Genomic DNA, 57,671 nt, shown 5'->3' with positions numbered 1-57,671 from the left:
CCGGGTTGTGCGGTAAAACAACCAACCTGCAGTTCGTTTATCAGAAGACGTCTCCCGACGCCAAAGGCAAGATGATTTCCCTTGCCACCGAGACCGAGCGGACCCTGTTCTTCGATTTCCTGCCGCTGGCCCTCGGCGAGATTCGCGGTTTCAAGACCCGCTTTCATCTCTACACCGTTCCGGGCCAGGTTTTCTACGATGCATCCCGTAAGCTGATCCTCAAGGGTGTTGACGGTGTCGTTTTTGTTGCCGACTCCCAGGAAGAGCGCCTCGACGCCAATGTCGAGTCGATGGAGAACCTCAAGGTCAATCTTGAGGAACAGGGCTACGATCTCGAAAAGATTCCGTTTGTTATCCAGTACAACAAGCGTGACCTGCCGAACTGCTCTTCTCTGGAAGAACTGCGCAGTCTGCTCAACCCGAACGGGGTTCCCGAATTCGAAGCCTGCGCCACCACCGGCGAAGGGGTTTTCGAGACCCTCAAGGCGACAGCAAAGCTGATCCTGATGGAACTCAAGAAAGGTGGGCCCGGAGCCTGATCCGGTTTATAACAAAGTCAATAACGGCGCCTGTGGAACCAATCTGCAGGCGCTTTTTTCTTGCCCGATAAAATGAACGTGAAAACCGGTTTTTATGGTTGACAAAAGTGGCTTTGAAAAGGTATAAACGCAACTCGCTGAAGCTTTCAGCGTGCGCTATTCCCCGATAGCTCAGTTGGTAGAGCAGGTGACTGTTAATCACCCTGTCGCAAGTTCGAGTCTTGCTCGGGGAGCCAAAAAGATAAAGGTCGATTTCTTCAATGAAATCGGCCTTTTTTTGATGGCTTTGTCTTCTCAAGGGTGAAATATTTTAAATTACTGCAATATCAGAAGGTTAGGGATTCGAAATCGGCATTTTGGAACCAATTCCAGACTGGTCGCCTTTTAGGCCTTTCTGCCGCAATCTTTCTGGAAATGATTTTTTAATATCTGAGTAAAGGCTTCGGCCGCTGGAGACAGTATCCGGCCCTTCATTGTAGCAAGCCATATTTTACGCTCAACCACCAACCCGTCAATGTCGATGCGACAAAGTTGTTCCGCCTGTTTCCAGCGTCGAACGGACAATTCCGAAACGAATGCTCCACTGTAGCCACTGGCGACCGCCTGAAGAACAGCTTCGTTGCTGCCTAGATGCGCTGCGATGTGGAGATCTCTTGGATTTCTTCCTGCCTGACGCATCGCCTGGTCGAGTGACTGGCCGCTCCCTGAGCCATTTTCCCGCATGATCAGAGGATTGCCGAACAAGTCGTCGATCGACAGTTTTTTTTGTTTGGCCCACGGGTGTGAAGATGCCACGACAAGTACCAATGGATCATTGACCAGAGGGTCGAACGTGATCTCCTTACGCTGTGTGCGACTGCCAACCAGGGCCAATTCAATTTCTGTACCTTCGAGCATCTTCAGGACCTCGGCCGTATCGCCGGTGAGCATTGTTAAAGAGATACCGGGATGTTTTTGTTCCAATGTTGCAAGCAGAGGAGGGACCAGGTAGTTAGCGGGGATATTGCTCGCACCAATAACGAGTTCTGCGTCTTCAAGGCCCTGAAAGCCGTTCATGGCCTGAAACAGCGCATCGCTTTCACTCAGAATTCGTCGAGCGTGTCGAAGGAAAATTATCCCGCCCGAGGTCAGGGTGACCCCGCGCTTCTGTCGATCGAACAGAGAGACCCCAACCTCATCTTCGAGTGAAGCCATATGCTGGCTCACCGTCGACTGAGTTAATGCGATGGCTTCGGCCGCTGCCGAGAAACTGCCTTTGTCAGAGATGGCAACGAAGATCTTGATCTGATGTAAATTCATGGTTTGTCCTATCGTAAATATCGATAACAGTCATTCATGACATCGAAACTAACTGTTTGACGTACGGCTGTCAATATTAGAGAATTTAAACCATTTAATCCACACAAATTACGAGAGAAAATCTTTACCAAAACATTTTTATTTAAGCAGGAGGATGCAGATGTCTGACACGTTCCAAGTGAAAGTAGATCCGGAGCTTTGGACGAAGCTCGATATGGATGTTGACCGTTTCATGAATGTCCCGCCCATGTTGACGTACGCCTTTCAAAACATCTTTCTCAGTCAACAGAACCGTCCACAGGGGATGGCCTATTTCGACGACATGGTGAGTAATATCTTTACGGGTCGCATTGAGGAGATAGTCGATGCCAAGTCAGAAGGTCGTCCGGTCGTCGGGACCTTCTGTGTCTATGTCCCGGAAGAGATTATTCAGGCAGGCAATGGCGTCTGTATCGGCTTGTGTGGCGGTTCTCAGGGCTCGATTGCCGACGCGGAGAAGATCTTGCCGCGTAATATCTGTCCGATGGTGAAATCGGCGTTTGGTTTTAAGGTCGGTCGCATCTGTCCTTTATTCCAGGCTGTTGATTTCGTCTACGGTGAGACGACATGTGACGCCAAGAAGAAAACGTGGGAGCTCCTTGACCAGTACGTTCCGACCCACGTCATGGAAATACCACAGATGAAACGCGAGCGCGACAAGCACCTGTGGATCGAGGAGGTCAAGGATTTCAAACGGGCGATCGAGAATCGCGTCGGCAAGGAGATTTCCGAGGCTGACCTCAAGTCGGGTATCGAAACCCTGAACCGGAAGCGCGAAGCGATGCAACGTCTCAATCATTTGCGGCATCACGACCCGTCACCGATCAGCGGGCGCGATATGCTGCTGATTCAGCAGATCGCTTTTTACGATATCCCGGAACGGTTTACAGCCAAAGTTGATGAACTGTGTGAAGAGTTGGAGGATCGGATTTCGAATTCAAAATTTGTGACGGAACCAGAGACGACGAGGGTTATGGTCTCGGGGGCACCGATGGCGTTGCCGAACTGGAAGCTCCACAACATCATCGAAGGCGCGGGTGCGATTGTCGTCAACGAGGAAAGTTGCATCGGAACCCGCTACTACAAGGATACGATCGATACCGATGGAGCAACCATGGAGCAGATGATCGAAAAACTGACCGAGCGGTACATGAAAATCGACTGTTCCTGTTTTACTCCAAATGATGAAAGGATCGACCAGGTGATCAAGGAGTGCCGAGCATCTGGCGCGCATGGGATCATAGATTACTCTCTCCAGTTTTGTCATAGCTATAACATCGAAGCGGTCAAGCTCCGCGAGGCGTGTGCCAAAGAGGGAATCCCGTTTATGGCGATCGAGACGGACTACTCTCCGGAAGATGTCGGACAACTGCAAACCCGGGTTGAAGCCTTCCTTGAACAGCTTCAGGATTAGGGTGCCATGCAGATCGGAATAGATCTCGGTTCCAGGGCGATCAAGATGGCGGTGTTTCGTGACGGGGTTCTGGCTGAGAAAGAGGTGGTTGAAAGCCCCTTCGAGCCGCACAAGCAGGCTGCAGAAATGGTGTCGCGTTACACACCGTCCGAGGTGGTCGCGACAGGCTACGGGCGCCATCTGGCGCAGAAACATTTCGCCCAAAAGGTGATCACCGAGATCAAGGCGCATGCCCAGGGAGCCCGCTATTGCGTACCGGAATGCCGCACCATTCTCGATGTCGGCGGGCAGGACTCCAAGGTCATTGCCCTTGACGGCAACGGGCGCGTTGTCCAATTTCATATGAACGACAAGTGTGCAGCCGGGACCGGCCGTTTTCTTGAAATCATGTCTGCCTCCCTGGGGTATTCACTCGAAGAGTTTTCCGTCGCCGCGAGATCTTCTTCCCAAGATATCCCTATCAACAGTATGTGTGCTGTCTTTGCCGAATCGGAAGTGGTTTCATTACGGAATCGCGGCTTTGCCGCCGCCGATATTGCCCGCGCCATCCATCTCGCCGTTGCCGATCGTTTGAGCGGCATGCTGGAGCGTGTCGGCATATCTGACGAAGTTGTATTTTCCGGGGGGGTTGCCAACAATCAGTTTCTGGTCGACATTTTGGGAGGCAAGATCGGCCGGCCAATAACGGTTCCATCCCATCCGGAAATCGTCGGCGCTATTGGAGCTGCATTACATAGGGAGAAAACAGAGTCATAGTGAGTCGAAACCAAAGCTCTCCTCCAACTACCCACTACCGCCCGGCTCGGGGAGCCAAACCAGACAAGATGTGGTCCTGGTATTAGGACCACATCTTTTTTATACTCAATAATAACTTTCCTGTTCTGAAACTCTCTAAGCAATAAGTAGTTGACTGTGAACTTTCGTACAGTAATGTTTAATAACCGGCGGATCCATATCCATGTTAGCGGCGGCAGAGGCTTAATTAGCGAACATCTTTGAGAGGAGAATTTTATGTGCAAGGTGTTGATCATTCACTACAGCATGTATGGCCATGTTTTAAAAATGGCTGAGGCGGTCGCAGAAGGTGTTCGCGAAGTGGAGGGGTGTGAGGCAGTCATCAAGCGTGTCCCGGAAACGCTTTCCGATGAGGTACTGGACAAGATGGGGGCGCAGGAGGCTCAACGGGCCATGGCTTACATTCCCATAGCGAGCGTCGATGATCTGGCGGAAGCCGACGCAATCATCTTCGGCACCCCGACCCGCTTTGGCAACATGTGTGGCCAGATGCGTCAGTTCCTCGACGCCACCGGTGGACTCTGGCAGAATGGCTCCCTGGTCGGCAAGGTCGGTAGCGTTTTTGCCTGCTCAGCCACTCAGCACGGCGGCCAGGAATCGACTATTCTGACATTCCACACCACCCTGCTGCATCATGGCATGGTGGTCGTCGGCTTGCCCTATGCTTTTTCCGGGCAGATGGGGGTCTCCGAGATCACCGGGTGCAGTCCCTACGGCGCTTCGACAATCGCCGGTGGCGAAGGAGAGCGAATGCCGAGCGAGAACGAATTAGCCGGAGCCCGGTTCCAGGGAGCCCATGTTGCAAAGATTGCATTGAAGCTCAAGGCATAGAATAGGTTGATGAATTAGAGTTGTACGTTATCTTCCCACTGCCCACTACCGCCCGGTTCGGGGAGCCAATAACCATAAGGCCGATCTCTTTTGCGAGATCGGCCTTATGGTTTTCGATGTGGCTCGTGGGGCGTCTTCTGCAATATCAACCCCGGGACCTGAATTCTCTTTCTTGCCGATCGCTCGATTTATAACCAACCGTATTGCACATAATGCCGTTCCTGCCTCCACGTTGCTGGTTAATGCATCCCGTAGCCGCGAATATTTGACATGCGGATATGGAACGTTAGGGTTATACGGAGCAACGAAACTCGATCGAGTAGAAAGGAATCTGTTGTGAACATCAGCAAGGGGCACACTGCTCTGCTGGCCGGTTTCATCGGAAACGTTGTTGAATGGTATGATTTCGCACTGTACGGCTACATGGCCGGTATCATCTCGGGTTTATTTTTCCCGGGTGACGACAGTACGGCCTCCCTGATCGCTACATACGGAGTGTTTGCCGCCGGGTTCCTCATGCGCCCTCTCGGCTCGGCGGTCTTCGGCTGGATGGGTGATACGATCGGGCGCAGCCAGACGATGCTGGTTTCGGTAATCATGATGGCGCTGCCGACCTTTCTCCTCGGCTGTCTACCCACCTACGAAAGCGTCGGCGTCTGGGCTGCCGTGCTCCTGGTTCTCATCCGCCTGGTACAAGGTCTCTCGGTGGGTGGCGAATTCAGCAGTTCGGTGACCTATATGGTTGAGACGGCAGACCGCGATCGACGCGGATTCGCCGGCAGCTGGGCTAATATCGGCAGCATGACCGGTATGCTGCTTGGATCTGGTGTCGCCGCATTGGTGACAACCGCACTGTCGAGCGCTAGCGTTTCCGATTGGGGCTGGCGGCTGCCGTTTCTGTTCGGCGGCCTGATCGGTGGCACTTCGATCGTCCTGCGGATGCGGCTGCCACAGTCGGAACATTTTAACAAGCACCACAGCGATCGCTGCAAGACATCCCCGCTGCTGCAGGCGTTCACCACCAACCGCCGCGAGATGATTCAGGCGATCCTGTTCGCCTCGGCCTACGGGGTCATCTTCTACATCCCGGTTGTTTACATGCCCGAATGGCTGCACAGCCAGGGCGGCATGGCCCGGGACCTGGCCCTGCAGATCAATACGGCGGCGACCGCTTTCCTGCTGGTTCTGATCCCGATTGCCGGCTGGGTCAGTGATCGCTACGTTCGTCGAACCCACTTCATTGGCGGGGCGATGTTGGTTCTGGCCCTGATTGCCATGCCACTGTTCCTCTGGTTTGCCGGCACCGGTTTTAGCGGAGCGGTGATCGCTCAGTTCAGTTTTGCCGCCCTGCTCGCTGTTCCCCTGGGTACGGCGCCGGCGATGTTCGTCGAACTCTTCCCGGCCAGTGACCGACTGTCGGGGTATTCGGTGGCCTATAATCTCGGCCTCGGAGTGATCGGTGGTGCGACGCCGATGTTCGCCACATGGTTGATTCAGTTCAGCGGATCGGCAACCGCCCCGGCGGCCTGGCTGGCAATTGTTGCCCTGGTTGCATTTGGTGTAATGCTCTGGATTCATGACCGTAGCCGTGAGCCCTTGCCGGATTGAAACATTAAAAAAGGCAGTTCGTGTCTGTATAATTCAGAAAAGAAGCCTGCCACTGTTTGATCACTTACATGCTGAAGCCAGGCACATGCATTGGACAAAGGAGAAGCTATGGATGCCATTGACATGATCAAGAACCGGAGAAGTGTACGCAAGTTCAAGGATTAAAAAGTCGACCGCGAGACGATGGAGGAGATCGTTGAACTCAGCCGCTGGGCGCCGTCGTGGGCAAACACCCAGACAGCCCGTTACACCCTGGTCGATAGCGAGGAGGTGCTTGCAAGGTTGACCACCGACGGGCTACAAGGCTTTGCCTACAACATCAAGACCCTGGAAAATGCCCGTGGGGTAGCGGTGCTCAGCTTCGTAGAAGGCAAGAGCGGCCGGCTCGACAAGTACGGCGATTTCGACAGCTCGAACGCCCGTTTCTGGGAGGCATTCGATGCCGGGATCGCCTGCCAGACCTTCTGCCTGGCGGCTCACGCCAAAGGGGTCGGAACCTGTATCTTCGGAGTTATTGACGACGATGCCATCGCCCGGATCATTGATCTGCCCGAAGGGGAAACGGTTGCAGCGCTGATCGTTTATGGCTATGCCGACGAGCAACCGAAGACGCCGCCACGCAAGGAGGCCGGAGAAATTTCAAGGTTTATATGAAGTTGGCCAGAATGGTAAAAGCAGCAATCTCTTTTCTCTTCCGGAGTAAATTGAAAATATAATCCTTGTGCCCGATATCATCGGCCCGGGGAGTTTAAGGAAAGGACATGGTCGAAACAGAGACATGTCATTTTTTTGTTGCACCTATTTGGCTATTTGGTTATATTGCCAAATAGGTGGAGGTTCAAATGGACGAAAACAGAAAAACGCTTCTCAATGCTCGTGCCGGGGTTCTCAAGGCGATGGCGCATCCGACCCGGCTGTTTATTATCGAGGAGCTGGAAAAGGAAGAGCGCTGCGTCTGCGACCTGACCGAGCAGATCGGAGCTGACGTTTCAACTGTCTCGAAGCACCTCTCTGTTCTCAAGCAGGCTGGCATCGTCATGGACGACAAGCGTGGCAACCAGGTCTTCTACCGTCTCCGCGTGCCGTGTATTTTGAACTTTTTCGGATGCGTCGAATCGGTTCTCGAGGCGAGTGCAAGTGATCGGACTGCATTGTTGAAAGCTGTCGGCAACTAAAATTTTTTACACTGCTATTTGGCGAATTTGCCAAATAGCTATGCTGGTTAGAGCTATGACCTGGAAAAATGAATGGAAGCCTTTGCTGGCGATAGTCGTAATTTTTGCCGGCCTTTATTACCTGCCGGTTGATTGGCTGCAGGAAACAGAGCGAATAGAAAATTCTTTTTGGGAGGCACTCCATTTAGCCAAGTGGTATGCCCAGGAACATGTACTGCTGTGCCTGGTCCCGGCTTTTTTCATTGCCGGCGCCGTCGGGGTCTTCGTCAGTCAGGCGGCGGTGATGAAGTACCTCGGACCGAAGGCGAACAAGTTCCTGGCCTATGGGGTCGCCTCGGTGGCCGGCAGCATTCTGGCGGTCTGCTCCTGTACAATTCTGCCTCTTTTTGCCGGTATTTATCGAATGGGGGCCGGATTGGGCCCTGCCAGTGCATTCCTCTATTCGGGACCGGCTATCAACATTCTGGCGATCGTCTTGACGGCAGCTGTTCTGGGGCCCGGGATGGGGATTGCCCGTGCGGTCGGTGCCGTCAGTTTTTCAGTCATTATCGGGTTGCTCATGCACCTGTTCTTCCGCAAGGAAGAGCTGGAAAAAGTAGCCGCGGCCGCGGCGATGCCGGAACCGGAGGTGTCGCGTCCCCTCTGGCAGAACGCGCTTTTATTTGCGTCCATGGTCGGGATTCTGGTTTTTGCCAATTGGGGTCGGCCGACTGATTCAAGCGGGCTTTGGCAAGCAATTTACGCCACAAGATGGCCGATTACTGGATTGTTCTCTTTGGCGTTGGCGGTCATTCTGGTTCTGTGGTTCAAGGTCAATCACTGGCGGATGGTGGTTGTCGCCGCACCGACACTGATCCTTGCGCTTTTGCTTCCGGATTATCCTGTATTGGCTTTCGTTGCCGGAACCATCGGTTTGACAGTGCTTTTAACAACGGCTCAGAACAACGACGGTGAATTGGAGGAGTGGTTTACCACCAGTTGGGATTTCGCCAAAAAGATCCTGCCACTTCTGCTCTGGGGGGTTCTGATTGCCGGTGCGCTACTCGGCCGGCCGGATCAGGAAGGATTGATCCCCTCGCATTGGATCGCCGGCCTGGTTGGCGGCAATTCGATATGGGCCAACCTGTTTGCATCGGTGGTCGGCGCCTTTATGTATTTTGCGACATTGACGGAGGTACCGATTCTGCAGGGGTTGATGGGCGCCGGTATGGGAGAGGGGCCGGCCCTGGCCCTGTTGCTTGCCGGTCCGGCACTGAGTTTGCCGAACATGCTGGTGATCCGGTCGGTTATGGGAACCAAAAAAACAATTGTTTTTGTGTTGCTTGTCATCATGATGGCGACGATCTCGGGACTTATATATGGAGCGATAACCGGATAAAAAACAACGCAATCATGAAAGGAGCAGGACCATGAAGAAGATCCAGATTCTCGGCACCGGTTGTGCCAAGTGCAACGAACTGGCAACGAACGCCAGGGAAGCCGCCGGGGCCTTGGGCGAAGAGGTTGAAATTGAGAAGATTATGGAGCTGAATGACATCATGACATTCGGCTGCATGACCACTCCCGGACTGGCGATCGATGGAAAGCTGGTCTCACAAGGCAAGCTACTGAAGTCGGACCAGATCATGAAATTGCTGCGGCCGGTATCGCATGAGTAGAGCCAGAGCCCTGATGGTAAAAGAATGCCTGACGGGGCTTGTCTCTTCGGTCGGAACCCGCTCCCATTAGACAAAAAGGCGTGATCCGTTGAGGATTACGCCTTCTTTTCATGAGATAGCCCAGTTGTAATTCGTGAGAGTTTCTAACCCTGCCACATTGTCCAGGCGTGGTCGTTTTTGTTGCTGCTCCAGGTGAACTTGGTTGAACAGAGCAGACATCGGTAATCCTGTTCTTCGAAGCTGCGCGGTGCTGCACCCTTGAAAAAACGACGTTCATCGACCTTGACAAGGTCTTTATGCGGAGTTTCCCGTTTGCCTTTCTCTGTCTGCGCCTTGCACAAGTCGCAAATAAGCATGGAATTGCCCTTTCTTGTCGATGACTCCAGTGTGCCGCTATTTGCAGCGCATTGTTTTCAAACCGTCGGTAAAGAGAACTTCCATTTTACGTGCTCCGGCAACACTCTGGACATGACCGATTCCAAACTGGGTATGTTTTATCAGGGCGCCAACCTTATAGGAGTCGTCCATCGAATACTTCTTCGCCTCCTGGCCTTCGGTCTCTGACTGGAGTTCATTCCATTTTTTCTGCAGGGTCAGCTTCGACGCGGTTGCTTTTGCCCGGGCAGTTGTTTGCGGGGTTGCTCTCGGTTTACGGTAAAGATGCTGTCCTTGACAGGTATTGCACTCAACTTTCGCCGGTTTGCTGGCGTTCATGGCAACGATTGTATGGTTCGTGATTTTTCGGCACTTGGTACAGCGAGCTTCAATCGGGTCGCCGGCGGCAAGTTGTTTAGTATCCATCATAAGTTGTCCTTTATACTGTTATATGCGGGCGCCCTGACCTCTTGAGTGGCCAGGATTTGCTCGAGCTGCATTATTGAACGGTCGCGGGGTGGAGTGACGCTCCCGGTGGAATAGATATATTCAGGCATCATCCGGTGGTTGCTGATCCTCCAGAGGCTGATCGCTCTCTTCCGGATTTTCATCTTTTTCTTCGCGTCTTAATTTTCTTTTCTCTTCTTTTTTTGCCTTTCGTGCAATTTCTTTCTGCCGTTTCTCATAACCATAATTGGGTTTTCGCCCCATCGTATTCTCCTCGGGTTTCGTGGTGGATAATCGGTTCAGTTAAAAAATCGGGAGATTTTAAAGAATGCCCGGTAAAAAATAAAAAGGCCACATAGCCTATATAGGTCCGCGTGGCTTTTCCTGACGGGTCTATTTTTTACGTTGCTGGTATACTTCTATACTTCAGAACAAACTTCAATCATGTTAGACGCTAGCATGCCTACTGCTGTTAGGCAAGGTAATTATAAATGTTAATGATTTGAATAATACCCTGCTCACGGTGGATGTTATTTTATGTATTTGAAAAAAGTTGTTGCTTTTCGGCCAGATAACTGTATGATGCCGGCGACTGAACAGATGTGCATCTTCCGTAATATCAACGAGAGGCGCACAGCCTCATCGCTTCCTGGTTTTCCTGCCTTCTGTATTCTTTTCGACACCTAGCAGTACTTACAGATCGGCGACGACGCAAAATACAGTCCCGTTTGTGGAGGAGATTCTATCTCAGGACAGCTGTTTGTTCTGGCCTTCTCCACGCTGTAACCCATTGTTTTTCCAGCTAGGAAAAAGAAAGTATTACCGATGTCATTTGACTTATTGAATTTGAATCCCCAGATTGCAAAAGCGATCAAGACCTGTGGTTATGACCAGCCGACCCCGGTGCAAGCCCAGTCGGTTCCGGCGGTTCTTGCCGGCAAAGATGTTCTTGCTTCGGCCCGTACCGGAACCGGAAAGACCGCAGCTTTCATGCTGCCGGCGCTCGACATGCTGTCGAATTTCAAAAAGGGCCCAAAAGGTGCCCCGCGGGTCCTGGTACTGACGCCGACCCGGGAGTTGGCGGCACAGATCACCGAGGCGACGAGAAATTACGGTAAATTTCTAAACGTCCGGTCCACCGTCATTCTCGGCGGCAGTTCTTATGTTCCGCAATTCCGCGACCTTTCGCGGCCGATCGACCTGGTCGTCGGAACGCCTGGTCGTCTCATCGATCACCTGCAGCGTGGCACGCTCGACCTTTCCCGTCTTGAATTGTTGATTCTCGACGAGGCCGACCGTATGCTCGATATGGGTTTCAAGCCGGATATGGAAAAAATTATTGCCGCAGCTCCTTCTGAACGGCAAACCCTGATGTTCTCGGCAACCCTTGATGAGACCGCCGAGAAAATGGCGCGAAATATTCTCAATAAGCCGATCCGGGTTGAGATTGATGGCCGCCTGATGACGCATGAAAAAATTGAGCAGAAATTGTTTATTGCCGACGATGTCAAGCACAAGGTCAGACTGCTAAAGCACCTGGTTGAACAGCAGGGTGTTGAGAGAACAATTATTTTCTCCGCGACCAAGCGTGGTGCTGACAGGCTGGCAAAAGACCTGAAGCGTGATGGCCATCGAGCCGAAGCGCTCCATGGAGACATGAGCCAATCGGCGCGTAACCGGGCGGTGTCGAACCTGCGGCAGGGCCGTACTCAGCTTCTGGTTGCGACTGATGTCGCGGCCCGGGGACTTGACGTGCATGGCATCAGCCATGTTATCAACTTTAATCTTCCTCAGGTCAGCGAGGATTATATCCATCGTATCGGCCGGACCGGCCGGGCCGGTGCCGCCGGAACGGCGATTTCACTTGTCGGTGACGATCTTGATGTCGAACGGTTGATCCAGATCCAGCGTTATCTCGGGAAAGAAATTACCCAGGAGGTTGTTGATGGTATGGAGTCGACCCGCAGAATCAAGGTTCAACCGAAACCTCTGGCGAAGAAACGGCCGCACGGAGCCGGAGCAAAGCGGCGCAACTGGAAGAAAAAACCGGGTAATCGCAACCGGAACTCGCGTCCCGAAGTGATTGAGCGCCGGAGTAAAGCTGCCAAGAAGAGTTAAGTGGGGACGGTCACCAGACCGGTTCTCTTTACGTTATGAAATCACATGAAAAGGGCCAGCATATTTGCTGGCCCTTTTGCATTCAATTAGCCGGAAATCAGGTAAGATCGAAGCGATCGAGATTCATGACCTTATCCCAGGCGGCAACGAAATCGGCAACGAACTTGTCTTGAGCGTCAGCGCTGCCGTAGACTTCGGCAAGAGCCCGGAGTCGGGAGTTTGAGCCGAAGATCAGATCGACCCGGGTTCCGGTCCATTTGAGTTCACCGGAGGCCCGATCCCGGCCTTCGAATTCATCAGCCTGGTCCGAGACCTTTTTCCATACAGTTTTCATGTCAAGAAGGTTGACGAAAAAATCATTGGTCAATGTTTCCGGACGATCGGTGAAGACGCCGTGACGGGACTGTCCGACGTTGGTGTCGAGAACCCGCAGTCCACCGATCAGAACGGTCATTTCGGGAGCTGTCAGGGTCAGAAGCTGAGCCCGGTCGATCAGCATCTCTTCAGCCGATATCGAGTATTTCTTCTTTAGGTAATTGCGGAAGCCGTCGGCTTCCGGCTCGAGAACGGCGAAGGCTTCGACGTCAGTCTGTTCCTGTGAGGCATCAGTTCGGCCGGGGGTGAAGGGGACGGAGATTTTAATACCGGCGTTTTTCGCTGCCTGCTCGACTCCGGTGCCGCCTCCAAGAACAATCAGGTCAGCCAGGGAGACCGATTTTCCGCCGCTGTTGAATGATTTCTGAATTTCCTCCAGTTTTTGCAGGACCGTCTGCAGCCGGGAGGGTTGGTTAACGAGCCAATCTTTCTGCGGCGCCAGCCGGATGCGCGCCCCGTTGGCCCCGCCACGCTTGTCGGAATCGCGGAAGGTCGAGGCCGATGCCCAGGCGGTCGAGACGAGCTCGGAGACAGTCAGGCCGGAAGCGAGAATCTGGTCTTTGAGAGTCGCTATATCCTTATCGTCTACAACCGGTCCGGTGGCAGCCGGCAGAGGGTCCTGCCAGATGAGATCCTCTTCCGGAACTTCCGGTCCAAGATAGCGCGACTTGGGTCCCATGTCGCGGTGGGTCAGTTTGAACCAGGCACGGGCGAAGGCATCGGCGAACTCTTCCGGGTTTTCAAGGTAGCGCCGGGCGATCGGCTCGTAGGTCGGGTCGTAGCGCAGGGAGAGGTCGGCCGTGGTCATCATCGGCCGGTGCTTCTTGTCCGGATCGAAAGCGTCGACCACCATGTCCTCTTCGTCGACGTCCTTGGCCAACCACTGCCAGGCGCCGGCCGGACTTTTGACTTTTTCCCATTCGTACTTGAAAAGCACCTTCAGGTAGCCCATGTCCCAGGTGGTCGGTTTCGGCTTCCAGGCGCCTTCGATACCGCTGCTGATCGTATCGCCTGCCTTGCCGCTTTTGTAATCGCTGGACCAGCCGAGACCCTGCTCTTCGATCGGTGCCGCCTCCGGTTCCGGGCCGACATGTTCAGGATCGCCGGCCCCATGGCATTTGCCGAAGGTATGACCGCCGGCGACCAGGGCGACTGTTTCCTCGTCGTTCATCGCCATGCGAGCGAAGGTTTCGCGGACGTCATGGCCCGAGGCAACCGGATCCGGATTTCCATCCGGGCCCTCCGGGTTAACGTAAATCAGACCCATCTGGACCGCAGCCAGGGGGTTTTCAAGATCGCGCTCCCCGGAATAACGGCTCAGGGGGGCATCACTCGTTGCCAGCCATTCCTGTTCGGAACCCCAGTAGACATCTCTCTCTGGTTCCCAGATGTCTGCCCGTCCGCCGGCGAAACCGAAGGTTTTAAAGCCCATCGACTCGAGGGCGACGTTGCCGGCGAGAATCATCAGGTCGGCCCAGGAGATCTTTCTGCCGTACTTCTGCTTGATCGGCCAGAGCAGGCGTCGGGCCTTGTCGAGGTTGACATTATCCGGCCAGCTGTTGAGCGGTGCGAAGCGCTGGTTACCGGTGCCGCCACCGCCGCGGCCGTCACCCATGCGGTAGGTGCCGGCGCTGTGCCAGGCCATGCGGATCATCAGACCGCCGTAGTGCCCGTAGTCGGCCGGCCACCAGTCCTGGGAGTCGGTCATCAGCTTCTCCAGGTCCTTTTTAACGACAGCCAGGTCGAGACTCTTGAACTCCTCGGCGTAGTTGAAATCTTCACCCATCGGGTTCGATTTCGAAGAATGCTGGTGCAGGATATCGAGATCAAGCTGGTTCGGCCACCAATCCTTGTTGGTTGTTCCGCCGCTGAGATGGGCAGCGGTTTTGCCCGTGACCGGGCATTTCATTTCGTCACTCATGAACTCCTCCTGTGAATTTTATGCGTCGGATGTTTCCGAGACCTGTTGGTTTGGGTTTATTTGCCCTTGGAATCTCTTTACTTTTAACACGGGTTGTCGGTTTGTCAATATCTACAGATAATGATTATCCATAAGGGTGAAAAAAATATAAAATGCTATTTTTCCTGGCAGTCCGGACAGGTGCCGAAGAACTCGACCTGGTGCGAAATGATGCGATACCCGGTGCTTTTGGCAACCTCGTTGGTCATTTTCTCGAGCAGGCTGACGTCGGGGTCGACAATCGCATTGCATTGCGTGCAGATCAGGTGGGGGTGTGGGTACGGTTTGTTGCCGTCATATCGGTTGCTGCCGGACGAAAAACCGATCTCGAGAATTTCACCGATTTCTTTCAGCAGGTTCACCGTCTTATAGACCGTCGCCAGGCTGGTGGTCGGAAAATGGGCCTTGACTTCAGCGTAGACCTGTTCGACGCTTGGATGGTCCTTGTGGTCGAGAAACGCCTTGAGGATGGCGACTCGCTGCGGTGTGATGCGGCACTCGCGCTGGCGCAGTTTTTCGAGAATCGTATCGAACCGGGTTTGATCTGAGCTCACGTTTGTCCCCGTTGTTGAGAATCATTGTTAACAAACAATCACAGAGAACCGTGGGCTTGTCAAGTTCAGACGACGGTCGTCGGGAATCTTGCTTCGGCTTCAGCGGATGTTATGCTTGGATCAACGGCAGGAAAAACCTGGACAATATTTCGGAGGTCAGTCATGGGACAGGACAACATCAAGCGGGTCACCCCGCAGGAAGCGAACCGGCGGGTTCAATCGGGTGAAGCCCTTCTGATATGCGCCTATGATTCGGACGAGAAGTTCGAAAAGTTGCACCTTGCCGGGGCGATCTCACTGAGCCAATTCAAGGCCCGGCAGTCGGATCTGCGGCGCGAGCAGGGGCTGATTTTCTATTGCGCCTGACCGGAAGAGGACTCCGCTGCCGGTCGGGCGGCCGAATACGAAGAACAGGGCTTTCGGAATGTCGCTGCGCTCCGGGGCGGTGTCGACGGCTGGAAAGAGGCCGGGTACACTATCGAATAGCACAATAATATGAGCCCCCCGTTGCCATGAACGAGAATGTGTTGCTTCATGAGCAGGCTAGTTTTTGGTCGCTTCTTCGAGATTCTCTTTGATCTGTTGCATTTCGTCGTTTATTTCCTCGGCGGCCTCATCGATATTCTCACCCAATTCTTCGACCGGGCCGTTGGGATCAACCTGTTCCTCAACCTGTTCCAGTTTTTCTTCAGCCTTTTCGACCATGTTGTCGATTTTTTTGCCGGTCCTTTCCGCAGGGCCTTCATGTACACAGGCGCTTAAAATCGTTAACAAGAAGATCACACAGAGAGATGTTTCTAACAAACGAATCAATCGCAAAACTCTGACCTTTCTATTGTTGACATTTATTTAAATCGCGCCGTGGCAGCGCTGATTGCCGAACCGAGATCCGACCAGGCTTTTTCGATCCCGGCTTTCAGATCGTCCCAGGCATCATCGCCGGCTTCTCGCAGCTGTTGCAACTTGGCTTTGGCGCCTGCCTTCTTTGCCTCGAGACGCTCTATCTCTTCAGCAAAATTGATTTCGGCATCCGATTTCGTTTTGGCGGCTTTCGCCTTCAGGACATCGATTTTTGCACTCCATTCATTCAACTCTGCTTCGAGTCTTTCTTCGTACGATTTCTTTTTGTCCATTATCCGACCTTTCCACGAAAAGAGGCAGCTTGGGCTGCCTCTTTAATTGTCATTTTGATTTGACTGATTCTCTGTATCGGCTTGAGACCAGAGCAGCAAACCGCCGGGATTACGGGCCGAAACTCTCTTCCAGGAGTTCAGTCAATGTCCGGCCGCAACACTCGATTTTTTGACTTTCGGCGGTTGCTTTATCGAATTTCTTATTGCAGCTTTCGCAATAAAAAGCCGATTTATTCTGTTGTTCCTTATCTGCTTCGGTGAATCTGTCTTTATACTCTTCAGACATGGTTCATCCTTTCTTTCGTTCTCGTTACAAGTATATCATCTCTTGAGTATGATTCAAGGGGAAGAAATGACCGTTTCTTTGTAGAAAATGTTATTTTTCAACTATTTCAGTAGCTTGTTGCGCCAGCCCGTTTGCCAGGATTTTTTGTCCGGGAGTCGCGCCAGCCACATCTTTTATCAATGGTTCAAGGCGCTGTTCCGCCGCTTATGAAATAGGCGACAAGGCCGCCGGCCAGGATCGTCATGAACAGGTAGACCATCACCCGCTTGAAGCCCAATCCCTCGCCGTGGTCCATATGTCCGCTCTTCTGCTGCTTCATGTGGCTACGATGCAGGTAAACCAGGTAGCCGCTGACGAGGATAAAGAACAGGTTGAGCCAGAAGGTGTAGTCGATCTTGAACTGGGCGACTTCAGCGACGGCACGGGCGCTGTCCGGGGTGATGCCCAGCATGGCAAAGGTATGGTGCAGAATCAGGGCGGTGGCGACGATGGCGATATACATGATACCGGCGATGTAGAGAGCCAGACGCCAGCCATAATACTTGGCGTTAACGGCGACCAGCGGCGGCACCATGAGATCGGAATAGATGAAGCCCATGATCCCGGCAAACAGGACGCCGTTGGCATTGAGGACCGTCGCCAGGGGGATGTTGCCCATCGAACCAATAAAGGTGAGGGCGGCGACGAACGGGGCGACCATGGCATTCTCGATCACCCGCAGCCATTCGGGAGTGCTGTCGCCGGCATCGATCAGGAATATCTTCGCCCAGAGTGCTTCCGGTACGAATACGGCGACGAAACCTGCGATAGTGAAGCCGATCAGGATTTCCTCCCAGACCATCTGCCATTCCATGACAAACTTGTGGCCGACCATGCGCCAGCCCATGCGGCTTCTGATCCGCTTTTTCCAGTCGAAGTCGTCTTCATCGGCGCTCTTTTTCTCGAGCTCTTTTTTTGCCTGCTTGATCCACTTTTCCGGCAGAGTGAGACGGATCAGAATGCTGCTGATCGCGATCAGGATGATGCCGCCGACCACCTCGGCGGCGAGGAACTGCCAGCCGAGAAAGATGAGGATGAGGATACCGAGCTCGATGACCAGGTTGGTCGAAGCGAACATGAAAGCGACTGCGGCGATGAAATGGGCCCCTTTCAGAAAGAGCGACCGGGCGGTCGCCAGGGCGGCAAACGAGCAGGACGACGAAATGGCACCGAACATGGCCGACAGAGACAGGCTTTTGACGCCGAAGTTTCCCATGTAGGGTGTCAGGCGCCCCTTCGGGACGAACACCTGGATCATGCTGCTGACGAAATAACCGAGGACAAACGCCCACCCGGCCTTCCAGAAAAAACCGAAGGCGGTTTTGGCCGCCTCACCATAAAGAGCAAAAAAAGAGGGTGTCATTGTTCTCCTTTGATCGATGTTCAGATTGCAGAAGCTGTCCTATAAACCCTAACAGCTATTTGATATCCTTCAAGGAGTTGACCCGATGCCCTGGCGGGGCGACGATTTGATCGATGCCGAAGGAGGCGAGGTCGAGTTTCCCGGCTCGAACTTATCAGAAACCGCGCAGACTGATGGCTTGATGAATCCTGTTGACGGCGATGGAATAGGCCGCCTGGCGGAAATTCACTTCTTCCTGATCGACCCGGTCCCGGACCTCCTGCCAGGCATCGCTCATCCTGCTGACCAGGACGTCGTTGACCTTGTCGGCCGACCAGCGGAAACGCTGCCGGTTCTGCACCCACTCCAGGTAAGAGACGGTGACACCGCCGGCGTTGGCGAGGATATCCGGAATGATGGTTTTCCCCTTTTCATGCAGAATGATGTCGGCACCGCAGGTCACCGGCATATTCGCCGCTTCGATGATCAGTTCGGCGCGGATTTCGTCTGCGTTCTTCTTGTTGATCACCCCGCCGATCGCCGCCGGGATCAGAATATCGACATCGAGTTCGAGCAGTTCAGCATTGGTGATCCGGTCGAAATCCTGGTTGCCGACACTCAGCTCTTTGGTGCCGTCTTTTTCGAACTCCCTGATAACGGCGTCGATGTCGAGGCCGTTTTCGTGGTAGATGCCGCCGGCGGCATTGGAGACGGCGACGATATTGGCGCCGGCGTCGTGCAGGTGTTTGGCGGCGTACATACCGACGTTGCCGAACCCCTGGATGGCGACCCGGGCCTGGTGCAGGTCAATTTCTGTCGCCTTGGCCGCTTTCCGGGTCATCAGCGCGACCCCCTGCCCGGTCGCTTCGAGACGGCCGTAAGAGCCGCCGATCTCGATCGGCTTGCCGGTGACGACCCCGGGCTGGAAGCCCTCGTGGTGGGCGTACTCGTCGACAATCCAGGCCATTTCGCGCGGCCCGGTTCCCATGTCCGGGGCCGGAATGTCGCGATCCGGCCCGATGAACTTGGCAACCCGCTCGATGTAGCGCTTGGTCAGTATCTCGAGCTCGTTCTCGGTCAATTCGGTCGGATCGCAGTCGATGCCTCCCTTGCCGCCACCGAATGGCAGGTCGAGCAGCGCGGTTTTCCAGCTCATGATCTCGGCCAATGCAACGAAGTGGTCCATATCGACGTCGGGATGATACCTTAAGCCCCCCTTGAACGGGCCCCGGCTCTGATCGTGCTGAACCCGGTAACCGTAATAAAGACTCACCGACCCATCGTCCCGTTTCAACGGCAGTTCAAAACGGATTTCACGGTACGGGCTGCGCAGGAGCTGTCGCTCCTCATCCTTGATCTGCAGGAGATCAAAGGCATCGTCGAGATATTTTTCGCAGGATTGTCGCGGTTTATGATTTTGGGTCATGTCAGGCTCCTTGTTCTAGTGCTAACTGTTCTTTCTGTCGGCCATGAGCCACTTCAGTGCCGGCGGCGTCATCAGGGTGGTCACCAGTGCCATGATGACGACCGCCGAGAACATGTTGCTGATGATCGGCAGCTCGCGACCGGCAAGATCGAAGATACCGGCCCGCAGGGCGATATCGGCGATAATCAGCTCGACCGCGCCGCGCGCGTTCATGCCGGCGCCGATGGCCAGGGCGTCGGTGTTCGATAGACCACTCATTCGGGCGCTGAGGCCGGCACCGAGCAATTTGCCGAGGGTGGCAATCAATATTAGTCCGAGAATGAAGCCAGGGATATGAATCAGCGCACTTGTGTCGAGGTGCATGCCGATCGAGGCAAAGAAAATCGGGGCAAAGAATCCGGTGGTCAGGCCGCTGACCTTTCGCAGGGTATCCTGGTAAACGTCTTCGGAAATTGTCGACTTGCGGAAGAAGAGGCCGGCGATAAAGGCCCCGATGATGAAATGCATGCCGAGGGCCTCGGCCATCAGGGCATAGGCGAGGCCGGCAATCAACAGCATGCTGAATTCGAACTCATCGGCGCGTCCTCTGCCGACGAGTTTGCCGAGCCGCGGAAAGACATGCTTGCCGAGCAGGCCGGCGATAATGAAAAAGAGACCAATCTTTCCGGCGATCAGCAGAAAGGTCGTCAGGTCGGGAACGGTTCCGGTACTGATAAAGCTGGTCAGGACAGCGAGGAGAACCAAGCTGAGGATATCGTCGATCACCGCCGCCGAAACAATGATCTGGCCAACCTCGGTTTCCAGTTTTCCGAGGTCCATCAGGGCCTTGATGCTGACCGGAACAGCGGTGACCGCCATCGCTGTGCCGAGAAAGAGCAACTGGGCTGACTTGAGATCGGTTTCAGGCAGCGTGACATAACCAAAAGCGACTCCGATACCGAGCGGCAAAACCATACCGGCAAATGCTATCCACAGGGCGTTTTTTGATGCCTTCATCAATTTGGCGGGATGTAGCTCAATACCGCCGAGCAACATCAGGAAAAAGATGCCGAGATCGGTCAGCGACTGGAAGACTTCGTTATCGGCCAGGCCCGCAAGGATCGGAAAGGTCGCATCGAAGCGGTGGACCAGCATACCGAGACAGATCCCCGATATCAGCTCGCCGAGCAGGGCTGGTTGTTTGAATCGCTCGGCGAGTTCTCCGAACAGGCGGGTTACGATCAACAGGACAAGGAGAATATAAAGAATCGACATGGCACTAAAATGTAAAAAGCGTAAATTTATTCAGTTATTTCCGTAGCAAAACCTGATAGCAAAAGCATATCGAACTAATCGAATCCTTCAACGTATTAAATAAATATCTTTCGTGATCGATCATCTCTGGCCACACAGCAGGAATTTACAGGTTGTGCCTCTTGACACCGACTTAAACGCTGATAATGTATAACTATCTGAAATAAAAGGTATTTTTTTCAAGGTAAGCGATAGGACGATGGCTAGATCCGGCTTTGAACTTTTCTACGCGGTACGACTGCGGAACATCCTGCATTATCTGGGACAGTTTCTGCTGATCGTTGCCGGGCTGAATCTGGTCAATGTGCTGGCCGCCTTGCTCTTTGCCGAAATTCGAATCGGCCTCAATTTTCTCCTGGTGGTCGCAATCCTGGGAGCAAGCGGCTATTTATTGATGCGAATTCCGCATCGCGGGCAGCTCCAGTTCAATGAAGCGATGGTGATCGCGGCACTGTTTTTCCTGCTGGTCCCGGTGATTTCAACCTTGCCGTTACAGGCGTCCGGGGTTCCTTTCATTGATTCGTTGTTCGAAACGATATCCGCGGTCACGACGACCGGGTTGAGTACCCTCGGAGCGATCGAAAGCCGGCCGCATTCCTTCGTCTTCGCCCGGGCCTGGATGCAATGGTACGGTGGTCTCGGCATTGTCATTCTTTCCCTGGCCATGGTTCTGAGCCCCGGGCTGTCATCAATGCGTCTGGCCACGCTCGAAACCGAGCATGATGACCTGGCCGGCGGAACCCGCGCTTATGCCAAGCGAATATTGCTGGTCTATCTTGTCCTGACAGCCGGTGGATTCATTGTTTGGCTGGTTTTGGGCGGGCGGCCGCTCGAGGGGCTCTATTACGTACTGGCGGCTGTTTCCACAGGCGGGTTTGCACCGAATAATAACAGCTTTGCCGACCTTGCGAATCTGCGCTTGGCCTGGAGTGTGACCCTCTTGTGCCTGGCCGGAGCGGTCCCGCTGGCCCTTTACTATACCGCCGCTAATAAAGGGTGGCGCAGTTTGTTCTCTGATATCGAGTTCCGGGCGGTATTGGCGGCCGGAGTTTTGACCACGGTCCTGCTCGGGGGGTTCATCTGGCTGCAGGAACGTTCGCTTGAGGCGGTGTTGACTCATGCACCGCTCATGGCCTTGTCGGCCCAGACGACCTCGGGTTTTTCCAGTATGGACCCGGCGGCTCTTGACCCGGCTTCCAAGGCTGTGATGATTTTCGCAATGTCGGGCGGCGGCGGAATTGGCTCGACGGCAGGTGGCTTCAAGCTGATGCGACTGTTGCTCCTGTTCTTTATCATGACCCGCTGCGTCGTCCGCATGGGTCTGCCGAACAGGGCGGTTCAGACGCGCAAATGGGGCGGGAAGGTTATTGATGACAGAGAAATCCTCGATGCCTTGCTGATTGTTTTTGCATTTCTGGGGGTTGTTTTCGTCTCTTGGACCGCTTTTTTGTATTACGGCTACAGTCCGCTCGACTCCTTGTTTGAAGTTGTCTCAGCAACGGCAACCGTTGGATTGTCGAGCGGCGTCACCGCCGAAATGCTGCCTGCCTCACTCAAACTGGTTTTGTGCGCCGATATGCTGTTCGGGCGCCTCGAGTTTATCGCCTGGATGGTTTTACTCTATCCCCGAACCTGGTTCGGAAGACAACGGGAGTCGTGATGCGAATCGTATTTGTTGGTGCCGGAGATCTGGTACTGGAGACGGCCGGCTTGCTGATCAAGCGCAAGCATGAAGTCATTATTGTCGAGGCTGAAAAGGACATAATTGATGAATACAAGGACGAAATGGATTGCAGCTTTCTGCACGGTGACGGTAGCCGACCGAATGTCCTCAAGGAGGCCGACCCTGAGAGCACCGATTTCCTCTTTTGCCTGACGCAAAACGACCAGTACAACATTATTTCGGCCCTGGTCGGCCGTTCTCTCGGGTTCGATAAGGTCATTGTTCAGATTCATGATGCCGACTATATGCACATCTGCAATGAGCTCAAACTGCAGAATGTTATCAATCCCTCAAGGACCATTAGCCGTTACCTGGCCGACATGGTGGCCGGCATCGATATCATGGAGCTGTCATCGCTGATCAAGGGGGAGGCGCGCTGTCTCATGATTAAGGTGAACGACGAGACCAGGGGCGATATCGCAGACCTCGAATTACCGGAAGAGTCCCGTATCATGTGTCTCTATCGTGATGACGAGCTGCTTTTTCCGGATGATAAAACCACCCTCAAGGTCGATGATGAGGTGGTCATTCTGACCCACAGCAAACACCTTGAGAAATTACTCGAACAGTACAATTTGAACAACAACAAGAACAACAACTAGCAATATAAAGGATCTTCAGGTGTCAGAAAAAGAGATAAAAAATGACGAAAAAACAGATTCACAAAAGTTAACCGAGCGAGAAGTCGAGCGGAACGAAGAAGACAAGGATTTTACGCCGGTCATTCTCAAGCGGACCGATGAATCCCTGCGGCATCCCGACGACATTCTCGAAAATGCGATTCTTGAAGGGTTGGAACAACTCAAACGGCCAACCCTTTCATTGTTCCTTTCGTCTTTGGCGGCTGGCCTGATCCTCGGGTTTACCGCGATGTCGGTGGCGGTTGTCGAGACCCATTCCCTGGGTATGAGCCAGTCGTATTTTGCCCGGATGGCGACAGCGCTGGTATATCCGCTCGGCTTTGTCCTCTGCATCATGAGCGGCACCCAGCTTTTTACCGAGCATACGGCCACGGCGGTATACCCGGTCCTCGACCGGCGTGGCAGCATTATGGCGCTTTTCCGTCTCTGGCTGATCGTCATCCTCGGCAACCTGGGTGGCTCTTTCGTCAGTTCCGGACTGCTTGTCTCGGTTGACGAGGTTGTACATGCCAGGGCTGGATATATCGAGATCGGCCAACACCTGGTCAACTTCAGTAGCGGTTCGTTGTTTGTCAGCGCCGTGCTTGCCGGCTGGCTGATGGCGCTCGGGGCCTGGCTGGTCATGGCCACCCAGCCGACATTAAGTCAAATCATTTCGATATATATAGTCACATTTATAATTGGCCTGGGCGATCTGCACCACTCGATCGCCGGGTCGGTCGAAATCTTTACGGCGTACCTGATCAGCGATCAGTTCCTTTTTTCACAGGTTTCTGAATTTATCGGGATTGCGCTTTTCGGGAACATGATCGGAGGCAGCATCTTCGTTGCACTTCTCAACTATGGTCATATCCGGAAGACCCAGAGGAAAAACGGCGATTAAAGCTTCTTGATTAGCTGCCTGGCGGCGGTCTGTACCGGATCCCAGACCGGTGAGAAGGGAGGGGCATAACTCAGGTCGAGATCGATCAGGTTGTCTACCGTCATTCCGGCGGTCAGCGCGGTGGCTAGGATGTCGATCCGCTTGGCTGCGCCCTCCATACCGACGATCTGGCCGCCTAGCAGGCGACCGGTCCCTTTTTCGCCAAGAAGTTTGACCGTGATTGCCCCGGCGCCCGGATAGTATCCGGCCCTGGTTTTTGCCTCGATTCTGGCGGTTGCATAGTCAAAGCCATGCTCCGTTGCTTCTTTTTCCTGTAGCCCGGTTCGGCCGACCTCGATGCTGCAGATTTTACTGACCGCGGTGCCGACAACCCCGGGGAAACTCGATTCGATGCCGGCAAGATTGGCGCCAGCGACCAGGCCCTGCTTGTTGGCAACCGTGCCGAGGGCAATGTAGAATGGTTTTCCGCTGACGCGATGGTGGCTGGTGGCACAGTCGCCGGCCGCCCAGATGTTTTCAACGCTGGTGCGCATCTGCTGGTCGACCTTGATGGCATTTTTCACGCTTCGATCGATACCGGCTGTCTCGGCAAGTTCGGAGTTCGCCTCGATTCCCAGCCCGAGAATGACAAGGTCAGCCGGCAGGGTGCGGCGCTCGGTGTTAACGGCCCGAACCAGGCCATTGGCGGCCTCGAATGATGTGAAACTCTCCTCCAGATATACCGTTACGCCGATATCGCGCAGTGCCTGAGTGACCATGGCCCCCATGTCCCGATCCAGGGTTCCCATGACCTCGGATCCGCGCTGAACCAGTGAAACATCAAGATTCTGCCGGACTAGTGCTTCGGCCATTTCGAGGCCAATATAGCCGCCACCGACCACCACCGCCGATTGCGGTTTTTCGCTCGACAGGAACTCCTGCACCCGGATGCCGCTGGCGAGGGTTGACAGACCGAAAATCCCGGCGGCGTCGCTGTTCGGAACATCCGGACAGCGAGGGCGGGCCCCGGTCGCGATCAGTAACTGATCGTACGATTCTTCAATCGACCTTTTGCCGTTGATGTCGTAGACTTCAACGCGCTGCTTCTCCGGTTCGATCCGCGTCACTTCATGTTCTGTCCGGACATCGATGGCGAATTTTTGGCGGAAGGTCTCCGGCGAGCGAACCACCAGTTTGTCGGAGTGGTCGATCAGGCCGCCAATCAGGTAGGGCAGACCGCAAGCCGAGTAAGAGGTGTACCCGGTTTTCTCGAAAACCAGTATCTCCCGTTCCGGCTGTTCGCGTCTCACTTTGGAGGCGGCCGCCATGCCGGCAGCATCGCCACCGATCACGATTAGGCGATTTTTGGACATGCGGTGTATCCCTTTTCTATTATTTGGGTTGGAATCAGTTACTATTCTAGCATAGGGAAAAGGGATCCGTTTTGCGATTCAGGGCGTCATCGCCCGCCAGAAGCTGGCCACACATCCACCCGATGGCGTCATTGAAATTCAGCGTAATGCCTGCGCTATCCTTGAATTTGACCGGGCCAGGGAGATGATCGACCTCGGTTACCAACGGGCGAAAACAGGGCTGGTAAAGTTCGACTGGAAAAATCGGCCGATCGCTGTTGACCCGTTCAGGATCCGGGCATATCATCCTTAATCAAACCACAAGCTCCGTCGGCAATAGCTTGTACCAGACATTCATGCTTTCCAGATCACCCGAGATTTGGGTGTTGTTGGTAAGCGTGCCGCTGTAGAGATAACCATTCTTGGCAAAGGTGATGTTCATCCCGTGTGAGTAGGCCCGGGCAATGGTGAAAAGAGAAGGAATCTGCTTGTCCTTCATGTCGGTTTCCATACGGGCCAGCAACAGGTTGGCGTAACCCTTTCCACGGAATTCAGGCAAGGTCGCAAAGTCGGTCATCTCGGCGTTGCCGTTATCAAAATCGACTTCCGCTGATGCGAGGGCGACGAGGCGGTCCTCGAGCCAGACCCCGAAGTAGGTGATCGATTCCATCGTTGAACGCAAATATTCGGGATCGTGGATCGGAAACGGGTAGCTGGCAAAGACCTCACTATATACTGCCGCAGCATCTTCCATTTCGTCGGCAAACAAGGGCCGGCACACGCAAGAGGGCTCACTTGTCTCGGCGATTATCGCCTGCTTGCTCCGGGCAATCTTGAGCACCTCTTCGACCAGTTCCGGCTGCTTTTCGGCCTTGCGGTCATCGTCAATGTACCGGGAAACGAAATGGCCCTGTTCTACAGCGTTAAAAAGCCCGGGAATCGACGCCTCAATCTCATAGCCGTAGCTTAAGAAGGGGGTGAGATGAGATTCCGGTATTTTGGCAAAGATCTTGGAATAACCATTCTCTTCCGCCAACTCTTCGAAATAGCCGAGCAGATAAATCAGATCACCGGCATCTGCCTTCATCAAGTAGATTCGCTTGTTGTGCGGGCCGTGCTGAACCAGCGATTTGCCAATTTTTTCAACTGAATCAATCATCTGCGTCTCTCTATCCGGTCGGTATCGGCCGGCGTCAATGAAATCGTTTCATCGAAATCGGCGAGCAGTTTCTCGATACCGGTAGAATCGGATTCCTCGGCATCACCGAGTTTCAACTGCAGATGACACTCTTCGCATTTGCGGTCGCAGAAATTTGATTCATATTTCTCCGGCTCCTGGTAGGTGGTAATGACCCCTTCGTAATTACGCAGAACGACCTTGTTGGTACTTAGCGACACCAGATAATTAGGGGTCAGAGGTATCTTTCCGCCGCCGCCTGGAGCGTCGATGACATAGGTTGGGACCGAAAAGCCGCTGGTATGGCCGATCAGGCTCTCCATGATCTCAACCCCCTTACCGACCGGGGTGCGGAAGTGCGACAGCCCTTCTGAGAGATCGCACTGGTAGAGGTAATAGGGGCGGACCCGATTCTCGACCAATTTGTGAACCAGCGACTTCATAATGCGCGGGCAGTCGTTGACGCCGGCAAGCAGGACTGTCTGGTTGCCGAGCGGCACGCCGCCATCAGCGAGCATGCGCAGCGCCTCTCGTGAAGAAGCGGTCACCTCTCGTGGATGGTTGAAGTGAGTGTTGAGCCAGACCGGTTGATGTTTTTTCAGCATCTCGACCAGATCGTCGGTGACCCGGTATGGCAGGACAACCGGCATCCGGCTGCCGATACGGATGACCTGGACGTGTTCGATTTTTCTTAATTCAGTCAGGATCCAGTCGAGATAATGATCCGGGAGCATCAGCGGATCGCCGCCGGAGAGCAGAACATCGCGGACGACCGGGTTGTTGCGGATATATTCCAGTCCTTCGCGGACCTGGTTCTGATCGGGGATTGAATCGACATCCCCGACTTTCCGTTTGCGGGTGCAATGACGGCAGTACATTGAACAGACGTTGCTGACATGAAACAGCACCCGGTCCGGATAACGGTGGGTGATTCCCGGGGCCGGGCTGTCCTTGTCTTCGGCCAGCGGATCAGACATATCCTTTTTGCCGATTTCCAGCTCGGCCGGTGACGGAAAGGCCTGGAGGAACACCGGATCGTTACGGAAATCATCGGCATCAATCAATGAAAGATAGTAGGGAGTGATCGACAGCGGGAATTTTTTCAGTGTGAGCTCGATCTTCTTGCGTTCCTTCTCCTCAAGTTCGATCCCGAGAAGGCGTTCAAAGGTTTCGACCCGCTGAATCGAATTTTTAAGCTGCCAGCGCCAGTCACGCCAGTTTGAAAGCGAAACCGGGTCTTGTGAAACCTGGCTGGCAATGTTTCGTTGTTTGCTGCTGTATATCGGCATGATTACTTCCTGTGGTTGTTATCAAATAATCAAGTTACGGCATCTACTTTTATAACTTGATCTCTTCAAGGTCATCGAGCCATCCCCCTTTTTCATTAAGCTGACGAATCAGAATTCGGGACGATTCTTCCTGGTGACCGGGCCGGGCATGCAGCTGTTTCAGGATCAGCTTGTCGTCAACCCGACCACAGATTTCAAGCTTGCCGATGTCGTGGCCGATGATGTACTTGAAACGCTTGGCGTAACCGTCCATCAGGCGGCGGGCGTCATCGACCAGGTCAACACCCTTTTTAAGGGGTACCTGAAAATGGTGACGGACGCGCTCGACCGGCATGCATTGGTAGAGGTAGTAAGGGTTGACCCCGATCTTCAACAGGCCGTCCATCAGTTCGGTCAGTGCTTCCACTGTATCGTTGACGCCGCTCAGCAGCACCGCCTGATTGTTGACCGTGACTCCGGCACTGCGCAAGCGCTTGACCGCTTCGGCCGCTTCCGGTGTGATTTCATTCGGATGATTGAAGTGGGTCGGGACATACAGCGGCTTGTCCCGGTTGAAGTCTTCGAGCAGTTCAATCAGTCCGTCCTCGAAGAGTCGCATCGGAAAAACGACGGGAGCCCGGGAGCCGATCCGGACGTAATTGAGATGATCGATATCGCGCAGGGAATCGAGCATTTTACGCAGCGCGTCGGTTGGCAGCAACAGCGGGTCGCCGCCCGACATGACGACATTCTTGATCTCGGTATGCTCGGCAATATACTCAGTGGCCTTCTGAAAGCTCTTGACGGTCTGGTCATTGGGAAGTCCGACCATCCGCTTGCGGAAGCAGTGACGACAGTACATCGAACAGTACTCGGTGGCGACAACGAGGGCGGTGTAGGGGTATTTGTGCAGGATCCCGTTGCCCTTGTCATGCTTGTCATCGCCGTACGGGTCACCGGTGGTCGCACCCATGTCGCCGGCCAAAATCATTTCGTCAATCGACGGCACGGCCAGCTTGCGGATCGGATCATCCGGGTAGTTCGGGTCAATCAGGTCCAGGTAATAACGTGGAATATTCATCGGATGCCGATCGGCAACCTTTTGCAGGTTCTTTTTCTCTTCCGGGCTCAGCGGCAGGTAGCTTTCAAGCTGCTCCACCGAGGTGATATTCTTTTTGAGCTCATCTTTCCAGTTGATATCGAGCCATTCTGATTCTGTTATTTTTGCAGTATTTGTTGAATACATTGTTAGCCTTTCCTGTTCATTTACTGTTATGCGTATCTTTTCAATCTGCGAAGTTGTTTCCGTTTGATAAGGCGCATCGCCTTGTCCATCGGGTCGTTTTTGCAACTTTAAGGTTTTAAGAACTCGTCTTTCCGCGCTGGAGCTTAATATTCCGTTCAGCCCGCCTTGAGCTGATTGCTGTAGAGAGATTCATTTAAAATTCCCAACTGATGCTCTTTTGTCGGATCGATCAGATATCCGAACCCCTGCAGGGCGTTGCGGCCAAGGTGGAAAGAGAAGGGCTCGTTCTGCGACGGGTTCAGGACAACTTCGGTGACAATGCTTTTTGCGCCCAGGGTCACGGTCGACTCGATCACAAAAAGATTCTCATCGTGGTGCTCGGAATTCTGCAGGGCTATATGTTTTTTTACCGGGGCCTGGCTGACAATCCGGACTTCATCCCTGTGCGGCAGCGGGTTGACGCCAAAACGGACCCAGAGGTCGCCGCCCTGACGATAGTGCTCGATGAACGAAGTCTGTAAGGTGGAACTCTCGGAGCCGGTATCGATAATCGCTACGAGTCCCGGAATTCCGATATCTGGCAGCCTGAGCCATTCCCGCCAGCCGGACACCGTTGTCACTTCTGGCTTGTTCATGCAATCTCTCCTTTCCTGATTTAAAAAACAGGATCAAACTTTTGGTAAGAAGGTTTGTTCGCCTTTATGGTTGCGTAATGTATATTGTTCATCGTCCGAGCCTTCGATGTAGTAATCGGGCATCAGTGGGATTTTGCCGATATTTGTTGCCACGACATGCATCGGCTGGGCAAGGCCGGTGGTATGGCCACGCAGGGCGTCTCGGATCAATTCCGAACCTTTTTCGACCGGAGTTCGGAAATGGTCAATACCGGGTGCTGCTTCGCAATAGAAGACATAATAGGGCCGGATACGGACCTGCAGCAGTTTCTGATGCAGATTGCGGAAGGTTTCGACATCATCGTTAATTCCCTTAAGGAGAACCGCCTGGTTGCCGACATTAACCCCGCAGGAGAGCAGGTCAAATACCGCCCTGGCGGTCTCATCGGTAATCTCCTTCGGATGATTGCACTGGGTGTTGATCCAGATCGGTACGCGGTGATATTCGCCGAGGACTTTTTTGAGCCCCGGGGTGATCCGTTGCGGCAGGACAATCGGCAGCCGGGTCCCGAAACGGATCATTTCGATATGTGGTAACTCACGCAGCTTGCGGATCAGGTATTCCAGCTGTTCATCGGAGAGCAGAAACGGATCACCGCCGGTAATCAGGACATCACGTACCTCCGGATGCTCGGCGATCCACTCAAGACCCTGGTCAACATTGAAGTCGAGCTTGAGGTCGCCGTCGACGACCAGCTCCTTGCGGAAGCAGTGGCGGCAGTAGATACCGCAGGTCTGGGTAACCGTGAAGGCAACCCGGTCCTTGTACTGGCGGGCAATGCTGTCGGGCCGTTTTTCTTCGGTCGCCCGATTCTCTTTCCAGACCAGGTAGTCATCCATTCCATACTTGTTGCGTTCTTCAAGTCGTGACGGAACGACCTGCCGGCGGATCGGGCAGTTCGGATCATCGCGGTCCATCAGCGATGCAAAATAAGGAGTTGTCCCCCAGGTTGTTTGAGTGGTCCTGAGGACCATGTCTTCCTCGGGAGTAAGGTCGATATGCTCCTTTAATCGGTCAACCGTATTGACAAAGTTTTTAAGCTGGCTCTGCCATTCTTGATTCATTACGTCTCCTTAAAGTGTTTCGGTTAGATGCACAGAAAATCCTGCTCATCGTTCAAAATAAACAGGTACGTTTTGTAAACAGGTACGTTTTGCAGATAAGAAAACGGACTCGACAGCATATATGCTGCGAAGATTGACAAGTTCAGGCGCAACGTGCCTGTTAATATTAATTATTGGTTTCTGGTTCTTGGCAGGGCCACCCGCACCCGGTATCGAGACGGAGCGTCAGGATCCAGTGCTGCCCTGTTGAGAGAGGGTTCGTCCCGTTTTTGCCCGGGGCATAAACGGTCCACCTCATTTGCGGGTCTATGGTCGGAACGTTCGGAAGGAGAACGCCGCCATCAACTGAGCGATACTAACACAGGTGCTGGTATGAATGCAAATGAGACCGGATTTCAACTATTTACTTAAGGTTGAGATTACTGAAGATAAAATGAAAGCCGGTGATAATGCCGAGCGAAAATATTGAAGAAAATATGGAAATAATGGTCAACCCCAAAGCGAGACGCCTCTTTTTGATCCGGAACGTCAGGTAGGCGAGGTAGGCACAGAGGATGCTGAGCGGGATCGAGATAATCAGAAAGAGCATGGCCAGTTAAATAAAAAAGGGGCGGGCCGAGCCCGCCCCTCTCTTTTCGTGTTGATGATATTTACATCGCTGCCTTGCGGGCTGCATCAAGCCAGGAATTCCATGTCTCCTGATTTTTACTGATCCATTCCTTGACATGTTTTTGAATGTCTTCTGCCGATTTTTCACCTTCCTGCATTCTGGTGTTCTGCGCATTCACATCGGCAAGGTCAAGTTTCATGATTTCAAATAACTTGGCCGCCGCCGGATTTTCTTTTAAAAATTTCTTGTTGGCAACGATCCTGATATCGGCGACAACAAATCCGAGCTTGATCGGATCCGAGACCGCTCCGGTCACACCACTTTGAACCATCTGCTCTGTGGAGTTTTTTTGGGCCGGTGTTGGGTTGATTTCCGGAACATTAATCCACATGACATCGGTGCCCGGCTTCAGTTTGTGAATCGTCCAGTTTGGAGCCCAGGTATAAAAGAATACCGGTTGACCGTTTTTATAACGGGCAAGACCATCGGCCATGCTGGCTGAATAACCGGCTTTGATCGGATTGATGTGATCTTCGAGGCCATAAACATCCATATGGTGCGAAATGACCTTCTCACATCCCCAGCCCGGAGGGCAGGCGATCAGATCAGCTTTGCCATCGCCATTGGAGTCAAATGCCTTTTTCACGTCATCTCGTTTAAAATCGTCAAGAGACTTGATGTTGAATTTTTCGACGGCCTTCTTTGAGACGAGGTAGCCTTGAAGCCCGCCGGCCTTCATCAGATCACCGATTGGAGTGGCACGGCTTTCGAACTGTTTCGGAGTCTGGTCATTATGCATCGGGAACCAGCCGTTCGCCCAATAATCAACATCGCCAAGAGTGACCGACTGATAAAAAAGAGGGTTCTGTAATTCCTTGACGTCTTCGACTTCGTAACCAAGTTCGGTCAGGGCTTCGCGGACCAGCGCTTCATTGAAATACCCGGTGTTCCAGGTGGCACGGGCCGGTTTTACCGTTACCCCGTCTCCCGGTTTGTGATGGGCGGCAACCGCTGGAAGCGCCAGAGAGAGCATAATCAAGACCATAAGCAAGCGTTTCATGTGTTTCTCCTTTTTGATTGAGGGAGTCTTGCCAGTCCAAATTCAATGATGGCGGCAAGACTCAGTTGATTGTTTATTGTTGCCCGAAACTTTGTGTAATCCGATCCAACATCATGGCGAGCAACACAATCGCAATACCGCCGATGGTCGCCAATCCGATTTCCAGGGTATTCAATCCCTGGACCACCGGGTTGCCGAGGCCGCCGGCGCCGATCAGGGCGGCGATGACGACCATTGAGAGGGCCATCATCAGAGTCTGGTTGAGGCCAGCCATAATTGACGGCAGAGCCAGTGGAAATTGAACCTTGCGTAGTACCTGCCAGGGGGTCGCCCCGAAAGCGAGCGAAGCCTCGATCAACTCCGGATGGACCTGGCGAATGCCGAGACTGGTCAGGCTAACAATCGGCGGCAGAGCAAAAACGATGGTGGCCAGGATCCCCGAGACAGTGCCGATACTGAACAGCATGACCACCGGCACAAGGTAAACGAATGGCGGAATGGTCTGCATGGCATCAAGCGCCGGGCGGAGGAACAGTTCAAAGCGATCGCTGCGCCCCGACATGATGCCGAGGGGGATACCGACAATAGCGCAGAAAAAGACCGAACTGACAACCATCGCCAGGGTGATCATGGTATCTTCCCAGAGTCCGAGATAACCGACCAGAACCAGAGTGATCAACGAGAATATTGCCACCCGTTTGCCCGCATAGTACCAGGCTATAGCAACAAAAAAAAGGATGACAGCAATCGGCGGCAACGTGGTGAAAACCCACTCAAATCCTTTCAGGCATAGTTCAATCGGGGTTTTGATGGCCTGGAAAATATCACGGTGATTATAGACCAGCCAGTCGACAAAAGACTGAACCCAGTCGTCCAGTGGTATTTGTTTTTCTTCAAAATTAAAAAAATTCATCGGTTATTTTTCTCCGTTGCTTGCAGGTTCAATTTCATCCAGGTCATCCTGGCTGCGATGCAGGGTTTTCAGGAACAGGTTCTTTGAAATTGCGCCAAGAAACTTGCCATCGTCATCAAGGATAGGCACGGCCCAGCTATGGCTTGCCACTTCAGGCAGGATGTCCTGCATCGAATCACTGGCATTGGCCGTGATCACATCATCGAGATAAGCATCGCTGATCAGCTTGTCCGACTCGATGACATCCCGCAGGGTGTCGGTCGAGACGATTCCCTTGAAGCATCGTTCGCTGTCAAGCACATAACCGTAATCCCGGTCATTCTTGATCAGGCGTTGCAGGGCCGCACGGGGGTTTTTGCCGTCGGTGATCGGGATAGTAACCTGGGTATCGCTGGCGATATCGCCGGCGGTCAGTATATTGGTCGGATCGACGCCGCGGAAGAAAGCGCGGACGTAATCGTCGGCCGGGTTCTGCAGGATTTCTTCTGGCGTACCGACCTGGACGACGCTGCCGCCTTCCATGATGGCAATGCGATCACCGATGCGCATTGCCTCATCGAGATCGTGCGAGATAAAGACGATTGTTCGCTTCGACTTCGACTGCAGTTTCAGCAACTCGTCCTGCATTTCGGTCCGTATCAACGGATCAAGCGCCGAGAAGGCTTCATCCATCAGCAGGATATCGGGATCGACCGCCAGACCGCGAGCCAGACCGACCCGCTGCTGCATGCCACCGGAAAGTTCGTTCGGTTTGCTGTCGGCCCAGGGGTCGAGTCCGACCTGTTCCAGTGCTGCCATGGCCCGTTGATTACGGGTCTCCTTATCGACTCCGTCCATTTCGAGGCCGAAGGCGGCATTTTCCAGGACGGTCATGTGCGGCATGAGCGCGAACGACTGGAAGACCATGCTCAGCTTGGCGCGGCGTAGCTTGACCAGCTCTTCATCACCCATTTCGACGATATTTTCATCATCGATCAGGACCTTGCCCGCTGTCGGTTCGATCAACCGGTTGAGCATCCGGACCATCGTCGATTTGCCGGAGCCGGAGAGACCCATGATGACGAAAATTTCACCTTTCATGATATCAAAGCTGGCATCCTGTACGCCGACAGTGGTTTCGGTCTTTTCAAAGATCGCTTCCTTGTCGAGCCCTTCACCCAGTAACGTTAAAGCTTTTTTTGGATGAGGGCCGAAAATCTTGTAGAGACCTTCAACCCTGATTTTGACTTCCTGTTCCATTTTGATTAGTGATCCTTTCCTCAACAAACAATAACTTCAATTCAGACAAGGCTGGCTCATCTGGTATCGTGCAATTACAGGTTCGCCCTGCATGCAATGGCACGGTTCAATAAAAAGCACAGGTAATCCGTGCCAAGATTAATATTTGATCTTTGTTAGGACAGGGCCACCCGCACCCGGAATACCGACGGTTCATCGGAATCCAGTGCTGCCCTGAAAGAGAGTCTCGGCTGGTAATTGCTACCAGCTCCGTACTCGTTGCGGGTCTTGGGATCGAAACGCTCAGGAAAGAACGTCGCCCAGAGATTCAATAACCATACAGCCTTGAAGGTACAGAGTCAAATTTTAGTTTAATTAAATCTACGGCAGGTTACTTGGTTGGCACTTGTCATTCCGGTAATAATTCTTTAGGCTGATACCCTGATGGGAATACAAATGAAGATCACTGACGATAAAAAAACAGATAGTCTGCTCGCTTTTGATCGGGAACATCTTTGGCATCCTTATACCTCGATGACCAGCCCTTTGCCGGTCTATCCGGTCGAATCGGTTTCCGGGGTTCGGATCAAGCTGGCTGACGGCCGCGAACTGATCGACGGCATGGCCTCGTGGTGGTCGGCAATTCATGGCTATAATCACCCGGTGCTGACCACGGCTCTCAAGGAGCAGGTCGACCGGATGGCGCATGTCATGTTCGGCGGCCTGACCCACGAGCCGGCGGTTGAACTCGGCCGGCTGCTGGTTGAGATGACACCTGCCGGGCTCGACAAGGTTTTTCTCTGCGATTCCGGTTCCGTCGCCGTCGAGGTGGCGATGAAGATGGCGATGCAGTATCAGTACGCCCGCGACCGGCAGGGCAAGAACCGTTTTCTGACCATCCGCTCCGGCTACCACGGAGATACCTTTCACGCCATGGCGGTTTGCGATCCGGAGACCGGCATGCACGGCATCTACCGCGGCGTCCTGCCGGAATACTTTTTTGCCGAGAGGCCGAATTGTCGTTTCGGCGGTGCCTGGGACCCGGCCGATATTGATTCGTTCCGGAAGCTGATCACGCAACACCACGCCGAACTCTGCGCCGTTATCCTCGAGCCGATAGTTCAGGGAGCCGGCGGTATGCGTTTTTATCACCCGGAGTACCTGCGCCAGGTGCGGCAGCTCTGCAGTGAGTTCGACGTGCTGCTGATCGCCGACGAGATCGCCACCGGCTTCGGCCGCAGCGGCAAGCTCTTCGCCTGTGAACATGCCGGGGTCAGCCCCGATATCCTCTGCCTCGGCAAGGCGCTGACCGGCGGCATGATGACCCTGGCCGCCGTGCTCGCCACGGCCGAAATCGGCGAGACCATTTCGTCGAAGGAGCCGGGAGTCTTCATGCACGGTCCGACCTTTATGGGGAATCCGCTCGCCTGCAGTGCGGCGGTTGCCTCGATCCGGATGTTGCGCGATTCCGAATGGCAGGACAATCTCGCCCGGATTGAAAATGGTTTACGGGAAGGCCTTGCCCCCTGCCAGGGATTGCCGCAGGTTGAGGAGGTTCGGGTGCTCGGGGCGATCGGCGTGGTCGAAATGAAACAGCCGGTCGACATGGCATCAATCCAGCAGGCGTTCGTCGAACGTGGTGTCTGGGTGCGGCCGTTCGGCAAACTTGTTTACGTGATGCCCCCCTACGTCATCAGCGATGATGATCTCGCAACACTGACCACCGCTATCGGCACTGTTGTTGGCCGGTGACTTGTTCACAGCGGACTTCAAATAGCCCGACAACCTGCTTCGACGAAAAAACCTGACATATCCTCCTGTTGCTTCTTTCCGCACATATCTTCTCTTGATCCGATTATTTCATCAAACTTTTACAGGCCACTAACAAGGGCCTAACATTTCAGCGGCATTCTCTGGTGCAAACGATGGAACAAAAAAAGGAGAAGAGAGAATGTTATACCAACTGACGAAAAACATTACAGCGATCCTGGTCACACTATTCACCCTGGCCGTCTTCAGCGGCGTTGCCATCGCCGGGCCCACGATCAACGGCGCCGGCGCCACCTTCCCGTACCCGGTATATGGCCAGTGGGCTTACCTGTACAACAAGGAAACCGGGGTCAAGCTCAACTACCAGTCGATCGGCTCCGGTGGCGGCATCAAGCAGATCACAGCCAAAACAGTCGACTTTGGTGCTTCCGACGCACCGCTGACCAGCGACAAGCTGGAAAAGGAAGGGTTGCTGCAGTTTCCGATGGTCATGGGCGGCGTCGTTCCCGTGGTCAACCTCCCGGGCATCAAGCCTGGGGGTATCAAACTGACCGCCGAAACCCTTTCCGGGATCTTCCTCGGCGAAATCACCAAATGGAACGATCCGGAAATCGCTGCAGCCAACGCCGGCGTTAAACTGCCTGATACGGCGATCACAGTTGTCCACCGGGCCGACGGTTCCGGCACCACCTGGATCTTCACTAATTATCTGAGCAAGGTTTCCCCGTCCTGGAAAGAGAAGGTCGGTAATGCCAAGTCGGTCAAGTGGCCGGCCGGGGTTGGCGGCAAGGGGAACGAAGGGGTGGCGGCCTACGTCCAGAGGATCAAGGGCGCCATCGGCTACGTCGAGTATGCCTATGCCCTGCAGAACAAGCTGACCTACGCCTTACTCAAAAACCGTGACGGTGGCTTCGTTGCGCCGACCAGCGAAACATTCCAGGCGGCTGCTGCCAACGCCGAATGGGCCAAGGCTCCCGGGTTTTACCTGGTGCTGACCGACCAGCCGGGCAAGATCAGCTGGCCGATCACCGGCGCCTCCTTCATCCTGGTGCACAAGGATCAGAAGGACGCGGCGACGATCAAGGCGGTTCTCGACTTCTTCGACTGGTGCTACGCCAACGGTGGACCGACGGCCGAGAAGCTGCACTACGTGCCGATGCCGCCGAAAGTGGTCAAGCTGGTCCAGAGCAAGTGGAGCAATGAGATCAAGGCCGGAGGAAACCCGGTCTGGAAATAGGACGGTATGCTTAAACAGACGAACAACAAGCTGGATCCGATCTTCCGCTGGGCAACGCTCAGCGGAAGCTTGCTCATTCTGATCACGGTCATCGGCATCCTGCTGACTTTGACCCACGGTGCATTTCCGTCACTGGAAAAATTCGGTGCCGGTTTTCTCACGTCCTCGGAATGGAACCCTTACACGCATGAGTACGGGGCATTGAGCAGTGTTTACGGCACTCTGGTCTCGACCCTGATTGCCATGGTTATCGCCGTGCCGCTGGCGATGGTGATAGCACTTTTTCTGGTCGAGCTCGCCCCGCCGGCCCTCGGCCGCGTCGTCGGCGGGGCGATTGAGCTGCTGGCAGCGATCCCGAGTATCATCTACGGCATGTGGGGCCTGTTCGTCTTCGCGCCGTTCCTCGCCGATCATGTTCAGCCGGCACTTGCTGCCATCGCCCCCGGTTTCCCCCTGTTCGCGGGGCCGCCAATGGGGATCGGCATGCTCTGCGCCGGCATTATCCTGGCGCTGATGATCCTGCCGTTCATTACTTCGGTCACCCGCGATGTTTTCCAGATGGTGCCGAGTGTCGTCAAGGAATCGGCCTATGGCATGGGGAGCACAACCTGGGAAGTGACGCGCAAGGTGACTATCCCGTACGGTATTCAGGGGGTGGTCGGCGCCTGTTTTCTCGGCCTCGGCCGTGCCATCGGCGAAACCATGGCCGTGACCTTTGTGATCGGCAACAGCCACGAAATTTCGGCGTCGCTCTTCTCGGCCGCCAATTCAATCGCTTCGACTCTCGCCAATGAGTTCACCGAGGCGGCCGACGAGATTTACCTGGCGGCGCTGATCGAGCTCGGGCTGGTGCTGTTCGGGCTGACCCTGGTGCTGCAGGTTATTGCGCGCTGGTGGCTGCGCCGCACGGCAAAAAGGCTGGGGGCTGTACGATGAAGCCGAGAAATATCCAAAAACGCAAACTGATCGATCTTGCGGTTCGACTGTTCAGCGGTGCTGCCGCCATATTCGGTATCGCCATGCTCGGCTGGATTCTCGGGACCGTTATGCTCAAAGGGGCGGCGGCGATCAACTGGGAATTTTTCACCGAGCTGCCGGCGCCTCCGGGGCTACCGGGCGGCGGACTCGCCAACGCGATTTTCGGCACCCTCTATATTACCTTTCTGGCGGTGTTGATCGGTGTACCGGTTGGCCTCGCCGCCGGCATCTGGCTGGCCGAGTTCGGTAATGAGTCGAAGCTCGCCGAAGCGGTCCGCTTCGGCGCCAACCTGCTGATGGGAACACCGTCGATTATTATCGGTGTTTTCGTCTTCGTGATCATGGTTTCGACAACCGGACACTTTTCCGGACTGGCCGGTGCGGTCGCTCTTGCGATCATCATGCTGCCGGTCGTCGCCCGCACGACCGAGGATATGCTGGTGCTGGTTCCCTCGGCCCTGCGCGAGGCGGCCCTGGCGCTCGGGGTACCACGCTGGAAGGCGACCCTCGGCGTTGTTTTCCGGGCCGCCAGGTCAGGCCTGCTTACCGGGACCCTGCTCGCGGTCGCCCGGGTCAGCGGCGAAACGGCGCCGCTACTCTTCACCGCCCTCAACAGCCCGTACTGGCCGTCGTCGGTGAACGAGCCGACCGCCAACCTGACAGTCACCATCTACAATTACGCCATGTCGCCTTACGACGACTGGCAGACCCTCGCCTGGGGCGCTTCGCTGCTGATAGCGGCCAGCGTCCTCGGCACCACAATACTGACACGAACCATCCTCTGGTACAGGAGTAAGTAGTGACCCGTACGGTTAGATCCATCAATAAATTTCGGCCCTTTTCGCCGTTGCCGGCGTTGCGAAAACTTGGTTTGGCTAAAGCCAGGCCTGCGCATTCGCGCCTTGACAACAATAAAAAAATCTCAAAATTTCAATTGCGGACTAACCGCACAGGACACTAGCTATGCAAGCAACTGCAACCATCAAACGTGAATTCGCCGACACGGCCAATGCTCCACCGGTGAGCCGGGAATACGTGCTGGCCGGCGAAGAGATCAAGATCGCGACCAAAGGGCTCAATTTCTATTACGATGAGCAGCAGGCGCTGTTTGACAATGATCTTAAGGTCGCGGCCAAAAGGGTGACTGCCATTATCGGCCCTTCCGGCTGCGGCAAGTCGACCCACTTGCGAACCTACAACCGCATCTATGAGCTCTACCGAGGTCAACGGGTCACCGGTGAAGTCCTGCTTGACGGCGAGAATATCTTGACCGGTGATTGCGATCCACTTGAGCTGCGGCGCAAGGTCGGGATGATCTTCCAGAAACCGACACCGTTTCCGATGAGTGTCTTCGATAATGTTGCCTACGGCGTCAAGCAGCACTACCAGGTCAATAAGGGAGAACTGCAGGACCGGGTCGAACAGGCGCTCCGCCAGGCGGCGCTCTGGGACGATGTGAAGGACAAGCTCAACAAGCCGGGCACGGCCCTCTCCGGTGGTCAGCAGCAGCGGCTCTGCATCGCCCGCGCCATCGCCGTTGAGCCGGAGGTACTGTTGATGGATGAGCCGACCTCGGCGATCGATCCGGTTGCCACGGCCCGCATCGAGGAGTTGATCAACGAGCTCAAGGAGCGCTACACCATTGTTATCGTCACCAACAACATGCAGCAGGCGGCCCGAATTTCCGATTACACCGCTTTTTTCTACCAGGGTGAAATCGTCGAATTCGACCAGACCGACCAGCTCTTCACCAACCCGGTCAACAAGCAGACCGAAGATTACATTACCGGACGTTTTGGTTAGAGAACAGAATTGAGGGAAAAGATATGACTGGACACATGGAACGAGAAATCGGCAAGCTGAAAAAAACGATTCTGGCGCTCGCCGCCGTGGTCGAGGAGAGCGTCAAACAGGCGGTCATCGCCCTGGAAAAGCGCGATACCGAGCTGGCCAGAAAAATCATCCAGAAGGATCTTGAAGTCAACCAGCGGGAAGTCGAGCTTGAAGAGGATTGCCTGAAGATCCTCGCTCTGCACCAGCCGGTGGCGGCCGACCTCCGCTTCATCGTCGCCGTGCTCAAGATCAACAACGATCTCGAGCGGATTGGCGATCTCGCGGCCAATATGGCCGCCCGCACCGTCGATCTGGTTAACAACAAAGCTAAACAGGCACCGTTTGATCTCGAAAAAATGGCCGAAAAGGTCGAATTGATGCTCGAGAAGGCGCTCGACGCCCTGGTCAACTACGATATCAAACTCGCCAACGAGGCGATTCGTCTCGACGACGAGGTCGACCAGATGCACAAGGATGCTTTCAGTGCGATCAAGGAAAAGATCAGGGAGAACACCGACGAGATGGACGCGCAGATCAACTACCTGTCTATTTCGCGCTACCTTGAGCGGATCGCCGACCTGGCAACCAATATCGCCGAGGATGTTGTTTATCTGATCGAAGGGAAGATCGTACGGCATATCCTGTAAGGATTAGATAACTTTACTGCCTCGTTGAAAAAACATATAGTGTCGTTGTTGTCATCAAGGAGGCAAGCGGCATAGATTTATTAACAGCCACCATCGATGCCGATGGTGGCTGTTAAGTATTCGAACTTGGCGGGCCCCCTGACACCAATTGTTAGTGACTCGTGATAAAGAGGTTTTCATTTGCTACATATATACATAGACGCCGATGCCTGCCCGGTCAAAAATGAAGTTTATCGCGTTGCCGGCCGATATCGCCTCAATGTGACCCTGGTCGCCAACTCCTGGATGCGGATTCCGAATGAGGGATCGGTCTCGCTGGAACTTGTTGATGACGGCTTCGATGCAGCCGATGACTGGATTGTCGACAACGTGCAGGAAGGTGATATTGTCGTTACCGCCGATATTCCCCTTGCCAGTCGTTGTCTGAAGAAAGATGCGAAGGTTATCGGGACAACCGGAATCCCGTTCACCGAAGGTAGCATCGGTGATGTCGTGGCGACGCGAGATTTGATGTCGGAACTTCGGGAATCGGGGTAGATCACCGGCGGACCTGCCCCGCTAAAAAAGAGTGATCGGTCGCGGTTCCTGCAAAAACTCGATGAAGTTATTCAGGCGATTCGTCGTGAACATCCGGATAAGGTCGGCTGACCGATAAGAAACGTGGGTTCACATTATGCAAAGAAAAAAACATATCGTTTTCCTCATCTTAAGCCTGACTCTGTTGCTTCTGGCTTCGGGGTGTGCCGTTATCAAGGGGAACGAACTGCCGAACATCGATTCGGCCGGCCCGGTAACGGTCAAGAAACCGGTCCCGGTTTTGTTCGTCTTTCAATGGGCTCCGGATGAGCCGGTCGACAGCGACGATCTTGATTCGCTCAACATGCTGAGACAGCAACAGGCGGCGGCCCGCCGGATTGTCGGCGATTCCGAGCTGTTTGATATTGTCGCTGGCCGGTCGATCTCCCCCGGAACTTTCAAACTGGTCTACTCCGTTCATCCTCATGGGAAGCAGTTTCTCGCGGCCTTTTCCAGTCTGCTCAGTGATATGACCCTGACCCTGCTTCCCGGGGTTGAGGTCAAGCGCTGGACCATGGTGGCCGAACTTATTGATTCGAAGGGTGTCTCGTTGTGGCGGCAGGAGTACGTCGACAGCGCAAAGGTTGTGACCTGGATGCCGTTATTCCCGCTGATATTTCTCGAGGGGAATAAAATGCCGGAGGCCTTCGATGACGTGCTTCGGAACATGTACCTGCAGCCGGTTCATGATTTGAGTCGCAGTGATATCTTTCAGGAGGAAAAGGTGATCATCAGGCGGATCAGGTAGGGTAATCCGCTTCAGTCGGTTTCCTCTGCATCTTTCCGGGGGAGGACCAGGGTAAAGGTGGTCCCTTCGCTTAACCTGCTGTAAACCTCCACTTTCCCTTTGTGAATCTGGGCGATATGTTTGACGATTGCCAGGCCGAGACCGGTTCCGCCCATCTCGCGGCTGCGGGCCGTATCGACCCGGTAGAAGCGTTCAAAGAGGCGTGGCAGATGTTCCTCCGGAATGCCGCAGCCGAAGTCGCGAACCTTCAGGTACAGACCCGATTGATCTTCTACCGCCTCAACGATTATCCTTACCTTGTCATCGCTATACTTGATTGCATTGTTCAACAGGTTGATCAACGCCTGCTCAATTAATTGCGGGTTGGCTTCCATTTGAAGTTCATCTGAGCAATGAACGATGATCTCGATTCCCTTTTTTTTGACTTCAACACTGCAGGCCTGGATAGACGCTTCAATCACCGGCCGAACGGCTGTTATCTGAATATCGATTCCGGCCTGATCCTGTTCTTGCTCGAGGCGCGACAGATTGAGTAGATCGTTAATGATGGCATTGAGCCGATCGGCCTGGCGGACAATGATTTCGACTGGTCGTTGCTGCTCCTCGGATAGCGAGTCATCGGTCTCGCGCAGGGTTTCGGCCCAGCCCTTGATTGCTGTGATCGGAGTCTTCAGCTCATGGGAGACATTGGCGACGAAATCACGGCGCAGGTTTTCGAGTCGCCGCAACCGGGTGACGTCATTGACTACTACCAGGGTGCCGATTTTCTGTTTATTTGCATTAAGAAGTGGTGATCCGTGGGCCTGCAGCTGGATCTCAGAGTTGCCGGATAGCAGCATCAGGTCCCTCTCTATCGGATTTTTTGCTTGCAGTGAATCGGCAATGAACTGTTGCAGTTCTGCCTTGCGCAGTACCTCCTGTACCGGGCGGCCGACCGCCTTCTGAATATCGGTCTCGAAAAGTTCGGCGCCGGCCCGGTTGATTCGTAAAATCTGCTCATGATTGTCGACCGCCAGAACCCCTTCGATCATGCTGGTCAGAACCGCCTCCAGTTCATTGCGCTGACGGATAACGGTCTGGAAGCGTTCGTCGAGCTGGGCTGCCATGTTGTTGAGCGATGCAGCGAGGGCGGCGACCTCTTCGGCCCCGGTAGTCGGCAGCCTTCTTGCGAGCTCGCCGATAGCAAACTTTTCAGCTCCCTGGCGCATCTGCTCGAGCGGCCGGGTGATGCGGCGGGCCAGCAGGAGAGAGATGATGGCCAGGACAATCGCTACCAGAAGCCCGGCCCCGGCAATCTCGCCATGGGCGGCGGCGAGGGTGGCATCAATCTCGGTCACCGGGATAGCCGTACGGACAGCTCCGGCTATTTCAGCATCCGCTATCACCGGCAAGGCAACATACATCTGGTTCTGCGAAAGCGTTCGGCTGTAGCGTGTCGATACGCCTGTTTTGCCGAGCAGGGCGGCAGCGACTTCAGGCCGACGGGCGTGATTGTCCATCCGGGCCGGATCCTCTTTCGAATCCGCCAGGACCTCACCGTTGGGCAGGATAATGGTAATGCGTGTTTCGGTTTCCCTGCCGAGTCTCTTGCTCAATGCATCGAGATCCGGCGAATTGCTCCGATCGAGCTTGCCGCTGATCCGGTCGGCGACGAGGGTCGCTTGGGCGGTGAGGCTCTTTTCGACCTGGGCGATGTGAAAATCATTCAGGGTGGTGGTGACGTACCAGCTGACCGCAATGACTGCACCGAGGGTCAGAATCAGAAAAGCGGGGAATAGATGCCAGAGTAGCCGGACTTTTTTCATTCCTGGTCCTTAAAGCGATAACCGATACCGCGAACTGTTTCAATGTATGAGCCAAAACTCTTCAGTTTTTTGCGCAGGCCGACGATCTGAACATCGACTGAACGTTCGGTAACAGCATAATCCTCGCCACGGACGGCATCGACGATCTGGCCGCGGGTGAAGACCCAGCCCGGTCGGCGGGCGAGCAGGGCGAGGACCTGGAATTCGGTGAAGGTGAGGTTGATCGGCTGATCATCGATCCGGACTTCGTTGCGGCCGGGGTGAATCATCAGCTCACCGATTTCGATCGGGGCATCCTTCTCCGTGCTGCCGGAAGAGCCGATGCGGCGCAATACGGTTTTGGCCCGGGCCAGTAGAACCTGCGGGCTGAATGGCTTGGGAATGTAGTCGTCCGCGCCTATCTCCAGACCCTTGACAATATCTTCTTCTTCACCTTTGGCGGTGAGCATGATGATCGGAATCATCCGGGTCGCTTTTTCTTCCTTGAGCCGGCGGCAGATTTCGAGACCATCGATTCCGGGGAGCATCAGATCGAGAATGATCAGGTCCGGTTTGAGCTGCCGGGCCATCGCCAGTCCGTCTTCACCGCTGGTTGTCAGGTCGGCGCGGTAGCCATTACGGATAAAGTTGTAATGGACCAGGGCGAGGATGTCCTCTTCGTCTTCGATGATCAGTACGTGCGGCATGTTTCCCATATCCTGAAGCTTAGTGGTGAATTGTTAGAATTGTATTAGTTGATTTCCGAATATACAAGGCGATAAAGGTTATTTGAAACCGTCGATACCATTTTCTGCAAACCCGTGTCATCTCTTTTTCTCCCGGACCGTCTGATAGGTATTAAGAAAAACTAACCATGAAAAGGAGAGAAAAGATGAAGAAGATGTATGTGACACTTGTCGGAATTCTGTTGTGCGTGGCCATGCCGGTTTTTGCCCATCATGCCGCTGAAGGGATCGTCGACGAGGAGATTTATGAAATGATCGACACCATGGTCGCCGATACGCCGCATGCTGACCTCGTATTCGATGATATGGGCGGCGGTATGACCGAGTTAACCGTAACGACCCGGACTCCGCGGGAAATGGAAAATCTTCTTGAGGACGGACTGTTGACGTATGCTGCCATGCTCGACGGCGACGTTTCCATCACCATCGAGTTCGACGTTCGCAGCGTCGAAATGACGATCATTCAGCAGGAGTGATGCCCGGACCTTCCTTATGTTTTTGCCGGCAGTGCCGGCATTTTTTTCTGTTGAATAAATCCGCTTATCCGGATATAAGGGTTTTGTGAAAAGCGAAGCGCAAATATTCAAGGCCCTCGGCGATGCAACCCGCCTCCGTATCCTGGCGTTGCTGCTTGACGGTGAGCTCTGCGTCTGCGAGCTGGTGGCGGCGCTCGAGCTGCCGCAGTCGACGGTCTCCCGGCATCTCTCCTATCTCAGGAACAGCGGCTGGCTGCAGGACCGCCGCAAGGGGGTCTGGATGTATTATCGCCTTTCCGAGGACAAAGATTCCCTGGTCGAGGCCCTGGTTCCTGCCCTGAAGCAGATGCTTTCCGGACACCCGCAAAATGCTGTTGCCCGGCAGCGGCTCAATGCTTTTCACGACAGACAGAATGGGCAGGCTTGTTAAAACGTTTGAAGGGGGTAAAGAGATGAGTGTTCGTGTCGGCATCAACGGCTTCGGACGGATGGGTCGGCTGGCCCTGCGGGCAGCCTGGGATTGGCCGGAGCTGGAAATAGTACATATCAACGAGATCAAGGGCGGGCCGGAAGCGGCCGCCCACCTGCTCGAGTTCGACTCGGTGCACGGTCGCTGGGACCGGAAGATCGAAGCGACTTCCGAAAGTGTCCTGATCGATGGCGAACGGATCGGCTTCAGTGCGGCTTCGGCGCCGAGCGAGGTCGACTGGAGTTCTCTCGACGTCGATATCGTGATCGAAGCGTCCGGCAAATTCCGGACAGCTGAGCTACTGCAGCCCTACTTCGACCGGGGAGTGAAAAAGGTGATCGTCGCGGCGCCGGTCAAAAAGGGGGCGCTGAACATCGTCATGGGGGTAAACGACGATCTCTATGAACCGGCCAGGCATGATCTGCTGACCGCCGCTTCCTGCACCACCAACTGCCTCGCCCCGGTGGTCAAGGTCCTGCACGAGAAGATCGGCATCGAGCATGGCGTGATCACCACCATCCACGACCAGACCAATACCCAGATCATCGTCGATGCGCCGCACAAGGACCTGCGCCGGGCCCGGGCCGCGAGCCTGTCGCTGATCCCGACCACCACCGGATCGGCGACCGCTATCACCATGATCTATCCCGAACTCAAGGGGAAACTCAACGGCCATGCCGTTCGGGTGCCGCTGCTCAATGCCTCGATCACCGACGCGGTCTTCGAAATGAAGCGGCCGGTGACCGAAGACGAGATCAATGGTTTGTTCAAGGAGGCCGAGGCGACCTATCTCAAGGGGATTCTCGGAGTCGAGGAGCGGCCGCTGGTCTCGATCGATTTCAAGAGCGATCCGCGCTCGTCGATCATCGATGCTCCCTCGACCATGGTGGTCGATGGGACCCAGCTGAAAATTCTCGCCTGGTACGACAACGAGATGGGTTATGTGCATCGCATGATGGAACTCTGCAGGAAGGTGGCTGCGGACTTATAATGGTCGATCTTCGCAATTACACCCTGGTCACGGCCGCCTACTGGGGCTTTACCCTGACCGACGGCGCCCTGCGCATGTTGGTCCTCTTGCACTTCCATGAGCTTGGATACACGGCGGTACAGATTGCCTTCCTCTTCCTGCTCTATGAATTCTGCGGGGTGGTCACCAACCTGATCGGTGGTTGGATCGGTTCACATTTCGGACTCAAAATCACCCTCTTTTCCGGCCTGTTATTGCAGATCGCAGCCCTTACGGCACTCGCCATGCTCGACCCGAACTGGTCGGTAGCACTTTCGGTGGCCTACGTTATGGGGGCGCAGGCGCTCTCCGGGGTAGCCAAGGATCTGACCAAGATGAGCTCGAAGAGCGCCATCAAGGTGCTGGTTCCGAAAGATGCTGACAGTGTTCTGTTTAAATGGGTGGCGATTCTGACCGGTTCAAAGAACGCCCTGAAGGGGGCCGGTTTTTTTCTCGGTGGCCTGTTCCTGACCTGGCTCGGTTTTGCCGGCTCCCTGGTCGCCATGGCGGTCGGGCTGGCGTTCGTTCTGCTGGCGACGGTGTTCTCACTGCCGAAGGAGATGGGCCAGGCCAGGGTTAAGGTTAAATTTTCAACGATTCTTTCGAAAAGCCGTGATATCAACCTGCTATCTGCGGCCCGGATGTTTCTGTTCGGTTCGCGTGATATCTGGTTTGTGGTCGGCCTGCCGGTATTTCTCTCGGCCAGTCTCGGCTGGAGCCATGCCGAGGTCGGCGGCTTTCTCGCTCTATGGGTGATTGGTTACGGCGGTGTGCAGGCGCTGGCGCCCGGCCTGCTCAAGGGGGCTCTGGCTGGTGGCTCGCCACGGGGCGGCACCGCCACGGCCGGAGCGTTTCTTCTGGCCGGCCTTACTGCCCTGATCGCCATCGGCGTTCATTTCGATCTGTCACCCTGGCTGACGGTTGTCACCGGTCTCGGTTTGTTCGGCCTGGTCTTCGCTGTCAACTCCTCGGTTCACAGCTACCTGGTTCTCGCTTACACCGAGTCGGACCAGGCGGCCCTCAATGTCGGCTTCTACTATATGGCCAACGCCGCTGGCCGGTTGGTCGGCACACTGCTCTCCGGGGTTGTCTATCAAATCGGCGGACTGGTCGCCTGTCTCTGGGTGTCGGCCGGTTTCGTCCTGGTCGCCGGCCTGATCTCATTAAGACTGCCGCGGGGGAAGGTCACGTCCGAAGGTTAATATTCAATGCGGAGGTTGGTATGGAACACGGACTGACAAAGAAACTCTCTTTTCTCGACCGTTACCTGACTCTCTGGATTTTTCTGGCGATGTTTATCGGGGTCGGCACTGGCTGGCTCTTTCCCGGAGTCAAAGGGTTTGTGAACGCGTTTTCTGTTGGTACGACCAACATTCCGATTGCCATTGGCCTGATCCTGATGATGTATCCGCCGCTGGCCAAGGTCAGGTATGAGGAACTCGGCCAAGTCTTCCGCAACAAGAAGATTCTCGGGCTTTCCCTTCTGCAGAACTGGATCATCGGTCCGATTCTGATGTTTGTGCTGGCGATATCCTTCCTCTCCGGCTACCCGGAGTACATGGTCGGCCTGATCATGATCGGCCTGGCGAGATGTATCGCCATGGTTATCGTCTGGAATGAGCTGGCCCATGGAAATACCGAGTACTGCGCCGGCCTGGTCGCCTTCAACTCGATCTTCCAGGTTTTCTTCTACAGCATCTACGCCTGGCTCTTTATTACCGTGTTGCCGCCGTTGCTCGGTCTCGAAGGGGCGATTGTCGAAATCACCATCGGCCAGATTGCTGAATCAGTATTTATTTATCTCGGCATCCCGTTTCTGGCCGGCATCATCACCCGTTACAGTCTGATCCCGCTCAAGGGGCGTCAATGGTATGAGGATGTTTTTATCCCGAAGATCAGCCCGATCACGTTGGTCTCCCTGCTTTTCACCATTGTTGTCATGTTCAGCCTGAAAGGTGAATTGATCGTCTCTATTCCGATGGATGTCGTGCGGATCGCCATTCCGCTGCTGATCTACTTCGTCATCATGTTCCTGGTCAGTTTCGCCATGGGGGTCAAGGCGGGGGCGGACTACTCAAAGACGGCGACCATTGCGTTCACTGCATCAGGAAACAACTTCGAGCTGGCGATCGCCGTTGCCGTTGCCGTATTCGGAATCAACTCGGGAGTGGCGTTTACCGCCGTGATCGGTCCGCTGGTCGAGGTGCCGGCGTTGATCGGATTGGTGCATGTGGCGTTCTGGCTGCAGAAGCGTTACTACATAAGCTGAAAAGAACCAATCGGGCCACCAAGGCACCAAGACACGAAGAAGATCAAAACCTTGTTAACGCAAAGACGCAAAGAGTGTTTCTTGTTTTCCTTTTACTGTTTACGGGATCAAGACCGTCGATCCGGTCGTCTTTCTCGCCTCGAGATCGATATGCGCCTGTGCCGCATCCTTGAGCGCATAGGTCTGGTTGACCTCGATTTTGACAGCACCACTCTCCACCACATCGAATAGTTCCTCGGCCGATTTGGCCAGGTCCTCCCGTTTGGCGGTGTAGGTCATCAGGGTCGGACGGGTGAAATAGAGCGAACCTTTCTGGGCGAGAATCCCCGGCTCGAAGGGCTGAACCGGGCCGGAGGCGTTGCCGAAACTGACCAGGATTCCCCGGGGGCGCAGGCAGTCGAGTGAAGCCTCAAAGGTATCCTTGCCGATCGAATCGTAAACCACCGGAACCCCTTCACCACCGGTAATCTCTTGTACCCGTTCGACAATGTCTTCGTCACGATAGAGGATAGTGTGGTCGCAGCCGTGCGCTTTTGCCAGTTCCGCCTTCTCTTCTGATCCGACCGTACCGATAACCGTGGCTCCGAGATGTTTCGCCCATTGACAGGCGATCAGGCCGACGCCGCCGGCGGCAGCGTGGAAGAGGATGGTGTCGCCCGGTTGGACCCGGTAAGTTGAACGCAAAAGGTACTGCACCGTCATCCCCTGCAGCATCATCGCCGCGGCCTGCTGGTCACTGATTGAATCCGGTAACTTGATCACCCGATCAGCCGGCATCAGGCGGACTTCGGCGTAGGCGCCCGGCGGCGGACTGGCGTAGGCGATGCGCTCGCCGATTGTGAGATCGCTGACGCCCTCGCCGATTGCATCGACAATACCGGCGGCCTCCATACCGATCGTCGCCGGAAGGGTCGGCAGCGGATAGAGCCCGGTGCGGTGGTAGACATCGATGAAATTGAGACCGACCGCGGTCTGTTTCAGCCTGACCTGACCTGGCCCGGGATCAGCTATCTCGATATCTTCCCACTGCATAACCTCCGGTCCACCGGTCTGATGAATGCGTATCGCCTTGGCCATAAACTCGTTCTCCTTCTCAAGTTTTGGTTGTCGTACTAAAAAACCTTACCGCGTCATGGTGTTCCGTCAAGAAAATTTAATCATGAAAACCGGTCTGGCCATTTGACAAGACCGCTTAAAAAGGTAATCATTATAACTTGTTGTTGTACTAAACAGGAAGCGGTTCGGCCAGAGGTGCCGAGTCGAAAGATAATCTACGTAGCAACTGAAGAGGAGGAATGGAATGATGAAAAAAGTCAGTCGTTTACTCGTATGTTTGCTGGTAGCATTTTCCTTCGCGTTTGCCGGTTTTGTCAGCCCGGCCGATGCGGCACCGAAGTATCGCTGGAAGCTGGCCATGACCTGGCCAACCAACTTCCCGATTTTTGGTGATGCCGTACAAACCATGGCCGATCTGGTCAAGGAGATGTCGGGCGGTGAAATGGAAATCCGCATCGACTCGAAGAACAAGCACAAGGCACCGTTCGGCGTCCTCGACATGGTCAAGGCCGGGCAGTACGAGATGGGTCATTCCGCGTCCTACTACTGGAAGGGCAAGGATGTCAATACCATGTTCTTTACAACCATGCCGTTTGGGATGATTGCTCCCGAGCAGTACGCCTGGTTCTACTATGGCGGCGGCATGGAGTTGATGAAGGAAGTCTATGACAAGCACGGCGTCTACTCCTTCCCGGGAGGTAATACCAGCAACCAGATGGGTGGCTGGTTCCAGAAGGAAATCAAGTCGCTCAAGGATCTCAAAGGTTTGAAGATGCGGATCCCCGGTTTCGCCGGTGAGGTTCTGGCCAAGCTCGGCGTCGTCGTCACCAACATTCCGGCCGGTGAACTTTACACCGCGCTTGATCGCGGTACGATCGATGCTCTCGAGTGGGTCGGCCCGTCTCTCGATCTCAACATGGGCTTCCACAAGATCGCGCCGTTCTATTACACCGGCTGGCATGAGCCGGCAACCGAACTGCAATTCCTGGTCAACCAGAAGAAGTTCGACGCCCTGCAGGAGCACCTTCAGGCAATCGTTGAAACAGCGATGAAGTTCGCCGCTTATGACATGTATGCCCGTTCTTACAACGACAGCGCTGTAAACTGGGCCAAGATCGAGAAGGAGTATCCGGACGTCAAGATTAGGACCTTCCCGAAAGAGGTTATTGCAGCGATGAAGAAGGCCAATACCGAGCTGCTCGAAGCGACCGCAGCCAAGGACGCGACCTTTAAAAAGATTTATGACTCGCAAAAGGAGTATATGAAGAAAGTCCGCAAGTGGACCGAAATTTCTGATTATGCTTATCTGAAAGACAACCTGTAAGATGTTCATCGGCTCCCGGCCGTCAACGGCCGGGAGCCTCTTCTATTTTTACTTTAAGAGATAATCCATATGCTGGATCGAATTGAACGCTCAATCGACCGTTTCTCCGATGTTCTCGGCTGGATTGCCGGATTTCTGATGTTTGTCATGCTGGCCAATGTTTTTTACGATGCCATCATGCGCTATTTCTTTCGTACCGGCTCGATTGCCATGCAGGAGATGGAATGGCACATCTTTTCCGTGGTCTTTCTTCTCGGAATTGCCTACGCCCTGAAGGACGATGGCCATGTCCGGGTCGATATCCTTTACGACCGTTTCAGCCCGAAATGGAAGGCGATCGTCAATATCGCCGGAACCTTCATCTTTCTTATTCCTCTGGCAGTTTTAATTGCCAACGGTTCGACCTGGTTCGTGCATGAAGCCTATACCCAGGGAGAAATCAGCGGCGATCCGGGCGGTTTGACCCATCGTTACCTGATTAAATCGGTGATTCCGGTAGCGTTTGTTTTCCTGATCGTCGCGGCGGCCGGATTTGTGATCCGCAACGTCAGGGTTTTCCGGGGAGAAAAAACACTTCAGGAACGAAAACTTGAAGATGAAGTTCTTTAGTCAGTTTTGTGCCGATTCAGACTTTGTGTCTTTGCCCTATAGAGAGTAGATTGCGATGATAGGTCTTGTTATGTTTGCCGCCGCCCTGGCCTTGTTGCTGCTGGGGTTCCCCGTTGCCTTCACCTTTGGTGGTGTTGCGGTTATCTTCGGGCTGTTTGCCGAAGGGACCTCTATCTTTGCCATGATGCCGCATCGGATCTGGGCGATCATGAACAATACCATCCTGATGGCGATTCCGCTGTTTATCTTCATGGGGATTGTTCTGCAGAAGTCGAAACTGGCAGAACGCCTGCTCGAATAGATGGGTTTTCTGTTCGGTGAAATCCGGGGCGGCATTGCGATCTCAACCGTTCTGGTCGGTGCTCTTTTAGCGGCCTCGACCGGCGTTGTTGGCGCCAGTGTCGTTGCGATGGGGGTCATCTCCCTGCCGGTTATGCTCAAATACAATTACGACAAGAAGCTGGCGACCGGGGCGATCTGTGCCGCCGGGACCCTCGGACAGATTATTCCGCCTTCGATTATCCTGATTATCCTCGGCGATGTTTTCCAGGAACCGGTCGGTGATCTGTTCAAGGCCGCCTTCTGGCCCGGCCTGACCCTGGTTGTTTTTTACGTGGTTTACATTACGATTCTGACCTGGCTCAAGAAAGACCTGGCACCACCGATCAAGATCGAAGGGGCGCGGGGCAGCAAAAGACAGCAGATCCTGCATGCCCTGATGGCAATCATCCCGCCGCTGATCCTGATCATCCTCGTTCTCGGATCGATCCTCACCGGTGTAGCGACGCCGACCGAATCGTCAGCTGTCGGTGGTGTCGGTGCCATCGTTTTGGCGGCGATGTATAAACAGCTCAATGTTAAAATGCTATGGGACAGTTCTCTGGAGACGGTCAAGATAACCGCCATGGTTTTCGCTATCCTGATCGGCGCCACCGCCTTCTCGATGGTTTTTACCTACACCGGCGGTGATTGGCTGGTCGAAGACTTTATGTTGGGACTGCCGGGCGAGAAGTGGGGTTTCCTGATCCTCTCGATGGTGGCGATCATGGTCCTCGGTTTCTTCATCGACTTTGTCGAGATCTCCTACATTATCGTACCGATCCTGGCGCCGATTGCCGCCACCCTCGGCATTGATCCGATCTGGTATGCGATCCTCGTCGCCATGAATCTGCAGACCTCATTCTTAACGCCGCCGTTCGGTTTTTCGCTCTTCTATCTCAAGGGGGTGGCCCCGGAGGGCGTCAAGACGACCGACATTTATTACGGGGTTATTCCGTTTATCATCCTGCAGGTAATAGTCCTCGGAATACTGGTTGTCTGGCCGCAAATTTTCGGGTTTCCACCGAATTAACTGAATGGGGGCCTCACGGCCCCCTCAACGGTTCCACCGAAAAAAGGGGTCAATCTGGCAACAGGGGAACCGGGGAAAAATTATTGAATAGCTTAAAGCAGGGGCCTTTCGGCCCCTGCTTTTTTAAGGCCGTTCTTTCAATTGCCGGGAGCCAGATAAATATGCAGGACGCTCATGTAGGCGTCTGCAGGAGCATCAGGGTGCGAGTCTGGTACCAGCAGGGTTTCAAAAAGTGGCCCTTCGCCATCCGGCTCCGCCGCCAGTTGTCCGGGTGAGGTGTCGAGACGGGTGTTTACCGGAATGTCCGGATCGGTGAAAAGCTCTTCTTCCGGTTCACTTTCGACGGCTGCTGCAACAATCGGGGCGATCTTCGTTGTACAGTCAGCAACCGGATCGAAACGAAGGGTGAGACGATACCAGCCGGGCTGGACCTGATCGTTCTTCACCATCCAGACGTAACCGTAGGTCAGACTGCCGGCTCCGTTGATTTCGGCCCCGAAGCGGAAGGTACTCTCTGAGTCGGCGGTAAAATAATTCTCCCAGACCGCATGATCATGCAGCGGCTCACCGACGACCCCGATACCGTCCCATGTTGCGGGTGGATCGGCAGAGTTATGATCCATTTTTTCAATTTGCAGGCGCGCGTGCGGAGAGTAGACAACCCGGCTTGTGGCCTCGCTGGCTGCCCCGGTTGCTCCCATGAACTCGGCATACTTGCCACCGAAAAGACTGATCATGTCAAAACCGGTCATGGTGTCCGGGGTGATATCCTGGGTCAGGTTGACTTCAACCCGGAGGACATCCTGGTTAACTGTCCATTGGTGTCCGGTGATGTTGTCACCCCACTTGGCATTGACATACTGTGTTTCATTAACACCATCGAGCCAGTCAGCCTGCCAGATCGAATCGGTCCCCTGTGCATAGGCTTCCTCGCCGGTAAAAGACATTGTCGTCATATCGAAGGCCGGGATCAGGTCATCCTCAAACAGCAAGGGTTGAGTTGTGATCTCCCCTGCAACGGCGTCATCGAAAATCATGGCAGGATCGGTGTAGACCGCCTCTCCGTCAATCTTGACCACAGTTGGCGTGCGCAAACCGGTATTTTCAAATATCGGGTATTCCGTATCGGTTTCGGTCACCACGAGACCACTGAGTCCACGACCTTCTGAAAACAATATCGGAACGGAGAGGTTGTTGCCCAGGCCCTCGACCCGCCAGATTCCGCTACCGGGAAGTTCCAGCACGCAGGTGACGCAGTTCGAACAGGGGCCTTCCGTGTCACCGAAGCGAGCAGTGACAACATAACGGTAAGTAAAACCGCCCTCAAGGGGACCATCACCGGTGACCCATTGACCATCTTTTTGCCAATCGCCGTGGATGAATGGAGGTTGGACGTCCGCTGCCAGCAGGTATGCGGCCTCTGGTGTTGGCGTGCTGCCATCGCTTGTGGCGTAGACATTATAACCTGTCGCCTCGGCGACGCCTTCCCAGTCCAGCACGTTGTAGGTGTCACCGGTATAACTTTGAATCGCCGGAGAAGGTAGTGCGCTTACCGAGGGTGAGGAAGAACCCCCACAGTTATTCAGAACCAAGCAAGCTGCACACGAAGAGAACAAGATCAAGAACACTTTTTTGTGCCATTTCCACTTTTTTTTGTTTGCTTTCATTGGCTTTTCCCTTTCTCTTTATTGCCCGAAAAAAAGTTATGGCAGTATGGGCGGGCAGCAGCCTCAAGGTCAGCTCACACCAATTCAGAGGCTTGCTACCGGATCCTGGATGACATTGTGTATAAACACAATGACTCGCCTCGAGTTGTCGGCATGCTGGACGAACGCGGCGATGTTGCTGGCCGGATTGTCGTCATCGCCGTCGGCACCGACTTCACTGCCGAGGACTCTTGTCCAAACCAGGTCGTTCTGGTCACCGTAGGGACAGAATTCGTCGAGACGCTCGACAAAGTCAACGCTCACACCCATAAAGGGATCCGCCCAACCGGCGTAGTCAGCCCACGGACAGTGGGAAATTTCCGCGAAGTCGGCATAGCCGTTGGCATGGTGACCGATCCCGCGGGGGGAGCCGATCGACCCGTCTCCGTACTTTAGATAGGCCATGCCGTGGGCGTCGAGGACGGCGTCGGGCTGGGTGATGGCCAGGGTGAATTTCTGCTTGACGCCGTCGATGTTGACGGTCACCGGCACCTCCAGCGTTCCTGACTTCATCAACGCCCGGTAGATAGCGATGTTTTCCATGGGTGAATCAATCGCTGCATCGACCAGCCTGGTGTCGATGATGGTGCCGAACTCATCATAGACATTCTCCTCGCTGGTCAGGACGATACGGCCGGACAGGTCACGCTTGATGGCAACAGCGGCGTTGATCCGGTTGACGACTTCATAGAGATGCTTGTCCATCTTCCCGGGGTTGTTGAGGTGTGAACGGACACAGTTCAGCCGGCCCATTTCTACCTCCATGACATAGTCTTCATAACCGATCACCGGGGCGCACTTGAACAGACCGTCCATGTATTCTTCAAGCATCATCGGAACCGTGTCCATTTCGATCGTCTGCGGTTCGCCGTTTTCATCAATCACGGTAATGACGATCGGTTCGGAGGCAACCGGCATGACACAGCCGAGGTCGTCCTTGAGCGGTACACCATTCTCATCCCGTTTCAGGACCCAGAGATCGCCGTACAGGTCCTGGGGGGAAACGTCGCCCAACTCGTTGATGCCGAGAACCGTGTTGATAAATACGACGGCATCGACCGAAAGAGGGTCCTCCTTGCCGGCGGCGGCTCCGAGTGCCGAGGCGGTCGTTTCGAACATCAGGTGCCGGGCGGCGTTGCCGGAAAGGATCTCCGGCATGTTGGCGTGGCCATCATTGCCGGTCTGGATGAAGGCTTCGTGCTCGGATATGCTGCCATCATCGGGGACATCCTGGATGATGTTGTGGATAAAAACGATCATGCGCCGGGCATCGTCGGCGTGACGGGAGAAGCCGCGGATGTTCTCGCCGCGGTAGCCATCGCTGGCAAAGACCCGGGACCAGACCTCATCGTTCTCGTCGGTGTAGGGGCAGTAGTCAACCGGCAGCGGATCCTCTTGCGCGTGAAACTGGACGTAATCGGTAAAACGTCCGGCGTAATCGAGCTCGGTCGCATGGAAGGCAACCGACAGATCGGCGTAGCCGTCGACCATGCCAACGCCGCGATCACGGCCTTCGGTGCCATCCCGCAGGTAAGACAGCTCACCAAGTTCCAGGTCGGGTCTGATCTCCAGCCACGGTGCTGGAATAACCTGGCCTTCGTCGCCGATTTTTTCGACGCCATAGCCAACCAGCTTGCCATGCACCATTAACGCCCGGTAAAGCGCCAGGTTCTCGCGCGGTGAGTCGATGGTTGACTCGACCAGTTCGCTACCGATGACGTTGCCCGCTTCGTCGAGGACGTCCTTCTCGGAAACGAGAATGAGCCGTCCGGAGAGGTCGGCTTTTATTTCAACGGAGGCGTTGATGTTATTGATCGCCTCCTCGAAAGCCCGGGCCATGGTGTCGGGGTTCTTGACCGAAGAGCGCACCATGTTGAGCCGCCCCAGTTCAACCGGGATGGTGTAGTCGATATAGTCGGGAACGACTTCGCACTTGAATTCCCCGTCCATGTACTCTTCGAGGCTCATCGGGACGGTATCGCTAAACCAGGTGACAGCATTACCTTCTTCATCCAGAACCTGCTCACCGTTTACATCGAGGAGCGGCAATTCGATCGGTTGGGAGGCAATCGGCTGTTCGCAGCCCTGCTCGTCTAATATCGGTACCCCATTTTCATCCCTTAACATGACCCAGAGATCGCCATACAGACAGCCCATCGATGAATCGTGGCTGGTCGATGCCGCCAGGGCCGGATTCTGCTCTGGTTGGTTGAGTCCGAGAACCGAGTTGACAAAGACCACCTGGTCGATGCCGATCTCGTTCTCTTTGCCGGTTGCGGCCGCGAGAAACGAGGCTGCGCTGTCGAGGGTTTCCGGGTTTAATGACGCTTCCGGTTCGCTGCTACTGCTACCACCGCACCCCGACATAAAGGCAAGCGCCAGTACGGCCGAAACCCATCTGAATAGTCTCCATGATCTTGACAACATGTTGTCCTCCTTTCTTCGATATGGCATCTTTCGAAAAATTGGATTGACGGGCAAGTTGTGTGCTGGATCAAGCAGTGCGATGAGATACCCGAATTCTCAAATAAACAATGAATCACCATATCAATGCTCTGTAAGAAATCC

General features: G+C 54.5%; 52 protein-coding genes, 1 tRNA gene and 3 pseudogenes (1 of these 56 only partly in view). 31 read left to right on the top strand and 25 right to left on the bottom strand.

The annotated features are described in order from the left end of the window. Together C0623_09225 and C0623_09220 are read left to right on the top strand one after the other, a co-directional pair. Positions 1-539, top strand: the 3' portion of a protein-coding gene (locus C0623_09225) for a gliding-motility protein MglA (GenBank protein ID PLX99666.1). 58 nt of this gene lie to the left of the window's left edge; the window shows 539 of its 597 coding nt (coding positions 59-597); its start codon lies beyond the left edge, outside the window; it ends in the stop codon at positions 537-539. Positions 540-699: 160 nt separating this feature from the next. Then, a tRNA-Asn gene (locus C0623_09220) sits at positions 700-775 on the top strand. A 148-nt stretch (positions 776-923) separates the two neighbouring features. Here C0623_09220 and C0623_09215 read toward each other — a convergent pair. After that, complete coding sequence (locus C0623_09215; GenBank protein ID PLX99665.1) at positions 924-1,838, bottom strand: LysR family transcriptional regulator; 915 nt, start codon at positions 1,836-1,838, stop codon at positions 924-926. 160 nt (positions 1,839-1,998) lie between these two features. Between C0623_09215 and C0623_09210 the strand changes: the two genes are divergently transcribed. The 8 genes and pseudogenes from C0623_09210 to C0623_09175 all read left to right on the top strand — a co-directional run bounded on the left by C0623_09210 (position 1,999) and on the right by C0623_09175 (position 9,358). Further along, positions 1,999-3,291 carry a 3-hydroxyacyl-ACP dehydratase gene (locus tag C0623_09210; protein PLX99664.1) on the top strand — a complete coding sequence of 431 codons (1,293 nt, stop codon included), beginning with the start codon at positions 1,999-2,001 and terminating at the stop codon, positions 3,289-3,291. 6 nt (positions 3,292-3,297) lie between these two features. Next, positions 3,298-4,047: a 3-hydroxyacyl-ACP dehydratase gene (locus tag C0623_09205; protein PLX99663.1), complete on the top strand. Its 750-nt coding sequence runs from the start codon at positions 3,298-3,300 to the stop codon at positions 4,045-4,047. Between the two features lie 255 nt (positions 4,048-4,302). After that, positions 4,303-4,917 carry an NAD(P)H:quinone oxidoreductase gene (locus tag C0623_09200; protein PLX99662.1) on the top strand — a complete coding sequence of 205 codons (615 nt, stop codon included), beginning with the start codon at positions 4,303-4,305 and terminating at the stop codon, positions 4,915-4,917. 336 nt (positions 4,918-5,253) lie between these two features. Next, positions 5,254-6,525, top strand: a complete 1,272-nt coding sequence (locus C0623_09195; protein ID PLX99661.1) for an MFS transporter — start codon at positions 5,254-5,256, stop codon at positions 6,523-6,525. 108 nt (positions 6,526-6,633) lie between these two features. Next, a pseudogene (locus tag C0623_09190) lies at positions 6,634-7,179 on the top strand (nitroreductase). Positions 7,180-7,367: 188 nt separating this feature from the next. Continuing rightward, a complete protein-coding gene (locus C0623_09185) occupies positions 7,368-7,700 on the top strand; it encodes a transcriptional regulator (GenBank protein PLX99660.1) in 333 nt (110 codons plus the stop codon). Positions 7,701-7,755: 55 nt separating this feature from the next. Then, on the top strand, positions 7,756-9,078 hold the full coding sequence (locus C0623_09180) for a hypothetical protein (protein PLX99659.1): 1,323 nt from the start codon (positions 7,756-7,758) through the stop codon (positions 9,076-9,078). A 31-nt stretch (positions 9,079-9,109) separates the two neighbouring features. Further along, positions 9,110-9,358, top strand: a complete 249-nt coding sequence (locus C0623_09175; protein PLX99658.1) for a thioredoxin family protein — start codon at positions 9,110-9,112, stop codon at positions 9,356-9,358. Positions 9,359-9,501: 143 nt separating this feature from the next. Here the strand turns inward: C0623_09175 and C0623_09170 are convergent, their stop codons facing one another. Together C0623_09170 and C0623_09165 are read right to left on the bottom strand one after the other, a co-directional pair. Further along, complete coding sequence (locus tag C0623_09170) at positions 9,502-9,714, bottom strand: hypothetical protein (GenBank protein ID PLX99657.1); 213 nt, start codon at positions 9,712-9,714, stop codon at positions 9,502-9,504. A gap of 37 nt (positions 9,715-9,751) precedes the next feature. Beyond that, positions 9,752-10,159 (bottom strand): hypothetical protein, encoded by a 408-nt coding sequence (locus C0623_09165; GenBank protein ID PLX99656.1) that lies wholly within the window; start codon positions 10,157-10,159, stop codon positions 9,752-9,754. Positions 10,160-11,005: 846 nt separating this feature from the next. Between C0623_09165 and C0623_09160 the strand changes: the two genes are divergently transcribed. Beyond that, positions 11,006-12,298 (top strand): ATP-dependent helicase, encoded by a 1,293-nt coding sequence (locus tag C0623_09160; GenBank protein ID PLX99655.1) that lies wholly within the window; start codon positions 11,006-11,008, stop codon positions 12,296-12,298. A 97-nt stretch (positions 12,299-12,395) separates the two neighbouring features. Here the strand turns inward: C0623_09160 and katG are convergent, their stop codons facing one another. Together katG and C0623_09150 are read right to left on the bottom strand one after the other, a co-directional pair. Beyond that, a complete protein-coding gene (katG, locus tag C0623_09155) occupies positions 12,396-14,594 on the bottom strand; it encodes a catalase/peroxidase HPI (GenBank protein ID PLX99654.1) in 2,199 nt (732 codons plus the stop codon). A gap of 155 nt (positions 14,595-14,749) precedes the next feature. Next, entirely contained in the window at positions 14,750-15,187 is a 438-nt protein-coding gene (locus C0623_09150; GenBank protein ID PLX99653.1) for a transcriptional repressor, read from the bottom strand. Positions 15,188-15,349: 162 nt separating this feature from the next. Between C0623_09150 and C0623_09145 the strand changes: the two genes are divergently transcribed. Further along, positions 15,350-15,553: an ArsR family transcriptional regulator gene (locus C0623_09145; protein PLX99652.1), complete on the top strand. Its 204-nt coding sequence runs from the start codon at positions 15,350-15,352 to the stop codon at positions 15,551-15,553. A 479-nt stretch (positions 15,554-16,032) separates the two neighbouring features. On the opposite strand, the gene C0623_09140 is transcribed toward C0623_09145, so the two are convergent. The 4 genes from C0623_09140 to C0623_09125 all read right to left on the bottom strand — a co-directional run bounded on the left by C0623_09140 (position 16,033) and on the right by C0623_09125 (position 20,667). Then, positions 16,033-16,320, bottom strand: coding sequence for a coiled coil domain-containing protein (locus C0623_09140; protein ID PLX99651.1), 288 nt, complete (start codon positions 16,318-16,320; stop codon positions 16,033-16,035). A gap of 470 nt (positions 16,321-16,790) precedes the next feature. Next, a complete protein-coding gene (locus C0623_09135) occupies positions 16,791-18,008 on the bottom strand; it encodes a permease (GenBank protein PLX99650.1) in 1,218 nt (405 codons plus the stop codon). 154 nt (positions 18,009-18,162) lie between these two features. Next, entirely contained in the window at positions 18,163-19,413 is a 1,251-nt protein-coding gene (locus C0623_09130; GenBank protein PLX99649.1) for an amino acid dehydrogenase, read from the bottom strand. Positions 19,414-19,434: 21 nt separating this feature from the next. After that, positions 19,435-20,667 carry a cation:proton antiporter gene (locus C0623_09125; protein PLX99648.1) on the bottom strand — a complete coding sequence of 411 codons (1,233 nt, stop codon included), beginning with the start codon at positions 20,665-20,667 and terminating at the stop codon, positions 19,435-19,437. A 238-nt stretch (positions 20,668-20,905) separates the two neighbouring features. On the opposite strand from C0623_09125, the gene C0623_09120 reads away from it, so the two are divergent. The 3 genes from C0623_09120 to C0623_09110 are packed head-to-tail and all read left to right on the top strand — an operon-like array spanning position 20,906 to position 23,953. After that, complete coding sequence (locus C0623_09120) at positions 20,906-22,366, top strand: Trk-type K+ transporter membrane component (protein PLX99647.1); 1,461 nt, start codon at positions 20,906-20,908, stop codon at positions 22,364-22,366. Next, a complete protein-coding gene (locus C0623_09115) occupies positions 22,366-23,031 on the top strand; it encodes a potassium transporter (protein ID PLX99646.1) in 666 nt (221 codons plus the stop codon). Before C0623_09120 ends, C0623_09115 begins: the two co-directional genes overlap by 1 nt. A 19-nt stretch (positions 23,032-23,050) precedes the next feature. After that, the gene (locus tag C0623_09110) at positions 23,051-23,953 is read left to right on the top strand and encodes a formate transporter (GenBank protein ID PLX99645.1); all 903 of its coding nucleotides are present in this window, start codon (positions 23,051-23,053) and stop codon (positions 23,951-23,953) included. Here C0623_09110 and C0623_09105 read toward each other — a convergent pair. The 11 genes from C0623_09105 to C0623_09055 form a co-directional block, all read right to left on the bottom strand. Next, complete coding sequence (locus C0623_09105; protein ID PLX99644.1) at positions 23,950-25,305, bottom strand: flavoprotein oxidoreductase; 1,356 nt, start codon at positions 25,303-25,305, stop codon at positions 23,950-23,952. The genes C0623_09110 and C0623_09105 overlap by 4 nt on opposite strands. 46 nt (positions 25,306-25,351) lie before the next feature. Next, positions 25,352-25,591 (bottom strand): hypothetical protein, encoded by a 240-nt coding sequence (locus tag C0623_09100; protein ID PLX99643.1) that lies wholly within the window; start codon positions 25,589-25,591, stop codon positions 25,352-25,354. Between the two features lie 6 nt (positions 25,592-25,597). Further along, entirely contained in the window at positions 25,598-26,443 is an 846-nt protein-coding gene (ablB, locus tag C0623_09095) for a putative beta-lysine N-acetyltransferase (protein ID PLX99642.1), read from the bottom strand. Beyond that, positions 26,440-27,750 (bottom strand): lysine 2,3-aminomutase, encoded by a 1,311-nt coding sequence (gene ablA / locus C0623_09090; GenBank protein ID PLX99641.1) that lies wholly within the window; start codon positions 27,748-27,750, stop codon positions 26,440-26,442. The genes ablB and ablA overlap by 4 nt, the downstream gene beginning before the upstream one ends. A 49-nt stretch (positions 27,751-27,799) precedes the next feature. Next, entirely contained in the window at positions 27,800-28,975 is a 1,176-nt protein-coding gene (locus C0623_09085; GenBank protein PLX99640.1) for a KamA family radical SAM protein, read from the bottom strand. 155 nt (positions 28,976-29,130) lie between these two features. Further along, on the bottom strand, positions 29,131-29,610 hold the full coding sequence (locus C0623_09080; protein PLX99639.1) for an ATP-dependent zinc protease: 480 nt from the start codon (positions 29,608-29,610) through the stop codon (positions 29,131-29,133). Between the two features lie 33 nt (positions 29,611-29,643). After that, entirely contained in the window at positions 29,644-30,714 is a 1,071-nt protein-coding gene (locus tag C0623_09075; GenBank protein ID PLX99638.1) for a KamA family radical SAM protein, read from the bottom strand. A 403-nt stretch (positions 30,715-31,117) separates the two neighbouring features. Then, on the bottom strand, positions 31,118-31,303 hold the full coding sequence (locus tag C0623_09070; GenBank protein ID PLX99637.1) for a hypothetical protein: 186 nt from the start codon (positions 31,301-31,303) through the stop codon (positions 31,118-31,120). 61 nt (positions 31,304-31,364) lie between these two features. Continuing rightward, a complete protein-coding gene (locus C0623_09065) occupies positions 31,365-32,384 on the bottom strand; it encodes a proline/glycine betaine ABC transporter substrate-binding protein ProX (protein ID PLX99636.1) in 1,020 nt (339 codons plus the stop codon). A 73-nt stretch (positions 32,385-32,457) separates the two neighbouring features. After that, the gene (locus C0623_09060; GenBank protein ID PLX99635.1) at positions 32,458-33,297 is read right to left on the bottom strand and encodes a glycine/betaine ABC transporter permease; all 840 of its coding nucleotides are present in this window, start codon (positions 33,295-33,297) and stop codon (positions 32,458-32,460) included. A 3-nt stretch (positions 33,298-33,300) separates the two neighbouring features. Next, on the bottom strand, positions 33,301-34,536 hold the full coding sequence (locus tag C0623_09055) for a proline/glycine betaine ABC transporter ATP-binding protein ProV (GenBank protein ID PLX99634.1): 1,236 nt from the start codon (positions 34,534-34,536) through the stop codon (positions 33,301-33,303). 435 nt (positions 34,537-34,971) lie between these two features. On the opposite strand from C0623_09055, the gene C0623_09050 reads away from it, so the two are divergent. The 8 genes and pseudogenes from C0623_09050 (at position 34,972) to C0623_09015 (ending at position 42,304) form a co-directional block, all read left to right on the top strand. Then, positions 34,972-36,267 (top strand): adenosylmethionine--8-amino-7-oxononanoate transaminase, encoded by a 1,296-nt coding sequence (locus C0623_09050; GenBank protein ID PLX99633.1) that lies wholly within the window; start codon positions 34,972-34,974, stop codon positions 36,265-36,267. Positions 36,268-36,466: 199 nt separating this feature from the next. Continuing rightward, positions 36,467-37,522, top strand: a complete 1,056-nt coding sequence (locus C0623_09045) for a phosphate ABC transporter substrate-binding protein PstS (protein PLX99632.1) — start codon at positions 36,467-36,469, stop codon at positions 37,520-37,522. A 6-nt stretch (positions 37,523-37,528) separates the two neighbouring features. Next, positions 37,529-38,458 (top strand): phosphate ABC transporter permease subunit PstC, encoded by a 930-nt coding sequence (gene pstC / locus C0623_09040; GenBank protein PLX99631.1) that lies wholly within the window; start codon positions 37,529-37,531, stop codon positions 38,456-38,458. Beyond that, positions 38,455-39,300, top strand: a complete 846-nt coding sequence (gene pstA / locus C0623_09035) for a phosphate ABC transporter, permease protein PstA (protein ID PLX99630.1) — start codon at positions 38,455-38,457, stop codon at positions 39,298-39,300. Before pstC ends, pstA begins: the two co-directional genes overlap by 4 nt. A 163-nt stretch (positions 39,301-39,463) precedes the next feature. After that, the gene (locus tag C0623_09030; protein ID PLX99629.1) at positions 39,464-40,303 is read left to right on the top strand and encodes a phosphate ABC transporter ATP-binding protein; all 840 of its coding nucleotides are present in this window, start codon (positions 39,464-39,466) and stop codon (positions 40,301-40,303) included. A 23-nt stretch (positions 40,304-40,326) separates the two neighbouring features. Continuing rightward, on the top strand, positions 40,327-40,980 hold the full coding sequence (gene phoU / locus C0623_09025; GenBank protein ID PLX99628.1) for a phosphate transport system regulatory protein PhoU: 654 nt from the start codon (positions 40,327-40,329) through the stop codon (positions 40,978-40,980). A gap of 180 nt (positions 40,981-41,160) precedes the next feature. Further along, a pseudogene (locus C0623_09020) lies at positions 41,161-41,628 on the top strand (YaiI/YqxD family protein). 25 nt (positions 41,629-41,653) lie between these two features. Then, entirely contained in the window at positions 41,654-42,304 is a 651-nt protein-coding gene (locus C0623_09015; protein ID PLX99627.1) for a hypothetical protein, read from the top strand. A gap of 11 nt (positions 42,305-42,315) precedes the next feature. Here the strand turns inward: C0623_09015 and C0623_09010 are convergent, their stop codons facing one another. Together C0623_09010 and C0623_09005 are read right to left on the bottom strand one after the other, a co-directional pair. Beyond that, complete coding sequence (locus tag C0623_09010) at positions 42,316-44,109, bottom strand: PAS domain-containing sensor histidine kinase (GenBank protein PLX99626.1); 1,794 nt, start codon at positions 44,107-44,109, stop codon at positions 42,316-42,318. Beyond that, on the bottom strand, positions 44,106-44,795 hold the full coding sequence (locus tag C0623_09005; GenBank protein PLX99625.1) for a DNA-binding response regulator: 690 nt from the start codon (positions 44,793-44,795) through the stop codon (positions 44,106-44,108). Before C0623_09005 ends, C0623_09010 begins: the two co-directional genes overlap by 4 nt. 185 nt (positions 44,796-44,980) lie before the next feature. On the opposite strand from C0623_09005, the gene C0623_09000 reads away from it, so the two are divergent. The 5 genes from C0623_09000 to arsB all read left to right on the top strand — a co-directional run bounded on the left by C0623_09000 (position 44,981) and on the right by arsB (position 49,057). Then, positions 44,981-45,310 carry a hypothetical protein gene (locus C0623_09000; GenBank protein ID PLX99624.1) on the top strand — a complete coding sequence of 110 codons (330 nt, stop codon included), beginning with the start codon at positions 44,981-44,983 and terminating at the stop codon, positions 45,308-45,310. An 85-nt stretch (positions 45,311-45,395) separates the two neighbouring features. Then, positions 45,396-45,740 (top strand): ArsR family transcriptional regulator, encoded by a 345-nt coding sequence (locus C0623_08995; protein ID PLX99623.1) that lies wholly within the window; start codon positions 45,396-45,398, stop codon positions 45,738-45,740. 22 nt (positions 45,741-45,762) lie between these two features. Further along, positions 45,763-46,770, top strand: a complete 1,008-nt coding sequence (gap, locus tag C0623_08990) for a type I glyceraldehyde-3-phosphate dehydrogenase (GenBank protein PLX99622.1) — start codon at positions 45,763-45,765, stop codon at positions 46,768-46,770. Further along, complete coding sequence (locus C0623_08985; protein PLX99621.1) at positions 46,770-47,990, top strand: MFS transporter; 1,221 nt, start codon at positions 46,770-46,772, stop codon at positions 47,988-47,990. The genes gap and C0623_08985 overlap by 1 nt, the downstream gene beginning before the upstream one ends. A gap of 20 nt (positions 47,991-48,010) precedes the next feature. Continuing rightward, positions 48,011-49,057: an arsenical-resistance protein gene (gene arsB / locus C0623_08980; protein ID PLX99620.1), complete on the top strand. Its 1,047-nt coding sequence runs from the start codon at positions 48,011-48,013 to the stop codon at positions 49,055-49,057. A 99-nt stretch (positions 49,058-49,156) separates the two neighbouring features. On the opposite strand, the gene C0623_08975 is transcribed toward arsB, so the two are convergent. Continuing rightward, complete coding sequence (locus C0623_08975; protein PLX99619.1) at positions 49,157-50,134, bottom strand: quinone oxidoreductase; 978 nt, start codon at positions 50,132-50,134, stop codon at positions 49,157-49,159. Between the two features lie 226 nt (positions 50,135-50,360). Between C0623_08975 and C0623_08970 the strand changes: the two genes are divergently transcribed. From C0623_08970 to C0623_08960, 3 genes and pseudogenes are all read left to right on the top strand, one after another. Further along, entirely contained in the window at positions 50,361-51,437 is a 1,077-nt protein-coding gene (locus C0623_08970; protein ID PLX99676.1) for an ABC transporter substrate-binding protein, read from the top strand. A gap of 69 nt (positions 51,438-51,506) precedes the next feature. Further along, on the top strand, positions 51,507-52,046 hold the full coding sequence (locus C0623_08965) for a C4-dicarboxylate ABC transporter permease (GenBank protein ID PLX99618.1): 540 nt from the start codon (positions 51,507-51,509) through the stop codon (positions 52,044-52,046). A 55-nt stretch (positions 52,047-52,101) separates the two neighbouring features. Beyond that, positions 52,102-53,397, top strand: a pseudogene (locus tag C0623_08960) (C4-dicarboxylate ABC transporter). Positions 53,398-53,534: 137 nt separating this feature from the next. Here C0623_08960 and C0623_08955 read toward each other — a convergent pair. After that, positions 53,535-54,896 carry a hypothetical protein gene (locus C0623_08955; GenBank protein PLX99617.1) on the bottom strand — a complete coding sequence of 454 codons (1,362 nt, stop codon included), beginning with the start codon at positions 54,894-54,896 and terminating at the stop codon, positions 53,535-53,537. A gap of 252 nt (positions 54,897-55,148) precedes the next feature. After that, positions 55,149-57,470, bottom strand: coding sequence for a hypothetical protein (locus tag C0623_08950; protein ID PLX99616.1), 2,322 nt, complete (start codon positions 57,468-57,470; stop codon positions 55,149-55,151). Between the last annotated feature and the right edge of the window lie 201 nt (positions 57,471-57,671).

This window comes from Desulfuromonas sp., assembly GCA_002869615.1.
Taxonomy (GTDB): Bacteria; Desulfobacterota; Desulfuromonadia; order Desulfuromonadales; family UBA2294; genus BM707.
This window is presented reverse-complemented; position numbering and strand designations above follow the sequence as displayed.

Bases quoted from the DNA above. Each gene is read 5' to 3' on its own strand.
- C0623_09000 (PLX99624.1), top strand. From the start codon at position 44,981: ATGAAGAAGATGTATGTGACACTTGTCGGAATTCTGTTGTGCGTGGCC.
- C0623_09050 (PLX99633.1), top strand. From the start codon at position 34,972: ATGAAGATCACTGACGATAAAAAAACAGATAGTCTGCTCGCTTTTGAT.
- C0623_09065 (PLX99636.1), bottom strand. From the start codon at position 32,384: ATGAAACGCTTGCTTATGGTCTTGATTATGCTCTCTCTGGCGCTTCCA.
- ablA (PLX99641.1), bottom strand. From the start codon at position 27,750: ATGCCGATATACAGCAGCAAACAACGAAACATTGCCAGCCAGGTTTCA.
- C0623_09130 (PLX99649.1), bottom strand. From the start codon at position 19,413: ATGACCCAAAATCATAAACCGCGACAATCCTGCGAAAAATATCTCGAC.
- C0623_09080 (PLX99639.1), bottom strand. From the start codon at position 29,610: ATGAACAAGCCAGAAGTGACAACGGTGTCCGGCTGGCGGGAATGGCTC.
- pstC (PLX99631.1), top strand. From the start codon at position 37,529: ATGCTTAAACAGACGAACAACAAGCTGGATCCGATCTTCCGCTGGGCA.
- C0623_09170 (PLX99657.1), bottom strand. From the start codon at position 9,714: ATGCTTATTTGCGACTTGTGCAAGGCGCAGACAGAGAAAGGCAAACGG.
- C0623_09060 (PLX99635.1), bottom strand. From the start codon at position 33,297: ATGAATTTTTTTAATTTTGAAGAAAAACAAATACCACTGGACGACTGG.
- C0623_08970 (PLX99676.1), top strand. From the start codon at position 50,361: ATGAAAAAAGTCAGTCGTTTACTCGTATGTTTGCTGGTAGCATTTTCC.
- arsB (PLX99620.1), top strand. From the start codon at position 48,011: ATGGAACACGGACTGACAAAGAAACTCTCTTTTCTCGACCGTTACCTG.
- C0623_09070 (PLX99637.1), bottom strand. From the start codon at position 31,303: ATGCTCTTTCTGATTATCTCGATCCCGCTCAGCATCCTCTGTGCCTAC.
- C0623_09085 (PLX99640.1), bottom strand. From the start codon at position 28,975: ATGTATTCAACAAATACTGCAAAAATAACAGAATCAGAATGGCTCGAT.
- C0623_09215 (PLX99665.1), bottom strand. From the start codon at position 1,838: ATGAATTTACATCAGATCAAGATCTTCGTTGCCATCTCTGACAAAGGC.
- C0623_08965 (PLX99618.1), top strand. From the start codon at position 51,507: ATGCTGGATCGAATTGAACGCTCAATCGACCGTTTCTCCGATGTTCTC.
- C0623_09105 (PLX99644.1), bottom strand. From the start codon at position 25,305: ATGTCCAAAAATCGCCTAATCGTGATCGGTGGCGATGCTGCCGGCATG.
- C0623_09160 (PLX99655.1), top strand. From the start codon at position 11,006: ATGTCATTTGACTTATTGAATTTGAATCCCCAGATTGCAAAAGCGATC.
- C0623_09145 (PLX99652.1), top strand. From the start codon at position 15,350: ATGGGACAGGACAACATCAAGCGGGTCACCCCGCAGGAAGCGAACCGG.
- C0623_08985 (PLX99621.1), top strand. From the start codon at position 46,770: ATGGTCGATCTTCGCAATTACACCCTGGTCACGGCCGCCTACTGGGGC.
- C0623_09115 (PLX99646.1), top strand. From the start codon at position 22,366: ATGCGAATCGTATTTGTTGGTGCCGGAGATCTGGTACTGGAGACGGCC.
- C0623_09175 (PLX99658.1), top strand. From the start codon at position 9,110: ATGAAGAAGATCCAGATTCTCGGCACCGGTTGTGCCAAGTGCAACGAA.
- C0623_09180 (PLX99659.1), top strand. From the start codon at position 7,756: ATGACCTGGAAAAATGAATGGAAGCCTTTGCTGGCGATAGTCGTAATT.
- C0623_09075 (PLX99638.1), bottom strand. From the start codon at position 30,714: ATGAATCAAGAATGGCAGAGCCAGCTTAAAAACTTTGTCAATACGGTT.
- C0623_09120 (PLX99647.1), top strand. From the start codon at position 20,906: ATGGCTAGATCCGGCTTTGAACTTTTCTACGCGGTACGACTGCGGAAC.
- katG (PLX99654.1), bottom strand. From the start codon at position 14,594: ATGAGTGACGAAATGAAATGCCCGGTCACGGGCAAAACCGCTGCCCAT.
- C0623_09210 (PLX99664.1), top strand. From the start codon at position 1,999: ATGTCTGACACGTTCCAAGTGAAAGTAGATCCGGAGCTTTGGACGAAG.
- phoU (PLX99628.1), top strand. From the start codon at position 40,327: ATGACTGGACACATGGAACGAGAAATCGGCAAGCTGAAAAAAACGATT.
- C0623_09200 (PLX99662.1), top strand. From the start codon at position 4,303: ATGTGCAAGGTGTTGATCATTCACTACAGCATGTATGGCCATGTTTTA.
- C0623_09055 (PLX99634.1), bottom strand. From the start codon at position 34,536: ATGGAACAGGAAGTCAAAATCAGGGTTGAAGGTCTCTACAAGATTTTC.
- C0623_08950 (PLX99616.1), bottom strand. From the start codon at position 57,470: ATGTCGGGGTGCGGTGGTAGCAGTAGCAGCGAACCGGAAGCGTCATTA.
- C0623_09010 (PLX99626.1), bottom strand. From the start codon at position 44,109: ATGAAAAAAGTCCGGCTACTCTGGCATCTATTCCCCGCTTTTCTGATT.
- gap (PLX99622.1), top strand. From the start codon at position 45,763: ATGAGTGTTCGTGTCGGCATCAACGGCTTCGGACGGATGGGTCGGCTG.
- C0623_09045 (PLX99632.1), top strand. From the start codon at position 36,467: ATGTTATACCAACTGACGAAAAACATTACAGCGATCCTGGTCACACTA.
- C0623_09005 (PLX99625.1), bottom strand. From the start codon at position 44,795: ATGCCGCACGTACTGATCATCGAAGACGAAGAGGACATCCTCGCCCTG.
- C0623_09030 (PLX99629.1), top strand. From the start codon at position 39,464: ATGCAAGCAACTGCAACCATCAAACGTGAATTCGCCGACACGGCCAAT.
- C0623_09015 (PLX99627.1), top strand. From the start codon at position 41,654: ATGCAAAGAAAAAAACATATCGTTTTCCTCATCTTAAGCCTGACTCTG.
- C0623_08975 (PLX99619.1), bottom strand. From the start codon at position 50,134: ATGGCCAAGGCGATACGCATTCATCAGACCGGTGGACCGGAGGTTATG.
- pstA (PLX99630.1), top strand. From the start codon at position 38,455: ATGAAGCCGAGAAATATCCAAAAACGCAAACTGATCGATCTTGCGGTT.
- C0623_09205 (PLX99663.1), top strand. From the start codon at position 3,298: ATGCAGATCGGAATAGATCTCGGTTCCAGGGCGATCAAGATGGCGGTG.
- C0623_09135 (PLX99650.1), bottom strand. From the start codon at position 18,008: ATGACACCCTCTTTTTTTGCTCTTTATGGTGAGGCGGCCAAAACCGCC.
- C0623_09140 (PLX99651.1), bottom strand. From the start codon at position 16,320: ATGGACAAAAAGAAATCGTACGAAGAAAGACTCGAAGCAGAGTTGAAT.
- C0623_09125 (PLX99648.1), bottom strand. From the start codon at position 20,667: ATGTCGATTCTTTATATTCTCCTTGTCCTGTTGATCGTAACCCGCCTG.
- C0623_09100 (PLX99643.1), bottom strand. From the start codon at position 25,591: ATGATATGCCCGGATCCTGAACGGGTCAACAGCGATCGGCCGATTTTT.
- C0623_09165 (PLX99656.1), bottom strand. From the start codon at position 10,159: ATGGATACTAAACAACTTGCCGCCGGCGACCCGATTGAAGCTCGCTGT.
- C0623_09185 (PLX99660.1), top strand. From the start codon at position 7,368: ATGGACGAAAACAGAAAAACGCTTCTCAATGCTCGTGCCGGGGTTCTC.
- ablB (PLX99642.1), bottom strand. From the start codon at position 26,443: ATGATTGATTCAGTTGAAAAAATTGGCAAATCGCTGGTTCAGCACGGC.